50 protein-coding genes and 2 riboswitches (1 of these 52 running past the window's edge) are annotated in these 57,671 nt (G+C 62.3%); of the genes, 34 read left to right on the top strand and 16 right to left on the bottom strand.

All coding sequences use genetic code 11. The features are described from left to right. From FHW37_RS32445 to FHW37_RS32435, 3 genes are all read left to right on the top strand, one after another. Positions 1-484, top strand: partial view of an efflux RND transporter periplasmic adaptor subunit gene (locus FHW37_RS32445; protein ID WP_145643698.1) — the 3' portion only. It extends 722 nt beyond the left edge of the window; 484 of the gene's 1,206 nt are visible here — the last part of the coding sequence; its start codon lies beyond the left edge, outside the window; its stop codon occupies positions 482-484. 50 nt (positions 485-534) lie between these two features. After that, positions 535-3,645 carry an efflux RND transporter permease subunit gene (locus tag FHW37_RS32440; RefSeq protein WP_145643690.1) on the top strand — a complete coding sequence of 1,037 codons (3,111 nt, stop codon included), beginning with the start codon at positions 535-537 and terminating at the stop codon, positions 3,643-3,645. A 109-nt stretch (positions 3,646-3,754) separates the two neighbouring features. Further along, a complete protein-coding gene (locus FHW37_RS32435) occupies positions 3,755-5,200 on the top strand; it encodes an efflux transporter outer membrane subunit (RefSeq protein WP_145643689.1) in 1,446 nt (481 codons plus the stop codon). 198 nt (positions 5,201-5,398) lie between these two features. On the opposite strand, the gene efp is transcribed toward FHW37_RS32435, so the two are convergent. After that, positions 5,399-5,968, bottom strand: coding sequence for an elongation factor P (gene efp / locus FHW37_RS32430; protein WP_145643688.1), 570 nt, complete (start codon positions 5,966-5,968; stop codon positions 5,399-5,401). A gap of 164 nt (positions 5,969-6,132) precedes the next feature. Between efp and epmA the strand changes: the two genes are divergently transcribed. The 7 genes from epmA (at position 6,133) to FHW37_RS32390 (ending at position 14,934) form a co-directional block, all read left to right on the top strand. Further along, the gene (epmA, locus tag FHW37_RS32425; protein WP_145643687.1) at positions 6,133-7,203 is read left to right on the top strand and encodes an EF-P lysine aminoacylase EpmA; all 1,071 of its coding nucleotides are present in this window, start codon (positions 6,133-6,135) and stop codon (positions 7,201-7,203) included. Continuing rightward, positions 7,200-8,246 carry a lysine-2,3-aminomutase-like protein gene (locus FHW37_RS32420; protein WP_145643686.1) on the top strand — a complete coding sequence of 349 codons (1,047 nt, stop codon included), beginning with the start codon at positions 7,200-7,202 and terminating at the stop codon, positions 8,244-8,246. Before epmA ends, FHW37_RS32420 begins: the two co-directional genes overlap by 4 nt. Before the next feature lie 868 nt (positions 8,247-9,114). Beyond that, positions 9,115-9,366, top strand: coding sequence for an acyl carrier protein (locus FHW37_RS32410; RefSeq protein ID WP_145643685.1), 252 nt, complete (start codon positions 9,115-9,117; stop codon positions 9,364-9,366). 2 nt (positions 9,367-9,368) lie between these two features. Then, positions 9,369-10,565 carry an acyl-CoA dehydrogenase family protein gene (locus FHW37_RS32405; protein WP_186458515.1) on the top strand — a complete coding sequence of 399 codons (1,197 nt, stop codon included), beginning with the start codon at positions 9,369-9,371 and terminating at the stop codon, positions 10,563-10,565. Between the two features lie 46 nt (positions 10,566-10,611). Next, positions 10,612-11,520, top strand: coding sequence for an amino acid--[acyl-carrier-protein] ligase (locus FHW37_RS32400; RefSeq protein ID WP_145643684.1), 909 nt, complete (start codon positions 10,612-10,614; stop codon positions 11,518-11,520). A gap of 4 nt (positions 11,521-11,524) precedes the next feature. Beyond that, positions 11,525-12,508 carry a DUF1839 family protein gene (locus FHW37_RS32395; RefSeq protein ID WP_145643683.1) on the top strand — a complete coding sequence of 328 codons (984 nt, stop codon included), beginning with the start codon at positions 11,525-11,527 and terminating at the stop codon, positions 12,506-12,508. After that, entirely contained in the window at positions 12,505-14,934 is a 2,430-nt protein-coding gene (locus FHW37_RS32390) for a glycoside hydrolase family 2 protein (protein ID WP_246691048.1), read from the top strand. The genes FHW37_RS32395 and FHW37_RS32390 overlap by 4 nt, the downstream gene beginning before the upstream one ends. On the opposite strand, the gene FHW37_RS32385 is transcribed toward FHW37_RS32390, so the two are convergent. Continuing rightward, positions 14,902-16,713, bottom strand: coding sequence for an alpha/beta fold hydrolase (locus tag FHW37_RS32385; RefSeq protein ID WP_246691047.1), 1,812 nt, complete (start codon positions 16,711-16,713; stop codon positions 14,902-14,904). The two genes, FHW37_RS32390 and FHW37_RS32385, sit on opposite strands and share 33 nt — an antisense overlap. A gap of 101 nt (positions 16,714-16,814) precedes the next feature. Next, positions 16,815-17,801: a glycoside hydrolase family 5 protein gene (locus tag FHW37_RS32380; RefSeq protein WP_145643682.1), complete on the bottom strand. Its 987-nt coding sequence runs from the start codon at positions 17,799-17,801 to the stop codon at positions 16,815-16,817. Positions 17,802-18,202: 401 nt separating this feature from the next. Here FHW37_RS32380 and purU point away from each other — a divergent pair, with 401 nt between their 5' ends. Both purU and FHW37_RS32370 read left to right on the top strand, forming a co-directional pair. Next, complete coding sequence (purU, locus tag FHW37_RS32375; RefSeq protein WP_145643681.1) at positions 18,203-19,087, top strand: formyltetrahydrofolate deformylase; 885 nt, start codon at positions 18,203-18,205, stop codon at positions 19,085-19,087. 566 nt (positions 19,088-19,653) lie between these two features. Further along, positions 19,654-19,851, top strand: a complete 198-nt coding sequence (locus tag FHW37_RS32370) for a hypothetical protein (RefSeq protein WP_145643680.1) — start codon at positions 19,654-19,656, stop codon at positions 19,849-19,851. 96 nt (positions 19,852-19,947) lie between these two features. Here FHW37_RS32370 and FHW37_RS32365 read toward each other — a convergent pair whose 3' ends face one another. Together FHW37_RS32365 and FHW37_RS32360 are read right to left on the bottom strand one after the other, a co-directional pair. Next, positions 19,948-20,184 (bottom strand): Lrp/AsnC ligand binding domain-containing protein, encoded by a 237-nt coding sequence (locus FHW37_RS32365; RefSeq protein ID WP_145643679.1) that lies wholly within the window; start codon positions 20,182-20,184, stop codon positions 19,948-19,950. A 51-nt stretch (positions 20,185-20,235) separates the two neighbouring features. Further along, positions 20,236-21,177, bottom strand: coding sequence for a LysR family transcriptional regulator (locus tag FHW37_RS32360; RefSeq protein ID WP_145643678.1), 942 nt, complete (start codon positions 21,175-21,177; stop codon positions 20,236-20,238). 97 nt (positions 21,178-21,274) lie between these two features. Between FHW37_RS32360 and FHW37_RS32355 the strand changes: the two genes are divergently transcribed. From FHW37_RS32355 to FHW37_RS32345, 3 genes are all read left to right on the top strand, one after another. Further along, positions 21,275-22,558 carry an NAD(P)/FAD-dependent oxidoreductase gene (locus tag FHW37_RS32355; RefSeq protein ID WP_145643677.1) on the top strand — a complete coding sequence of 428 codons (1,284 nt, stop codon included), beginning with the start codon at positions 21,275-21,277 and terminating at the stop codon, positions 22,556-22,558. An 83-nt stretch (positions 22,559-22,641) separates the two neighbouring features. Beyond that, entirely contained in the window at positions 22,642-24,183 is a 1,542-nt protein-coding gene (gene amaB / locus FHW37_RS32350) for an L-piperidine-6-carboxylate dehydrogenase (protein WP_145643676.1), read from the top strand. Between the two features lie 17 nt (positions 24,184-24,200). Continuing rightward, the gene (locus FHW37_RS32345) at positions 24,201-25,199 is read left to right on the top strand and encodes a P1 family peptidase (protein ID WP_145643675.1); all 999 of its coding nucleotides are present in this window, start codon (positions 24,201-24,203) and stop codon (positions 25,197-25,199) included. On the opposite strand, the gene FHW37_RS32340 is transcribed toward FHW37_RS32345, so the two are convergent. Beyond that, the gene (locus FHW37_RS32340) at positions 25,196-26,437 is read right to left on the bottom strand and encodes a threonine-phosphate decarboxylase (RefSeq protein ID WP_246691046.1); all 1,242 of its coding nucleotides are present in this window, start codon (positions 26,435-26,437) and stop codon (positions 25,196-25,198) included. The genes FHW37_RS32345 and FHW37_RS32340 overlap by 4 nt on opposite strands. 4 nt (positions 26,438-26,441) lie before the next feature. On the opposite strand from FHW37_RS32340, the gene cbiB reads away from it, so the two are divergent. Next, the gene (cbiB, locus tag FHW37_RS32335) at positions 26,442-27,407 is read left to right on the top strand and encodes an adenosylcobinamide-phosphate synthase CbiB (RefSeq protein WP_145643674.1); all 966 of its coding nucleotides are present in this window, start codon (positions 26,442-26,444) and stop codon (positions 27,405-27,407) included. Here the strand turns inward: cbiB and FHW37_RS32330 are convergent. The 4 genes from FHW37_RS32330 to FHW37_RS32315 are packed head-to-tail and all read right to left on the bottom strand — an operon-like array spanning position 27,391 to position 30,456. After that, positions 27,391-28,848, bottom strand: a complete 1,458-nt coding sequence (locus FHW37_RS32330; RefSeq protein ID WP_145643673.1) for a cobyric acid synthase — start codon at positions 28,846-28,848, stop codon at positions 27,391-27,393. The genes cbiB and FHW37_RS32330 overlap by 17 nt on opposite strands. Positions 28,849-28,852: 4 nt before the next feature. Then, entirely contained in the window at positions 28,853-29,467 is a 615-nt protein-coding gene (cobO, locus tag FHW37_RS32325) for a cob(I)yrinic acid a,c-diamide adenosyltransferase (protein ID WP_145643672.1), read from the bottom strand. A 20-nt stretch (positions 29,468-29,487) separates the two neighbouring features. Then, entirely contained in the window at positions 29,488-30,267 is a 780-nt protein-coding gene (locus tag FHW37_RS32320; RefSeq protein WP_145643671.1) for a CbtA family protein, read from the bottom strand. A gap of 12 nt (positions 30,268-30,279) precedes the next feature. Then, complete coding sequence (locus FHW37_RS32315; RefSeq protein ID WP_145643670.1) at positions 30,280-30,456, bottom strand: CbtB domain-containing protein; 177 nt, start codon at positions 30,454-30,456, stop codon at positions 30,280-30,282. A gap of 36 nt (positions 30,457-30,492) precedes the next feature. After that, a riboswitch (cobalamin riboswitch) is annotated at positions 30,493-30,707 on the bottom strand. Between the two features lie 93 nt (positions 30,708-30,800). Continuing rightward, positions 30,801-31,022, top strand: a riboswitch (cobalamin riboswitch). A 97-nt stretch (positions 31,023-31,119) separates the two neighbouring features. Between FHW37_RS32315 and FHW37_RS32310 the strand changes: the two genes are divergently transcribed. From FHW37_RS32310 to FHW37_RS32280, 7 genes are read left to right on the top strand one after another with little or no spacing between them, the layout of a single operon-like run. After that, complete coding sequence (locus FHW37_RS32310; RefSeq protein WP_145643669.1) at positions 31,120-31,539, top strand: DUF1636 family protein; 420 nt, start codon at positions 31,120-31,122, stop codon at positions 31,537-31,539. Next, on the top strand, positions 31,536-32,573 hold the full coding sequence (gene cobW, locus FHW37_RS32305; RefSeq protein ID WP_145643668.1) for a cobalamin biosynthesis protein CobW: 1,038 nt from the start codon (positions 31,536-31,538) through the stop codon (positions 32,571-32,573). The genes FHW37_RS32310 and cobW overlap by 4 nt, the downstream gene beginning before the upstream one ends. 27 nt (positions 32,574-32,600) lie before the next feature. Then, positions 32,601-36,104 carry a cobaltochelatase subunit CobN gene (cobN, locus tag FHW37_RS32300; RefSeq protein WP_432442919.1) on the top strand — a complete coding sequence of 1,168 codons (3,504 nt, stop codon included), beginning with the start codon at positions 32,601-32,603 and terminating at the stop codon, positions 36,102-36,104. Continuing rightward, positions 36,104-37,606: a precorrin-3B synthase gene (gene cobG / locus FHW37_RS32295; protein ID WP_246691045.1), complete on the top strand. Its 1,503-nt coding sequence runs from the start codon at positions 36,104-36,106 to the stop codon at positions 37,604-37,606. The genes cobN and cobG overlap by 1 nt, the downstream gene beginning before the upstream one ends. Further along, positions 37,603-38,232, top strand: coding sequence for a precorrin-8X methylmutase (locus tag FHW37_RS32290; RefSeq protein ID WP_145643666.1), 630 nt, complete (start codon positions 37,603-37,605; stop codon positions 38,230-38,232). The genes cobG and FHW37_RS32290 overlap by 4 nt, the downstream gene beginning before the upstream one ends. Further along, a complete protein-coding gene (locus tag FHW37_RS32285; protein ID WP_145643665.1) occupies positions 38,229-38,996 on the top strand; it encodes a precorrin-2 C(20)-methyltransferase in 768 nt (255 codons plus the stop codon). Before FHW37_RS32290 ends, FHW37_RS32285 begins: the two co-directional genes overlap by 4 nt. Then, entirely contained in the window at positions 38,993-39,757 is a 765-nt protein-coding gene (locus FHW37_RS32280; RefSeq protein WP_145643664.1) for a precorrin-3B C(17)-methyltransferase, read from the top strand. The genes FHW37_RS32285 and FHW37_RS32280 overlap by 4 nt, the downstream gene beginning before the upstream one ends. Here FHW37_RS32280 and FHW37_RS32275 read toward each other — a convergent pair. Beyond that, a complete protein-coding gene (locus FHW37_RS32275) occupies positions 39,721-40,488 on the bottom strand; it encodes a cobalt-precorrin-6A reductase (protein WP_145643663.1) in 768 nt (255 codons plus the stop codon). The two genes, FHW37_RS32280 and FHW37_RS32275, sit on opposite strands and share 37 nt — an antisense overlap. Before the next feature lies 1 nt (position 40,489). Here FHW37_RS32275 and cbiE point away from each other — a divergent pair, with 1 nt between their 5' ends. The 3 genes from cbiE to cobM are packed head-to-tail and all read left to right on the top strand — an operon-like array spanning position 40,490 to position 42,953. Continuing rightward, positions 40,490-41,731: a precorrin-6y C5,15-methyltransferase (decarboxylating) subunit CbiE gene (gene cbiE, locus FHW37_RS32270; RefSeq protein ID WP_145643662.1), complete on the top strand. Its 1,242-nt coding sequence runs from the start codon at positions 40,490-40,492 to the stop codon at positions 41,729-41,731. Beyond that, complete coding sequence (locus tag FHW37_RS32265; protein ID WP_186458514.1) at positions 41,728-42,147, top strand: cobalamin biosynthesis protein; 420 nt, start codon at positions 41,728-41,730, stop codon at positions 42,145-42,147. The genes cbiE and FHW37_RS32265 overlap by 4 nt, the downstream gene beginning before the upstream one ends. Continuing rightward, positions 42,144-42,953, top strand: coding sequence for a precorrin-4 C(11)-methyltransferase (gene cobM, locus FHW37_RS32260; protein ID WP_145643660.1), 810 nt, complete (start codon positions 42,144-42,146; stop codon positions 42,951-42,953). Before FHW37_RS32265 ends, cobM begins: the two co-directional genes overlap by 4 nt. On the opposite strand, the gene FHW37_RS32255 is transcribed toward cobM, so the two are convergent. Continuing rightward, the gene (locus FHW37_RS32255; RefSeq protein ID WP_186458516.1) at positions 42,932-44,038 is read right to left on the bottom strand and encodes a cobalt-precorrin-5B (C(1))-methyltransferase; all 1,107 of its coding nucleotides are present in this window, start codon (positions 44,036-44,038) and stop codon (positions 42,932-42,934) included. The two genes, cobM and FHW37_RS32255, sit on opposite strands and share 22 nt — an antisense overlap. Positions 44,039-44,096: 58 nt before the next feature. Here FHW37_RS32255 and cobA point away from each other — a divergent pair, with 58 nt between their 5' ends. From cobA to msrA, 8 genes are all read left to right on the top strand, one after another. Next, positions 44,097-44,882: a uroporphyrinogen-III C-methyltransferase gene (cobA, locus tag FHW37_RS32250; RefSeq protein WP_145643658.1), complete on the top strand. Its 786-nt coding sequence runs from the start codon at positions 44,097-44,099 to the stop codon at positions 44,880-44,882. Continuing rightward, entirely contained in the window at positions 44,879-46,192 is a 1,314-nt protein-coding gene (locus FHW37_RS32245) for a cobyrinate a,c-diamide synthase (RefSeq protein ID WP_145643657.1), read from the top strand. The genes cobA and FHW37_RS32245 overlap by 4 nt, the downstream gene beginning before the upstream one ends. A gap of 322 nt (positions 46,193-46,514) precedes the next feature. Further along, on the top strand, positions 46,515-48,104 hold the full coding sequence (locus tag FHW37_RS32240) for an ABC transporter substrate-binding protein (protein ID WP_145643656.1): 1,590 nt from the start codon (positions 46,515-46,517) through the stop codon (positions 48,102-48,104). A 96-nt stretch (positions 48,105-48,200) separates the two neighbouring features. Beyond that, the gene (locus FHW37_RS32235; RefSeq protein ID WP_145643655.1) at positions 48,201-49,208 is read left to right on the top strand and encodes an ABC transporter permease; all 1,008 of its coding nucleotides are present in this window, start codon (positions 48,201-48,203) and stop codon (positions 49,206-49,208) included. After that, a complete protein-coding gene (locus FHW37_RS32230) occupies positions 49,205-50,032 on the top strand; it encodes an ABC transporter permease (RefSeq protein ID WP_145643654.1) in 828 nt (275 codons plus the stop codon). Before FHW37_RS32235 ends, FHW37_RS32230 begins: the two co-directional genes overlap by 4 nt. Beyond that, complete coding sequence (locus tag FHW37_RS32225; protein WP_145643653.1) at positions 50,025-51,668, top strand: ABC transporter ATP-binding protein; 1,644 nt, start codon at positions 50,025-50,027, stop codon at positions 51,666-51,668. Before FHW37_RS32230 ends, FHW37_RS32225 begins: the two co-directional genes overlap by 8 nt. A 163-nt stretch (positions 51,669-51,831) precedes the next feature. Then, positions 51,832-53,832: a CocE/NonD family hydrolase gene (locus FHW37_RS32220; RefSeq protein WP_145643652.1), complete on the top strand. Its 2,001-nt coding sequence runs from the start codon at positions 51,832-51,834 to the stop codon at positions 53,830-53,832. 90 nt (positions 53,833-53,922) lie between these two features. Beyond that, a complete protein-coding gene (msrA, locus tag FHW37_RS32215; RefSeq protein ID WP_145643651.1) occupies positions 53,923-54,639 on the top strand; it encodes a peptide-methionine (S)-S-oxide reductase MsrA in 717 nt (238 codons plus the stop codon). A 60-nt stretch (positions 54,640-54,699) separates the two neighbouring features. Here msrA and FHW37_RS32210 read toward each other — a convergent pair whose 3' ends face one another. The 4 genes from FHW37_RS32210 to FHW37_RS32195 all read right to left on the bottom strand — a co-directional run. Continuing rightward, complete coding sequence (locus FHW37_RS32210) at positions 54,700-55,107, bottom strand: ACT domain-containing protein (RefSeq protein ID WP_145643650.1); 408 nt, start codon at positions 55,105-55,107, stop codon at positions 54,700-54,702. Continuing rightward, positions 55,104-56,030 carry an alpha/beta hydrolase gene (locus tag FHW37_RS32205; protein WP_145643649.1) on the bottom strand — a complete coding sequence of 309 codons (927 nt, stop codon included), beginning with the start codon at positions 56,028-56,030 and terminating at the stop codon, positions 55,104-55,106. The genes FHW37_RS32210 and FHW37_RS32205 overlap by 4 nt, the downstream gene beginning before the upstream one ends. A 148-nt stretch (positions 56,031-56,178) precedes the next feature. Then, a complete protein-coding gene (locus FHW37_RS32200) occupies positions 56,179-57,468 on the bottom strand; it encodes an L-fuconate dehydratase (protein WP_145643648.1) in 1,290 nt (429 codons plus the stop codon). 41 nt (positions 57,469-57,509) lie between these two features. Continuing rightward, the coding region (locus FHW37_RS32195) for a fumarylacetoacetate hydrolase family protein (RefSeq protein ID WP_145643647.1) at positions 57,510-57,671 on the bottom strand (162 nt) is incomplete at its 5' end.

Raw genomic sequence — 57,671 nt, 5'->3', positions numbered from 1 at the left:
CGACGTCACCGATATCAAGCTGACGCTGGAAGACGGTACGGAATATCCCAAGGTCGGCAAGCTCGACATGTCGGAAATGGCCGTCAGCACCACGACGGGCACGATCTCCATCCGCACCCTGTTCGACAATCCCGACAATATCATCCTGCCGGGCATGTTCGTGCGTGCCACGATCACCATCGGCAAGGAAACCGGTTTTGCCATTCCGCAGCGCGCCGCCGGCCGAAATGCCAATGGCGAGCTGACGGCGAAATTCGTCAGCGCCGACAACAAGGTCGAGACCCGCACCTTCCGCGCCAGCAAGCTTTCCGGCAACAACTGGCTGGTCAATGACGGCGTTGAAGAAGGCGACAAGCTGATCGTCGACGGTTTCCAGTGGATTGCAGACAACGCCGCCGTCAACCCGATGCCGGCCGAGATCGATGCGAAGGGTTTCATTATCGACAAGTCGCAGCCCGCGAACGGCCAGGCGCCGAAATCGTGATGCGTCGGCAAACCCACGCTCAGCCTGCAAACGTGATCAGGACATAAAAAATGGCCAAGTTTTTCATCCGGCGACCGATCTTCGCCTGGGTCATCGCCATCGTCATCATGCTCGGCGGCGCACTGGCGATCAACACGCTGTCGATTTCGCAATATCCGGAAGTGGCACCACCGACCGTGCGCATCAGCGCCAGCTATACCGGCGCCAGCGCCGATACGGTGCGAAAGACGGTGACGCAGATCATCGAGGACGGCATGACCGGCCTCGACGGGCTGACCTACATGACCTCGTCTTCGACGACCGGTCAGGTTTCGGTCACGCTCACCTTCGACAACAGCGTCGATCCCGACATTGCCCAGGTCCAGGTACAGAACAAGCTGCAGCTTGTGACCTCGCAGCTGCCGTCTGTGGTCCAGAATCTCGGCATCGAGGTGACGAAGTCGACATCGAGCATCCTGCTGGTCGGCGCGCTCGTCTCGACGGACGGCAAGCGCTCGTCGGCTGATCTCGGCGACATATTTTCGACCCAGATCGAGGACCAGGTGAAGCGCCTGGAAGGTGTCGGCAGCATCAATTCCTTCGGTTCGGCCTTTGCCATGCGCATCTGGCTCGATCCGTTCAAGCTGAAGAAGTTCCAGCTGACACCGGCCGACGTCACGTCGGCGATCGAAGCCCAGAATACCCAGGTTTCGGTCGGTTCGGTCGGCGGCATGCCTTCGGTCGAGGGACAGCAGCTCAGCGTCACCATGACGGCCCAGAGCCAGCTGACCACGGTTTCGGATTTCGAACGCATCATCCTCAAGGTCAATACGAGCGGTGCCAATGTGCGCCTGAGCGACGTTGCCCGCATCGAGATCGGCCAGGAAGACTATTCCACCTCGTCGCGCTCGAACCGCCAGCCGGCCTCCGGCTTCGCGGTCAATCTTGCGACGGGTGCGAACGCGCTCGATACGGCTTCCGTCGTCAAGGGCAAGCTTGCCCAGATCGCCCCAAGCCTGCCGGCCAATGTCAAGATCATCTACCCCTATGACACGACGCCTTTCGTTTCGCTCTCGATCGAAAAGGTCATTCACACGCTGATCGAAGCGATCGTGCTCGTCTTCGTCGTGCTTCTGATCTTCCTGCAAAACCTGCGCGCCACGCTCATTCCGATGATCGCTGTGCCGGTCGTACTGCTCGGCACATTCGGCATTTTGGCGGTGACCGGATATTCGATCAACACGCTCACCATGTTCGCCATGGTTCTGGCGATCGGCCTTCTCGTCGACGACGCGATTGTCGTCGTCGAAAACGTCGAACGCATCATGGACGAGGAGCATCTGAGCCCGCTCGAAGCGACCGAAAAGTCGATGGGCGAAATCACCGGCCCGATCGTCGGCATCGCCCTTGTGCTGACCGCGGTCTTCATTCCGATGGCGTTTTTCGGCGGCTCGACGGGCATCATCTACCGTCAGTTCTCCGTCACCATCGTTTCGGCCATGCTTCTGTCGGCGCTCGTCGCGATCGTTCTGACGCCGGCGCTCTGCGCCACGATCCTGAAGCCGATCAATCATGAGAAGAAGGGTCGCGGCCTCGGTGCCTGGTTCAATCGCGGTTTCGACAGCACGACCCATGGTTATGTCGGTACCGTCGGTTATCTTCTGAAGCGGCCGGTCCGCGTCATGCTGCTGTTTTTGATCGTCATCGGCGGCTGCGCCTTCTTCTTCACCCGCCTTCCCTCGTCCTTCCTGCCGCAGGAAGACCAGGGCGCGCTGATGACCATCATCCAGCTGCCGAATGGTGCAACCTCGGCCCAGACTGCCGAAGTGATCAAGAAGGTCGAGGATTATTACCTCGACAAGGAAAAGGACGCCGTCGATTCGGTCTTTGCGGTGAACGGTTTCAGCTTCACCGGCCAGGGCCAGAACAACGCGCTCGTCTTTGCCAGCCTCAAGCCCTTCGACGAACGCACGGATACGAAACTTGCTGCCGCCTCGGTCGTGCAGCGGGCCATGGGTTATTTCTTCACGATCCGCGAAGCCCAGGTCTTCCCGCTCCTGCCGCCTGCAATCCAGGGCATGGGCACGTCGAGCGGCTTCTCCATGTATCTGGTCGATACCGGCAACCATGGTTCTGATGCGGTTGCGGCCGCATCCAAGCAGCTGATGGCGGATGCCAATGCCAGCGGCAAGATCACCGCGATGCGTGCCAACGACCGGGATGCGGAAAGCCAGGTCAAGCTGATCCTCGACCAGGAAAAGCTGAGCGCCATGGGTGTCGGCATTGCCGATGCCAACTCGATGCTGACGACCATTTTCGCCGGCAGCCGGGTCAACGACTTCACGCTCAACAACAAGATCAAGCATGTCTATGTACAGGCCGACGCGCCCTACCGCATGCAGGCCGAGGACCTGAAATACTGGAATGCCCGCAATTCCAGCAATGACATGGTGCCGTTCTCGACCTTCACGGATACGAAATGGGTGAACGGCCTGCCGTCGCTCTCCGCCTTCAACGCCGTCACCGCCTATTCGCTGGAAGGTTCGGCAGCACCGGGCGTCAGCTCCGGTGACGCGATGAACGAAGTCGAGCGGCTGGTCTCCCAGATGGACGGCGGTTACACCGTTGCCTGGCAGGGGATTTCCTATCAGGAAAGACTGTCCGGTTCGCAGGCGCCGATGCTCTATGCCCTGTCGGTCCTGATCGTCTTCCTGTGCTTGGCAGCACTCTATGAAAGCTGGTCCATTCCCTTCTCGGTCATCCTCGCGGTGCCGATCGGGGTGCTGGGCGCGCTGGCGGCGGCTCATTTCCTCGGCCAGTCCAACGACGTCTATTTCAAGGTCGGCCTGCTGACCACGATCGGTCTCGCGGCCAAGAACGCCATCCTGATTGTCGAGTTCGCGAAGGACAAACAGGCGGCGGGCATGGGCCTGATCGAGGCGGCTCTCACCGCAGCGCGGCTGCGTCTGCGGCCGATCATCATGACGTCGCTCGCCTTCATTCTCGGCGTCGTGCCGCTCGCGATCGCAACCGGTGCGGGCTCCGCAGCACAGAATGCCATCGGCATTGGGGTGCTGGGTGGTATGCTTTCTGCAACACTGCTCGGAATTTTCTTCGTTCCGTCCTTCTTTGTTGTGGTTCGCCGGTTATCAAATCGTGAAAAAAGCGAGAAGACAGAGTGAATCTGTTAACGGTTTGCCATGCCGACCCGCTGCGAAGTGAGTCGGCGTGGCCTGAGTTTTCGCTCCGCAGGACGCGGAGCCCCATCAGTAAGGGCTTTGGGACAAAGATATGAGATCCACTCGCGTAGCTGCCGCTCCCCTCCTCATGCTACTGCTGTCCGGCTGTGTGCTCGGACCTGACAATACGCCGCCGGAAATTTCTCTTCCGGCCAAATTCGCCGAAGGCTCCAAGTCCACCAATGGCGATGTCGCCCAGACCGCATGGTGGACCGCATTCTCCGACAAGCGCCTCACCGGTTATGTCGATCAGGGCCTCGGCCAGAACCTCGACGTGCTCCAGGCAATGGAGCGCATCAATCAGGCACAGGCAAACGTCGTTTCCGCCGGCGCCGGTTCGCTGCCCGCACTCGACCTGTCTTCCAGCGCGTCGCGCAGCGGCAGCAAGGATATCGGCGGCAATGCCGGTGCAGCTTCGGCAACGGATCCCCGCACCAGCGTCTCGGGCGGCCTGAGCGCATCCTGGTTCCTCGACCTGTTCGGCCTCTATCGCCGTTCCAAGGAAGCAGCGCTCGCAAACCTCGACGCTGCCTATGCCAGCGTTGACGTTGCCCGCCTGTCGCTCCTGTCGAATGTCGTCGCGGCCTATATCGACGCCCGCTATTATCAGGAACGCATCAAGATCGCGCAGGACAACCTGAAGTCCCGCCGCGAGACGCTGAACCTGACCAAGCTGCAGCTCGATGCCGGCGCTGCTTCGCGCCTCGACGTCGTTCAGGCCGAAGGTCTGGTCAACTCGACGCTCGCGACCATCCCGGGCCTCGAAACCCAGTTCCGCACTGCATCCCACCGGATTGCGACGCTTCTGGCCCTGCCGGCCGGTTCGCTCGTCACCGAAATGCAGCGCGGCGGCAACCAGCCGACTGCCCGCTTCAGCCCGAAGTCCGGTGTTCCTGCCGACCTGATCCGCAACCGTCCGGACGTTCGCGCTTCGGAACGCCAGCTCGCAGCTGCCGTCGCCAATATCGGCGTCGCAGAAGCACAGCTCTATCCGTCGATCACGCTGGGCGGCTCAATCACGCCGTCCTACGTCAAGTCGGGCAAGGCTGAAGCAGGCCTTCTGTCCTGGTCGTTCGGTCCGCAGCTCAGCCTGCCGATCTTCGATGGCGGTGCGCTCCGTGCCAACCTGTCCTCGTCGGAATCCGCTGCCCGCGAAGCCCATCTCGCCTGGAAGCAGACGGTTCTCGACGCAGTCGAGGAAGTCGAGAACGCGCTTGCCGCCGTCGCCCGCGATGGTCGCACGGTTGCTGCGCTCCGCAACACGGTCAAGTCCTACGAAGAAGCCCTGCAGCTCGCAACCGCCAGCTACCGCGACGGCGCTTCCTCGCTGCTCGACGTCCTCGACGCCCAGCGTCAGGTCTCGACCGCACAGGAAAGCCTGGCCCAGGCCGTCCAGCAGATGGCGCAGGACTATGTCTCGCTCAACGTCGCCGTCGGCGGCGGTTATGCAGTCGGCAAGCCGGCTCCGGCCAAGGTCGTGGTCGCCGCCAAGAACTGATAGCGGCACCTATTACCGACAACAAAAAACCTCCGGAGCATCGCTTCGGAGGTTTTTTCATATCTGCCTTTGGCGGGGCGTCTCGTCACAGGCGCAGAAACGACAAAGGCCCGGAAACCGATTTCGATTTCCGGGCCTTCGTTTTGGATCAGACCACCCTTTGCGCCGGCCTTGCGGCCAGGCGCATCAGGCAAAAAATCAGTTCTTGGCGCGTTCGACGTAGGAATTGTCTTCCGTCGCGATGACGACGCGGGTACCGGCATCGATATGCGGCGGGACAGCGGTGCGGATGCCGTTCGACAGCATGGCCGGCTTGTAGGACGAGGAAGCCGTCTGGCCCTTGACGACCGGTTCGGTCTCGGTGATTTCGAGAATGACGTGACGCGGCAGCTGCAGAGCAAGCGCGACGCCTTCATGCATGGACAGGATGCAGACCATGCCTTCCTGCAGATAGGCCTTCTGGTCGCCCATCGTGTCGGCATCGACGACGATCTGGTCGTAGTTTTCCGGGTTCATGAAGTGGAAGCCTTCGCCATCTTCATAGAGGAACTGGTGGTTGACGTCTTCGACGAAGGCGCGCTCGACCTGTTCCGTCGTGCGCCAGCGCTCCGACACCTTCACGCCGTCGACGATGCGGCGCATGTTGACCTGTGTGACCGGCGTGCCCTTGCCGGGGTGGAAGTTTTCCGCGGTGAGAACGACATAGAGCTTGCCATCGACATCGATGACATTGCCCTTGCGGACGGAAGAGGCGATGACCTTGACCATGATATTCCCTTGTGGTGCCGGCTTGTAACGGCCGAAAATGCGTCGTAGAGGACCGGGCGATGATCGTCCCTTGAGGGACGGAACGCCTGTTTTCCGGGCCGGACTACCTCAAAACCGTGCAAAGTGGAAGCCTTGCCCGCTGCAACAGGCAAAGAAAGCCGCAAATGACGCTGCCGCAGAATGCCAAATCGCGGGCGCCCTGGTGGAAACCCGAGACCCATGCCGACCGCCGCCCCTTCCTGATCGGCCGCAATGCCGTGCAGACGGTGCTGCGCGGCTTTTTCGGCAGCCGTGATTTCATCGAGGTGGATACGGCGACTTTGCAGATTTCTCCGGGCAATGAAACGCATCTGCACGCCTTTGCGACCGAGGCGCTGACCATCGGCGGCGAGGCAGCGCCGCTCTACCTGCACACCTCGCCGGAATTTGCCGCCAAGAAGCTGCTGGCCGCCGGCGAGCGCCGCATCTTCACTTTCGCGCATGTCTATCGCAACCGCGAGCGCGGCCCGCTGCATCATCCCGAATTCACCATGCTCGAATGGTACCGGGTCGGCGAGACATACGAGCAGCTGATGGCCGACTGCGCCGACATGCTGAAACTCGCCGCCGAAACGACCGGCACGAAGCGCTTTTCCTTCCGCGGCATGGAGATCGACCCGTTTGCCGAACCGGAACGCCTGACGCTGGCGCAAGCCTTCGACCGTTTCGCAGGCATCGACCTTTTGGCGACCATGGCCGCCGATGGCGAGACGGATCGCGATGCGCTTGCAGCCATGCTTGCCAAAAACGGCCTGCGGGTTTCGCCCGACGACAGCTGGACCGACCTGTTCAGCAAGGTGCTTGTCGAAAAGATCGAGCCGCATCTCGGCCGCGACCGGGCAACGATCCTCTGCGAATACCCGATTTCCGAGGCGGCCCTCGCCCGCCCCTCCGCCCGCGATCCGCGCGTCGCCGAGCGCTTTGAGCTTTACGCCTGCGGCGTCGAACTCGCCAATGCCTTTGGCGAGCTCACCGATGCCGGCGAACAGCGCCGCCGCTTCGAGCACGACATGGCAGAAAAGCAGCGCATCTACGGCGAGACCTATCCGATCGACGAGGATTTTCTCGACGCGCTTGAGATCATGCCGGACGCAAGCGGTGCAGCACTCGGCTTCGACCGGCTGGCCATGCTGGCAACCGGCGCAACGCGTATCGACCAGGTTCTCTGGGCACCAGTGGCGGAGACCTTTTCGTGACCGCCGCCCGCTCATTGAAAACCCCGGCCGACCTCCATTCCGCCGGCCTGATCCCCGAGGAGAGGCTTGAGGCCGTACGCGCGGTTGCCGATCGATATGCAATCGCCCTGACACCGACCGTGCTGTCGTTGATCGACCGCGCCGACCCGGCCGACCCGCTTGCTCGACAGTTCGTGCCCGATCCGGCCGAACTTTTGACCACGCCGGAAGAACGTGCCGATCCGATCGGCGACGATGCCCATAGCCCCGTCAAGGGCATCGTGCATCGTTATCCCGACCGCGTGCTTCTGAAGGCAGTGCATGTCTGCCCCGTTTATTGCCGCTTCTGTTTTCGCCGCGAAATGGTCGGACCGCAGGGCGACGGCACACTGTCCGCGGACGAGCTTTCCGCAGCATTCGATTATATCCGAGCCCATGACGAGATCTGGGAAGTCATCCTCACCGGCGGCGACCCGCTCGTGCTCTCTCCCCGCAGGCTTGGCGCGATCATGCGCGGCCTCGCCTCGATCGAGCATGTAAAGATCGTCCGCTTCCATACCCGTGTGCCTGTGGTCGATCCCGACCATATCGACGCGGCGCTGATTGCCGCCCTGAAGGAAAGCGGCAAGGTGATCTATGTGGCGCTGCATGCCAATCACGCGCGGGAACTGACCGCGGAAGCCCGCGCCGCCTGCGCAAGACTGATCGAAGCCGGCCTGCCGATGGTGAGCCAGACGGTGCTTTTGAAGGGCATCAACGACGATCCAAAAATTCTCGGCGACCTGATGAAGGCCTTTGTCGAGACGCGGATCAAACCCTATTACCTGCACCATCCCGATCTTGCCCCCGGCACCAGCCATTTCCGCATGGATATCGCGGAGGGCCAGAAGATCGTCGCGGCCTTGCGCGGCAATATTTCCGGCCTCTGCCAGCCGACCTATGTGCTCGACATTCCTGGCGGCCACGGCAAGGCGCCGATCGGTGAAAGCGCCGTGCGCGGCGATGGCGGTTGTTATTCGGTCAGCGATTTCCGCGGCAACGACCATTCCTATCCGCCCCGGTGACATGAACGCGCGGCGACAAGGCACAATACGGCCTTGGCGATCGGGAAAATTTCATTGAACGGACGGGGCGACGAAAGCTGCCTCGCAAATTCAAAAACAAATGACACCTCTCGGCGCCCCGTTCGGCGGTTTTTGCCCGCGACTTCGGTCCCTCTGCCGTGGTTCTTCCGGACGGTCTTTTTCCGCCGGTCTTTCGAAAAGTGTCGCGGACTGAAAGCCCGGCAAAACTTGTCCGTCGAACCACCCTGTGTGCCGCACAGGCACGCCCGGCGCCCTGGTCGGGCATCAAGTCATGACGGGCCGGTCCGAACCCGTCAAAACTCCCCGTCTCGCCGGAGGGAGACCATTTTCCGCGAACCCGGGATGCGAGATCCTGCGTCTCTCCCTCACACCCCGCGCCGATCCCGCCTCGCCGGCACGCCTGCCGGTGTATCCGTGACGGAACCTGATGATTATAGGCACAGGTTTTGGGGAGGGGGAAAACGCGCGGTGAAATTTTTTTGAGGTGGCGCCGTGTGGCCCCCCCTCTGCCCTGCCGGGCATCTCCCCCACGGGTGGGGAGATCCGCTGGGCGCTCTGGCATTATGCGATCTCGACAACCGAGAAGGGCGAAAGGTCGCCACAGGCAGATCTCCCCCCTTGTGGGGGAGATGCCCGGCAGGGCAGAGGGGGGCGGGCTTGCACAGGTGCCAAAATCAACATCTGTGCCTCAACCACCCCAATTCTTACCCTGATCTTCCACCCATCGATCGAATTCTAACGAATCCCGCAGCCTGATCTTCAGCATGTCCGTTACCGCTTCCTTATGCTTTCCATCCTAAACAAATGGGCAGCGATGACAGCGATACATTGATTGGGGGATGTCGAGATGAACGAGACCATTCGCGAACTTCTGGGCCGTGTCGGCGGCCTTCCGGTGGCGGTGAACGAGATTGCGGACGACGCGGATCTCTATGCAGCCGGCCTTTCCTCCTTTGCCTCCGTGCAGCTGATGCTCGGCATCGAGGAAGCATTTGATCTGGAATTTCCCGACAGCCTGCTGAACCGCAAGTCCTTCGCCAGCATTCAGGCGATCGAACAGACGCTCACCCAGATCGTCAAGACGCAGGCAGCGGCCTGAAGATGAGCGCCGCCGTCCTGGTTGCCGACCTCAAGAGCGCAGACATGACGCTTGCCGCCCGGGCAGGGCGCGTGGCGAAGGTGGCGGCGGAATTTGCAGACGCCGTTGACCGTGATGCGCGCTTCCCGCAAGAGGCGGTGGCGGTGATGCGGGAGGAGCGGCTGCTCGGCATCCAGGTGCCGGCAAGCCATGGCGGCGAAGGCGCGTCTCTGTCCGAGATTGCCGAAGTCTGCTCCATATTGGGGCAGGCCTGCTCGGCCAGCGCCATGGTTTTTGCCATGCACCAGATCAAGGTTTCGAGCCTTGTCGAGCATGGCACCGACAGCGCCTGGCACTCCGGCTTCATGCACGAACTGGCCGCCCGTCAGCTTCTGGTCGCCTCGGCGACGACGGAAGGCGGGATCGGCGGCAATATGCGCAACTCCATCTGCGCGATCGAGATCGACGGCGAGACCTGCCGGCTCACCAAGGATGCAACGGTGATTTCCTACGGCGCCCATGCCGATGCGATCATGGTCACCTCCCGTGCCCATGAGACGGCGGCACCCGGCGACCAGGTGATGACGGTCTTCAGGAAGGGCCAGTATACGCTGCAGAAGACCGTGGACTGGGACACGCTCGGCATGCGCGGCACCTGCTCCGACGGTTTTCTGTTCAAGGGCGAGGCGCCGGCCGAACAGGTCTTTCCAAAACCGTTTGCCGAGATTGCCGCACAATCCATGCTCGCCACCTCGCATCTTCTCTGGAGCGCGGTCTGGTTCGGCATTGCCGCCGACGCGGTTCTGCGCGCCCAGGCTTTCGTTCGGGCAGCCGCCCGCAAGTCGAACGGCGCGACGCCGCCCGGTGCGGCACGTCTCGCCGAGGCATCGAACATGCTGCAGATGCTGAAGGCCAATATCCAGTCCGGCCTGAAGCTTTACGAGGCTGCGAAACGCGATGCGGACCAGCTTTCGTCCATGGCGTTTTCGATTGCCATGAACAATGTGAAACTGTCCTCGTCGGAAACGATCCTGACGATCATCAACCAGGCGATGATCATCTGCGGCATCATGGGTTACAAGAACGGCACGCCCTACAGTCTCGGCCGCCACCTGCGCGACGCCCATTCCGCCCAGCTGATGATTTCAAACGACCGCATTCTCGGCAACACGTCGACCATGCTGCTCATTCAGAAGCCCGATACCAGCCTTTTCGGCTGAGACCCGATTTATAGAACCGCAAGTGATTTACCGAGGGGGTAAAGTCATGGATATGCAAGTTTCATTTCTTGATCGACTGTTCGATGCAGGCCTGCTGATCGAAACCGGTGTTGATGGCCTTTACGGCCGCAGCGGCCAGTTCGAAGACGTGATCGCAGCCTTCGAGCGGCTGATCGACCGCGTTGGTGGCGGCGATGGCGCCGAGGCGATGCGCTTTCCGCCGGGCATGAACCGCGAATTTTTCGAGACCAGCGGTTACATGAAGAGCTTTCCACAGCTCGCCGGCACCGTCCACTCCTTCTGCGGCAGCGAACTCGACCATATGAGCCTGCTGAAATGCATGGAAGTGGGCGACGACTGGACCGCCGGCCAGGAAGCGACCGATATCGTGCTGACGCCGGCTGCCTGCTACCCGCTTTACCCGACCGTCGCCCGCCGCGGCAAGATTTCGGCGAAGGGCGCGCTCTATGACCTGCAGAGCTACTGCTTCCGCCACGAACCGTCGAAGGATCCGGCCCGCCAGCAGCTTTTCCGCATGCGCGAATATGTCTGCATGGGCACGCAGCAGCATGTCACGGATTTCCGCCAGAGCTGGATGGACCGCGGCGTCGAGATGATGAAATCGGTCGGTCTCGACGTGACGATCGACATCGCAAACGACCCGTTCTTCGGCCGCGCCGGCAAGATGATGGCCAACAATCAGCGGGATCAGAACCTGAAATTCGAGCTGCTGATCCCGATCACCTCGACCGCCAATCCGACCGCCTGCATGAGCTTCAACTATCACCAGGACGCATTCGGCACCAAATGGGGCCTGAACCTGGAAGATGGCAGTGTTGCGCATACCGCCTGCGTCGGTTTCGGCCTGGAGCGTATCGCGCTGGCACTGTTCCACACCCATGGGCTCGACGTGAAGGCATGGCCGCAAGAGGTGCGCGCCACGCTTTGGGGATAATATTATGACCAAGGTTTTCGACAGGCTCGACCCGACACACTATCGTCCGCACGCCCTGCATTCGGCCGACCGCATCTGGCCGGAAACCAATTGTTATGCCGATCTGTGGATCGAGGTTTTGTCCGCAGCCGGCATGCAGCCGGAGGCGATGCTCGCCTTCACCCTGACCCAGGATTTCGAAGGCGACCAGTTCACCTTCTTCAAGGTGCCGCTGGAAGACCTCGAAGCGCTTTACGGCATTCGTGTCACGGAACTGGCGATTTTCGACGCGCCGCAGCGGCATGTTCTGGAGCAAATCGGCCGCGGCCGGCTGACGCTGCTTGAGCTCGACAGCTATTACCTGCCCGATACGCGCGGCCTGACCTACCATCAGGAACACGGCAAGACGACGGTCGCGATCAATCGCCTCGATCTCGAAAGACGGGAACTCGACTATTTCCACAATGGCGGCTTCTTCACCCTGTCGGGCAATGACCTTGTCGGTCTGCTGCAGCTGAACGGCGGCCCGGATGCGCCGCTTTTTCTGCCCTATACGGAATTTGCCAAATTCCCCGCCTCCTATCCGTCGCAGCGATCGATCCGCGAGATGGCCTGGAAACTGCTGCGGCATCATTATGCCCGCCGCCCGGAGGCCAATCCGGTGCGCGCCTTTGCCAGCGTGTTTCCTGAGCAGGCACACCGGCTGGCCGAGCGCGACTTCGCCTTCTTCCATAAATATGCGTTCAACACGCTGCGTCAGCTGGGGGCGAATTTCGAGCTTCTCGCCAGCCATCTCGCCTGGCTGAACCACGGCGCCTTCGAAGTGCCGGAGAAGAAGGCGCTAAAAATTTCCGAGACCGCCAAGTCCACCCAGTTCCTGCTGGCACGGGCGCTGGCCCGCAAGAAATTCGAACCTCTGGCGGCGGCACTCGAACCGGCGGCTGACGCCTGGGACGGGCTGATGAGCGATCTCGGCCGCACGCTCGACCAGTCACGCGAGGCCGCGTGACCGCAGACCGGTTTTTTGCGCGGCAGGTGACGGCGCTCGACCGGAGCTGGTCGCTGTGCCTGACGGAACCGGACGCTTTTGCCCTGCCACGCGATATTCCGGCCGATGCGGATCGGTTGGACGCGATCGTTCCTGGAACAGTCGCCGCAGCGCTGGAAGCTTTGGGACGATTCGACCGAAACAACCCGGAAACACTGATCGACCGTGATGCTTGGTATCAAAAATCCCTGGCGGATGAGGCACCGGGCAAGGCGATCCTGCGTTTCGAGGGTCTGGCGACGATCGCCGACGTCTATCTCGATGACAGGCTGATCCTTTCGAGCGAAAGCATGTTCGAAAGCCATGACGTGGCGATCGAGCTGACGGGCAAAGAGACGCTGTCGATCTGCTTTCGTGCCTTGAAACCGCATCTCGAAAAGACCGGCCCCCGCGCCCGCTGGCGGCCGCGGCTGATGGACAATCAGGGTCTGAGGCTCATCCGCACCACGGCGCTCGGTTTCATGCCGGGCTGGTGCCCTTCGATCCACGCCGTCGGCCCCTTTCGGCCAATTGGACTGATCCGGCCGGGCGAAAGCCGCATGTCCGGCCTTTCGATCAAAAGCACGCTGGATGGCAATCAGGGCCATCTCGCCATCGGCTTTTCATTCGAGGGGAAGGCGAAAGACCTGCGCCTCTCCTGCAATGGCCAGGAAACGGCGATCGAGGCAGGTGCGGACGGACAATATGTCGGCGAACTCCACCTGCCGGATATCGAGCCCTGGTGGCCGAACAGCCATGGCAGCCAGCCGCTTTACGACGTCACGCTGACGATCGACGGCGAGGAGTTTTGGCTAGCCCGCACCGGCTTCCGCCGGATCGAAATCGATCGTGGTCCGGACGGCAATGATTTCAGGCTGAGCGTCAACGGCGAACGCATTTTCTGCCGCGGCGCGGTCTGGACCACGGCGGATATTCTGAGCCTCCCGGGAGATCGCGAGGCTTACGAAAAATGGCTGCAGCTCGCACGCGACGCCGGCATGAACATGATCCGAATCCCGGGCATAGCCACCTATGAAAGCCCGGATTTTTTCGCGCTCTGCGATGAGCTCGGCATTCTCGTCTGGCAGGATTTTATGTTCGCCAATTTCGATTATCCGGCTGGCGACGAAAATTTCCTCACCCACGTGAAATCGGAAACCGGCCAATTTCTGGCCGCAACGCAGGCCTCTCCTTCGCTCGCGATCGTCTGCGGCGGCAGCGAGATCTGGCAGCAGGGCGCCATGCTCGGCCTGCCGGAGCGGATCTGGAAAGGCCCGTTCTGCGACGAGATCCTGGCCGGCCTGGTGGCGGAAGGCCGGCCGGATCTTGCCTATCTGCCGAACTCGCCCTGCGGCGCCGCCCTGCCCTTTTTCCCGAATGCCGGCATCGCGCATTATTACGGCGTCGGCGCCTATCGGCAGCCACTCGAGGATGCACGCCGGGCCAATGTCCGCTTTGCCGGCGAATGCCTGGCCTTTTCCAATCTTTCAGCGGACGAGACACTGGAAGGCGGCAAGGCGGGCATACCGCGTGACAGCGGCGCCGACTGGGATTTCGAGGATGTGCGCGACCATTATATCGGCACGCTCTACGGCCTCGACGCCAATGACCTTCGCAGGACCGATCTCTGCCGTTATCTCGCCTTTTCCCGCGCCGTCACCGGCGAGGTGATGGAGACGACCTATGCCGAATGGCGGCGTCCCGGCTCTAGCTGCAATGGCGCTCTGACCTTCACCTTTCAGGACGTGATGGCCGGCCCCGGCTGGGGCGTGGTCGATGTCGAAGCCAGGCCAAAACCCGCCTGGTTTGCCCTGAAACGTGCCTTCCGCCCGGTCCAGGCCGTGTTTTCCGACGAAGGCACGAACGGGCTCGATCTCCACCTGATCAACGAAACTTCTGACGATCTTCCGGCCGTCATCGAGGTCATCTGCCTTCGAGACGGCAGAATGTCGGTCGTCTCCGGACGACGAGATCTGATGCTCGCCGGACGCGGCGATCAGAGCATCGCCGTCACCGACCTGTTCGGCGCCTTTTTCGATACGACCTATGCCTATCGTTTCGGCCCGCCATCCCATGACGTGACGGTGGCGCGGCTGAGACATGCCGGGACGGGCGAGATCATTGCCGAAAGCTTCCATTTCCCGCTCGGCCGCGGAAACGCGCTGCATGCGCCGGTGCTCAAGCCGGTGCTGGGCGAAGATGAGCGCGGTTTCTGGCTGGATCTCGAAACGGATGTATTCGCGCAATCCGTGATGCTGGACGTGCCCGGTTACGAGGTCGCGGATAACGGCTTCCACCTTGCACCGGGGTCCGTGAAGCGCATTGCGCTGAGCCCCACCAAAGCCGGCGCGGGCCGGCCTTCCGGTTCGATCACCTCACTCGGCGGCGACGGCGTGATGCGTTTCTGACGCCTTGTTCTTCGGCCGCGGCACGCTGAGCGCCAGCTTGCGCAAAGTGTCGAGATAGGTTGCGCGCGCATGCTCCGGCGTCAGGTTATGATCCGAATCCGGGATGAAGGTCACCGCGACATTGCTGAACCGGCGCCTGTCGGCAGCATTGCCACCAAGGTAGAAGTTGAAATGTTTCAGGCCGATATCGCCCTCGCTATAAACAAGCGAGACCGGCACGCCACGCGCCTGCAGGCTTGCGAAGGCGCCATAAACGGCCCGGCCTTCCGGCAGGACATGGCGGAAGGCGTAGAGGACACGGCCAAGCGCATGGCTGCCGATGCCGCGAAGAATGTTGAAACCCGCCGCCGTGACATCGATCTCCAACCGCGCCAGGCGTTTCAGTGTATCGCCCTTGAGCGCGCGCTTGCCATAATCATGCAGGCTGCGTGTCGCCTTGGCGACCGCATCCTCGACCGAGCGGCCCGGGCGCCAGCGGAAGGCGAACGGGTTGACCGCGCATATGCCGGCGATCCGCTCATCGGAAAGCGCTGCACGGAAACCGAGATAGGCGCCGCTGCAACGGCCGGACACCACGACCGGACCCAGACCCTGCGCCATCAGGAAATCGATCGCGGCCGACACATCGGCATTCTGGCTGGAATGATAGAGAACTTGGCTCGGCCGTCCCGGCACGGGCGCACTGTCGCCGACACCGGCCGTATCGAACCGCAGCGAGGCAATGCCGATCCGGGCAAGCTTGCGCGCCAGGATCGCAGTGAGGCGCCCCCAGCCGGCATGCCGGTCATAGGCTGAACTCAGAAACACGACCGTGGCACCTCGGCGCTGCGTGGCAGGCTCGCAAAGCGCGCCGGACAGGTGGCCATTGATGCCGAAGCGGACCGGCGTTTCCGAAAAATCGGCAGCCTTGAGCGGCGAAAGCGCGATACGCCGCGGTGCCTTCTGGGAATTCGGCTCGACCGGCAAGGTCGAGATCCATCCGGCAAGTTCTTCCGCCACCGAAAGCGGCATCTTGGCCGTGGAAGGATTGGAGACGAGCTTTTCATAACCGTCGAAGGGAAGCTCGGCGACTTCAGCGCCAATCGTGCGCAAATGCGCCGCAAAGGCGGTATCGGCCGGCCGGTCGCGGCGACCGACAACGAGCACGCGCGGCGCCGGCAGCACATCGATCTTCATCAGGTCGATCTTGCGGACCTCATCAGCAATCGCATCCGGCATGTCGAGCGAGGCGATCGAAACACCCTTAGCTGTATCTTCCGGCCATGAAATGCCGAGATTGTTGTCCACCACTTTGGACCAGACCGAAAGCTCGCGCAGATAAAACCTGCCGGAGACGACCGGCGCCAGCAGGGTGACCGCCTCGATACCGTCGATCTCCCCGAGCGACTTCACGGTCACCGCCGAGCCGAGCCCCTGGGCGATGATGGCGATACGCTCGCAGCCGGACAGGATCTTCAGCTGCCGGGCTGCCGAAACCAGACTGTTCGACCAGTCGGCAAGACCACCGGCAAGATCACCATCAAGGGCGTCGCCGGTGCCAGGATAATCGAAACGCAGGCTTGGAATGCCGCGATCGGCAAGCGTCTCGGCAAGAATGCGCCAGAATTTGCGCGTGCAGATTTCTTCCAGTCCCCAGGGGCTGGCGAAAAGAACCGCGAGCCCGGAATGACCGGAATTGCGGCCTGCGGGCGTGAAAAGTCCGACCGTGCCGTCGAAGGTCACCGGTTCGGCGGCCGCCCGAGGCATTACATGATCGAAATCATATGCCGATAGCGGCATGTTTCGGGCATCCGTCATGGTCGAACCAGGAAGTTGGGTGTTCATCCGGCCGACAATACCTCGATGGTCACCTTCAAAGGCTTAAGGATTTGTTTGCAATTTTACTGATTGCAGCCGGAATGTTCCGAAAAGAAGCGCGACAGCGTCTGCATCTGCGGCCGATCCTCGCCATTGACGGGCTGGATGTTCAGGGGCTCCTCCGCCGGCCACCATTCTCCCGCCGCCCAGTAGGACCAGCCGAGCCAGATATCCGGGCTGCGCTCCACGACGTTCACCATGTCGGCCAGGGCGGCCTGGCATTCCGGCTTGCGCGGCACGGCGAATTCTCCAAGGAAGCCTCTCAGCCTGTGGCTTCTGAGCCAGGATGCAAACGAGCCGAGCGCCTTCACCGCATCTTCCGCGCGCGAACACTCGTCGTTCTTGCCGGAAAAATCGGTGTCGAGATACTGGTGGACCTCATAGGCATAATTGTTCTGCGGATCGGTGATATTCGCCATGACGGTGGCGTTCGGCGTGCCATATGTGCCGCCGAGCCAGCTATGGGCGCCGGTCCAGGCCGTGCCCGGGACGAGCACGAGATTGATTGCACCGGTCTGCCGGATCGCCGATATCGCGCTGTTTGCCGATGACAGCCAGTCCTGTGCGGAAATTCCGTAAGGCTCGTTCATCAGTCCGAAGACGATATCCGGACGCTGCGGAAACATCATCGCCAGCCGCCGCCAGAAATCCGCAAAGGCGCTTTGCGGCACTTCCTCGGAACCGATCAGCGTGCCGTTGTAGCGGCCATAGTTATGGGGATCGAGAATGGTCACCATGCCGCCCGCCCGGATCGCCTCGACGGCATCGGCAAGCCTCTTGGCCTCGTTCTTGTCGAAGGCGCCGTACAGTTTCGGCTGCAGCCTTTCCCAGAGGAAGGGCAGCCGCACGGTGTTGAAGCCTTTCTGCGAGAAATAACCGATCGTCTCGGCCGAGGGATAGATATAACCCTTGCCATAGGCCTCGCCGACCTCGCCGAATTCCGCTCCGGCCAGATTGATACCGCGCAGGCACGCACCGGAGGCCAGAGCCGGCTGCACCGAAGCAGTCATGCCGGCCACCGCCACGAGAGCGTGCCATCCCCTGCTTCTGCTCCGCTTCGAACCACTCTTCACCGGCTTCTCCGAATATTATCAAAATGAGTGACAGGACGTCTCTTAAGACATGGTGCGCAATGGAAGAAAGCAAGCCGCGCGAATTCTAGAAGCCATGATGTAAATTAGCAAATGATAATAAATCGTTCATCTGTGGCCAAGGCTCGGGATTGCGACGGCGATGCGCGTATGGAAGGCGCAAAGGGGACGGAATTTTTATGGGCCATCCCTAATCTTGGGGCCGACAAGATGGAACGCCCGCAGACGCAAATTTTTCCGGCATGCCATGCCGGCGGATATGGTCTGCCCGTTCCGGGCGCTATACAAGGCTGGCCGAAAGACCGGATAGGGGACCGCTGATGAAATCTTATGTACTGACCGTCACCTGCAAATCGACGCGCGGGATCGTCGCTGCGATCTCCGGCTTTCTCGCCGACAAGGGCTGCAACATCATCGACAGTTCGCAGTTCGACGACCTCGACACCGGAAAGTTTTTCATGCGCGTCTCCTTCATCTCCGAAGAAGGCGTTGCCAAGCCCGCTCTGCTCGAAGGCTTCAAGCCCGTCGCCGACACATTCGGCATGGAATGGGAAATCTTCGATTCGGAAGAGCGCGTGAAAGTTCTTCTGATGGTGTCGCGCTTCGGCCATTGCCTCAACGACCTGCTCTACCGCTGGAAGATCGGCGCTCTGCCGATCGATATCGTCGGCGTCGTGTCGAACCATTTCGATTACCAGAAGCAGGTCGTCAACAACGACATCCCCTTCCATCACATCAAGGTGACGAAGGAAAACAAGCCGCAGGCGGAAGCCCAGCTGATGGATGTGGTCGAATCGACCGGCACCGAGCTTGTCGTGCTCGCCCGCTACATGCAGGTCCTGTCCGACCAGCTGTGCCAAAAAATGTCGGGCAGGATCATCAACATCCACCACTCCTTCCTGCCGAGCTTCAAGGGCGCGAACCCCTACAAGCAAGCCTATACGCGCGGCGTGAAGCTGATTGGTGCGACGGCGCACTATGTCACCGCCGATCTCGACGAAGGTCCGATCATCGAGCAGGACACGGTTCGCATCACCCATGCCCAGTCTGCAGACGATTACGTCTCGCTCGGCCGTGACGTGGAGAGCCAGGTTCTCGCCCGCGCCATCCACGCCCATATCCATCACCGCACCTTCATCAACGGCAACCGCACCGTTGTCTTCCCGCCGTCGCCAGGCTCATACGCCTCCGAACGCATGGGTTGAAAAGGCGATCAGCGGACTATTTTTGAAAGGCCGGCGGCAGACATGTCGCCGGCCTTTTTGATTCCGATTGCGAAAAGCGCCCGCAAGGGCCTGAATTGCAGCATTGCGTTCAAGGTTGCCCAAGCCCCGAAACATGCTCCAAAACTTGACTGTCACGAAAAGTTTTTATTCGCCACCCTTGTTGGAAGAGCACCCCATCCCCATCTCCCGGCAGGTTGATGATCGGCCGGCGACGCGAATGAATTTTCACAATTCCGCCGTCTTCCTGTCATCAGTCAGAAAAAAATTCCTGATAGATGGATTTTAGTTGATCGTATTCCACGATTCACTTAATGTCCGCCTCGATTGCCGGAACCCGTCCGGCAGTCCTACGCAACCGCATTGCAGGGAGAGTGACATGTTTAAACATACGCGCGTCGCCGCCTTCGTGGGTCTTGCGTCGAAAATGATTGGCACGGATCGCTGCTCCCTTCCGTGCTGTCGAATGTAGCCCTTTCAGGCCCAATTCTCTGAAAAAATCCATTCGCCAAAAGCTGCGTTGACCGCAGCCAATGCGGGAGTCTGCCATGCAGAAGCAAGTTATCGAATTCGGCGGTGAACCCGTCGGCATAGTCATTCCGGACGAAGACAGGTTGAAGTTCATCGCCGTCAAGTTCCACGTCATCGATCTCGACGAGCAGCGTTTCAACTCTGCCGACGAGGTGCGTGTGGCCATTCGCGATCTGGTGCGCTCGCGCCATCAGGCGCCCGCAACCCACGTCTGACACCCAAAAAACCTGATTTCAGTAATCTTTTCAAAGAAGAAGCCGCCTCACGGCGGCTTTTTGCCGGTTTGTCCCGGGTCACGCCTGCGGGCGTTATCAGAACGCGGTAAAGGTCATCGTCGTCAGGGAGCGCTCGATGCCGGGAATGGCGGCGATCTTCTCGTTGACGAAACGGCCGATCTCTTCACTATCCTTGACATAGACCTTGAGCAGAAGGTCCCAGTCACCGCTGGTGGAATAGAGTTCCGACGCGAGTTCGGTCTTGTAGATGGCGTCGGCAACCTCGTAGGTCTTGCCGGGCTTGCAGCGTAGCTGAACGAAAATCGGCTTCATGAAACTCTTGGCCCCCTGGTCAGATGTCCGGATGTCGGATCGCCACGGCGATCAGGATGAAACTGCAGAACTATTGGCCGATGCACCGGCCAACCGCAAGCGATCCGCTTCAATCTCCGAAACGATCCAGTCACGAAATGCCGCAAGCGGCGGATAGCCGGCGCGATCCGGCGGATAGGCGAGGTGATATTGCCCGGTCCCCATGGCGCGCGCCGGAACCGCCTCGACAAGCCGGCCCTCGTCGAGTTCGCGGCTGACGAGGAAGCGCGGCAGGAGTGCGGCGCCAAGCCCGGCGGTTGCCGCTTCGACCATGGTCATGAACTGGTCGAACAGCATGCCGTGCAGGGCATCGAAGGCAACCCCGTTTTCCGTCAGAAACAGCTCCCAGGCATCCGGCCGGGTGTTGAGATGCAGGAGCGGTGCGTGCATCAGGTCTGCCGCCGTCCTGAGGCCGAATTTTTCGCGAAAGGCCGGGCTGCAGGCGGGCACGACATCCTCGTCCCTCAGAAAGGTCAAAGCCGCTCCCGGCCAGCGCGCCGCGCCGAAATGGATGGCGGCATCGAGCGCATCGAAGCGGAAATCGAAAGGTTCGAGCCGCGTGATCAGGTTGACCATGATCCCCGGATGCGCATCTATAAACCGCCCCAGCCGCGGCATCAGCCAGCGCGTACCGAAGAAAGGCAGGACGGCAAGATTGAGCGTGCCGCCGGAAGGATTGGCACGAAGGCTGAGCGACGCATCCGAAATCCGCCGCAGCGCCTCGCGCACCTCGCGGGCATAGGTATTGCCGGCAAGCGTCAGCCTGATCGTCTGCCGCTCGCGCAGGAACAGTGCCACGCCGAGCTGTCCCTCCAGCGCCGAGATCTGCCGGCTGACGGCGCTTTGGGTCAGGCCGAGTTCGTTTGCGGCCGCGGTGACGCTGCCGGTGCGGGCAGCCGCCTCGAAGGCCGACAGAAGCGAAAACGAGGGCAGAAAACGCCGGGGCGGCAGCATGTCATTCCTCCAGTGAATGACCTGTTGAGAACATGTCGATATTCATCGAGAAAACAGGACTGTAAAGAGGAATGACCTCTTTTGCGGACCTTTGCCTATGCTCAATAATCCCCGCTCCCACGGCCTCTGGGAAATGACCGCTCCTCCGGCTCCGGCCACGACCCCGCTGCAAGGCGCCGTGACGGCCGATGTCGTCATCGTCGGAGGCGGATATACCGGCCTTTCGGCTGCCCTTCATCTGGCGGAAGCCGGCACGAATGTCGTCCTTTTCGAAGCGACCGAGATCGGTTTCGGCGGCGCCGGCCGCAATGTCGGCCTGATCAATGCCGGCATGTGGGTCATGCCCGACGATTTTCCGAAGGAGCTCGGCGAGCATTACGGCGAACGCGCGCTCGATTTCCTCGGCAACGGCCCCTATCTCGTACGCGAGCTGATCGAAAAGCACGGCATTAAATGCGAGCTGGAAAAGAACGGCACGCTGCATCTCGCCGTTGGCCCGGAAGGGCTGAAGGAGCTTGAGGAACGCGCACGGCAATGGAACAGGCGCGGTGCACCTGTGACCATGCTCGACGCCGCCGAGACCGAACGCCGCGTCGGCTCGAATGCCTATGCCGGCGCATTGCTCGATATGCGCGCCGGAACCCTGCAGCCACTCGCCTATGCCCGCGGCCTTGCCCATGCCGCCATCAAGGCCGGCGCGAAGATTTTTACAGGCAGCGCGGTCACCGGCACTTCGGAAACGGCCGGAAAGAAGATCGTCACCACGGCGGGCGGAAAGGTCTCGGCCGACTGGATCATCGTCGCCACCGACGCCTACAGCACCGGCCCCTGGGCAAGCGTGCGCCGCGAACAGGTGCACCTGCCCTATTTCAACATCGCCACCAAACCGCTTGGCGACAATCTGCGCCGCACCGTGCTTGCCAATTCCGAAGGCTGCTGGGACACGAAGGAAATCCTCTCCTCCTTCCGGATGGATCAGGCCGGCCGCCTTGTCTTCGGCTCGGTCGGCGCCCTGCGCGGCACCGGTGTCGCGGTCCATCGCAACTGGACCCGCCGTTCGCTGAAGCGCATCTTTCCGCAGCTCGGCGATATCGAATTTGACGCCGAATGGTTCGGCAAGATCGGCATGACCGACAATGCCTTGCCGCGCTTCCACAAGTTCGGCCAGAACGTCATCGGTTTTTCCGGCTATAACGGCCGCGGCATCTCGCCGGGCACGAATTTCGGAAAAATGCTGGCCCGCCACATTCTGGGCGAGGTCACGGAAGCCGATCTGCCGCTGCCGCTGACGGGGGTGACTGAACCGGGTTTCCGGCCGCTCAAGGAGGCCTATTACGAGGCCGGCGCCCAGATCGCCCATTTCACCGGCGAGCGGTTCTGAACTGCACGGTTGTCAAACCGCTGCCGATTTGTAGATTGCCCCCTCATCCATGTTGATGGGACCCGATATCCGGAAGGACTGACATGACGCTCGCCAATCTCGACCTCGCCGCCGATGTGGACAAGATCTTTGCCGATCTCGGTGTTTCCGTCGATCGTTACAAGGGCGGCACGCTTGCCGTTCGCTCGCCGATCACAGGCACGGAAATCGGCAAGCTGCCGGAAGTGAGCGCTAGCGACGCCAAGAAGGCGATCGACGCTGCCCATGACGCCTTCCTCGAATGGCGCCTTGTGCCCGGCCCGAAGCGCGGCGAACTGATCCGCCTGCTCGGCGAGGAACTGCGCGCCAACAAGGCCGCACTCGGCCGCCTCGTCTCGATCGAAGTCGGCAAGATCACCTCTGAAGGTCTTGGCGAAGTGCAGGAAATGATCGACATCTGCGATTTCGCCGTTGGCCTCTCCCGCCAGCTTTACGGTCTCACCATCGCGACCGAACGTTCCGAACACCGGATGATGGAAACCTGGCATCCGCTCGGCGCCATCGGCATCATCTCCGCCTTCAACTTCCCGGTTGCCGTCTGGTCATGGAATGCCGCACTTGCCATCGTCTGCGGCAATTCCACCATCTGGAAGCCGTCTGAAAAGACGCCGCTGACGGCACTCGCCAGCCAGGCGATTTTTGACAAGGCGCTTGCCCGTTATATCGCCGATGGCGGCACGGCACCGAAAAACCTTTCCACCCTGCTGATCGGCGGCCGCGAGATCGGCGAAGTCCTGGTCGATCACGAAAAGGTGCCGCTGGTTTCCGCCACCGGCTCGACCGCCATGGGCCGTGCCGTCGGACCAAAACTGGCGCAGCGCTTCGCCCGCTCGATCCTCGAACTCGGCGGCAACAATGCCGCCATCGTCACCCCGACGGCCGATCTCGACCTCACCCTGCGCGGCATCGCCTTTTCGGCCATGGGCACGGCCGGCCAGCGCTGCACCTCGCTGCGCCGCATCTTCGTGCATGACAGCGTTTACGACGCGCTCGTGCCGCGCCTCGTCAAGGCCTATCAGTCGGTGACGATCGGTTCGCCGCTCGAAAACGGCAACCTGATCGGCCCGCTGATCGACAAGGCTGCCTATGACAAGATGCAGGCCGCCCTGCAGGCCGCCCAGGCGACGGGCGGCAGGGTCGTCGGCGGTGAGCGCGTCAACGAGACGGAAGCCGGCGACGCCTATTATGTCCGCCCGGCCATCGTCGAAATGCCGGCCCAGAGTGGCCCGGTCCGCGACGAAACTTTCGCGCCCATCCTCTACGTGATGAAGTATTCCGATTTCGACGAAGCGCTGAAACTGCACAATGACGTGCCGCAGGGCCTCTCCTCCTCGATCTTCACCAATGACATGCGCGAAGCGGAAACCTTCGTGTCTGCCAGCGGCTCGGATTGCGGCATCGCCAATGTCAATATCGGCCCCTCGGGCGCCGAAATCGGCGGCGCATTCGGCGGCGAAAAGGAAACCGGCGGCGGCCGCGAATCGGGTTCGGATGCGTGGAAGGCCTATATGCGCCGCGCCACCAACACGCTGAACTACGGCCGTACGCTGCCGCTCGCCCAGGGCGTCAAGTTCGACATCGAATAAGCGGCGGACACGCGAAAATGACCGCCATGCTCAACCTCCTGACCGATATCGAGGGCGTGACCATCGGCCACGCCACCGATCTCGTCCTGGGGTCGGGCGTGACGGCAATCGTCTTCGACGAGCCGGCGATTGCCTCCGGCTCGGTTCTCGGCGGCGCGCCGGGCGGACGTGATACCGCCCTGCTCGATCCGTCCATGACCGTGCAGACGGTCGATGCCTTCGTGCTGTCTGGCGGCTCTGCCTTCGGTCTCGATGCCGCCGGCGGCGTGCAGGCGGGCTTGCGCGAAATCGGCCGCGGTTTTCCGGTCGGCTCGGCAAAAGTGCCGATCGTGCCGCAGGCGATCCTGATGGATCTCCTGAACGGCGGCAACAAGGACTGGGGCCTGTTTTCCCCCTATCGCGACATGGGTTACGACGCCTTCAAGGCCGCGAAAACGGGATCATTCCCGCTCGGCACCGTTGGGGCCGGAACCGGCGCTTCGACCGCCACCGTCAAGGGCGGCCTCGGTTCCGCCAGCGCCGTCACCTCCTCCGGCCACCGGATCGCGGCGCTACTTGCGGTCAATGCCATGGGTGCAGCGACGGTCGGCGATGGCCCGCATTTCTGGTCTGCGGCATTCGAAAAGAATTCTGAATTCGGCGGCCTTGGCCTGCCGCAAGCTTTTGACGACGACCATTCCGCGCTGCGCATGAAAGGCGTAAAGCTGAAGGCAACGACAATCGGTGTCATCGTCACCGACGCGGTGCTGACCAAGGCACAGGCGCACCGCCTGTCGATCATGGCCCATGACGGCCTTGCCCGCGCCGTCCTTCCCGCGCATCTGCCCGGCGATGGCGACACGATCTTTTCCGCTGCGACCGGAAAAAGGCCGATGGAAGACATGACGGCCTTTGCCGAACTCTGCCATCTGGCGACGCTGGTGACGGCAAGGGCAGTGGCCCGTGGCGTCTACGAGGCTACCGCGCTGCCGGTGGCGAATGCGCAGCCGTCCTGGCGCGACAAGTTCGCCGGCTAAAAGGTTTTGAGCGCCGCTTCCAGCCTCGCCCGGCCATCCGCTTCCGGCAGGCCGATCCGCAGATCATCCGGACGCTCCTCGAAACGGCGAGTGAGAATGCCGTGTTCGCCGAGATGCCGGTACAATGCCTGAGCCCGCGGATCTCGCACGAGGCGGAACAGTGACGTGCCGCCAAGAACTGCAAGGCCAGCGCTTGCAAGTGCCGCATCCAGCCGAGTGGCTTCGGCCTTCAAGGTTTTACGCATGGCCTGCTGCCAAGCCGTATCGGCAAGCGCCTCGCTCGCCACATGTAAAGCGGGCCCGGAAACGGCCCATGGCCCGAGCCTTTCCTCGATCCGGGTGATGATATCCGGATGCGCCAGCGCAAAACCGAGCCGAAGGCCCGCCATGCCGTAAAACTTGCCGAAGGAGCGCAGAACGACGAGCCCGCCGGCATCGACCGCATTGGCTACGCTTTCCGCCTCCGAAACATCCATGAACGCTTCATCGACAATGAGCAGCCCACCTTTGGCCCGCATGACGTCGGCAAGCGCCAAAAGATCGGCTTTCGGCACGATGCGGCCGGTCGGGTTGTTGGGATTGACGATCACCGCAAGATCGGCGGCCGCGAGTGTTTCGAGATCATCGGTTTCGGTGACGCTGAAACCGGCCATTCGGGCAGCACGTGCATGTTCGGCATAGGTGGGGGAGAGCACTGCTGCGATACGCCGAGGTTTTGTGCTGTGGGTGCCATCGGCTCCCTCCGACGTGCGGGGTCTCTCATCCGCCTCAGGCAAAAACCCCTCCCCACCCTCCCCCCAAGGGGGAGGGCTTAACCTGGCCGACCGGCCGAGTTCCGATTGGGACGAGTGGCTGCCACGAGTCTTCTCCCCCCTTGTGGGGGAGATGGCCGGCAGGCCAGAGAGGGTCTTCGCCAGAGGTGACCACCCATCCAGCAACCCCGCCACGATCGGCAGCAGGATCTGCGTCCCCGGCCCCGCCGCCAAATGCGCTGCCGAAGGCGCGCCATAAGCATGCGCCGCAACCGCCTTCAGCCCCTCCAGCGACACCGGCTCCGGCAGGCGTGCGAAAACATTGGCCGGTATCGGCGAATATGGGTAGGAATGCGGATTGATACCGGTCGACAGGTCGATCCAGGGTTCGGGCGCCTGCGGAAACAGTTTTCGCGCCCGGCCGAGATTTCCGCCGTGCTGGATCGGACCGCCGAGCTTGTTTTCGCCAGAATCAGGGCCTGCCACAAAAATGTTCCTTCTCGCATTTGCCGCGCTGATCGTGGAGCGCGTCACCGGTTATCCCGACTGGCTTTATGCCCGTATCGGCCATCCGGTCACCTGGATCGGCTGGCTGATAACCCGGCTCGATCGCGCGTGGAACCGGGAAGGTGATGATTTTCGGACCCGCAAGCGCATGGGCGTCATGGCGCTGATCGTGCTTCTGGCTGCCGCGGTATGTGTCGCGCTCGTCATCGAGGCCGGCCTTCTGGCCGTGCCCTTGGGTTTCGTCTTGCTGGTTCTTGCCGCCGCCAGCCTGCCGGCGCAGAAAAGCCTTGAAAGCCATGTCGAGGCCGTTGCCAGAGCGCTTGAGATCGGCGGGCTGGAGGCCGGCCGCAAGGCTGTTTCGATGATCGTCGGCCGCGACCCGGAAAAGCTCGACGAGGCCGCCGTCTGCCGTGCGGCGATCGAAAGTCTCGCGGAAAACTTTTCCGATGGCGTCGTGGCCCCTGCCTTCTGGATGGGTATCGGCGGATTGGCTGGCGGAGCGGCCTACAAGGCGGCCAATACCGCTGACAGCATGATCGGTCACCGCTCGCCGCGCCACGAAGCATTTGGCTGGGCGGCGGCGCGGTTCGACGACCTCATCAACCTGCCGGCCTCGCGGCTGAGCGGCGCCCTGTTCATCACCGCCGCCTTCTTCATCGAAGGCGCTTCGCCGAAAAATGCCGTCCGCGCCGTGTTGCGGGATGCAGGACATCACCGTTCGCCGAATGCCGGCTGGCCGGAAGCGGCGATGGCCGGCGCACTCGGCATCGCCTTGGCCGGTCCGCGCAGTTATGGCGGGCAGATGATCGAGGCGCGATTCATGGGCGAAGGTGGGCGCCGGGAGCTTGGGCCACAGGACATACGCCGTGCGCTGAAACTGGCGCGGCTGGCGGATTATTTTCTGATCGGCCTTTTCGGCCTGTTGGCGCTCATCATCTGGCAAGTCTGAGCAATCCGTCGAGATCGAGATGCTGCTCCATATGGGCGGCAAGCCGATCGAGGATAGCATCGACACTCGCCTCGTAATCCAGGCCGGATGCCGTGCCGCCGAGCCTTGTCAGCCAGGCTGAGCGCTGCCGGTCGTCTGAAAACAGACCGTGCAGATAGGTGCCCCAGACCCGCCCATCCGCTGAGATCGCGCCATCCTTGCCGGCACCGATCACCGAAAAAGGACGCACGCAATCCGCCCCCTCGGTGCGGCCCACATGCATTTCATAGCCGGTCAGCGAAACACCATCAAAGCTCGTCCCGGTCACTGCTTCAAGCCGCTTGTCGTCGGTGAGGATGGTTTCCACATCGAGCAGGCCAAGCCCCGGTACGCTGCCGGGCGGTCCCTCGATGCCGTCAGGATCGGAAATTTTGCGGCCGAGCATCTGGTAACCGCCGCAAAGCCCGAGCACGCGCGCGCCCCGCCGCAGATGCGCAGCAATATCCACGTCGAATCCCGCCTCTCGAAGCGCCGCAAGATCAGAAATCGTCGCCTTGGAGCCAACCAGAAGCACGAGATCGCAATCGGCCGGAATGACCTGTCCGCGGCGGACGCGAACGAGTTCCACATCCGGCTCGGCATCGAGCGGATCGAGATCGTCGAAATTGGAAATATGCGGCAGGACCGGCACCGCAATGCGGATTTTTGCACCGTCCTTGCGTCGTGACGGCGCGTTAAGGCCAAGCGCATCTTCCGCCGGCAGCAGCGCCGCATCGGCAAAATGCGGCAGGAGCCCGATCGACCGCCAGCCGGTATGGGACGCGATCATCCGCATGCCCTCGGCAAACAGAGTTGGATCGCCGCGAAACCGGTTGACGATAAAACCCTCGATCATCGCCGCGTCTTCAGGGTCGAGCACCAGTTTCGTGCCGGCAAGGCTGGCGATGACGCCGCCACGGTCGATATCGCCGATCAGCACGACCGGCACGTCGGCGGCGCGGGCAAAGCCCATATTGGCGATGTCATTGGCGCGCAGGTTGATTTCAGACGCGCTGCCGGCACCCTCAACCAGAACGAGATCGGCCTGTCCGCGCAAAAGCTCAAAACTTTCCAGCACGCGGGCGAGCAGTTTTGGTTTCAACGCCTGATATTCGGAGGCCTTGGCATTGCCCTCGACGCGGCCCTGCACCACGACCTGCGCACCGACTTCGCTTTGGGGTTTCAGTAGAACCGGGTTCATATGCACACTGAGCGGCACGCCGGCGGCGCGCGCCTGAAGCGCCTGCGCCCGGCCGATCTCGCCGCCATCCGCCGTGACGGCGGCATTGTTCGACATGTTTTGCGGCTTGAACGGCAGGATTTTCAGGCCGCGCAGGGTGAAGGCGCGGGCGAGGCCGGCGACCAGCAGCGATTTGCCGACATCCGACCCCGTCCCCTGAAACATCAAAGCGCGGGCAGCCATGGTTTTAGAACTCGATACCGGCCTGAGCCTTTACGCCGGCCTTAAAATGGTGCTTGACCAGCGTCATCTCGGTCACCAGATCGGCCGCTTCTGTCAGTGCCGGCTTGGCATTGCGGCCGGTAACGACGACATGCAGATCCGGGCGGCGCGCCTGAAGTTCGGCCACGACCTTTTCCAGATCGAGATAATCGTAACGCAGGGCGATATTGAGCTCGTCGAGAATGACGAGGCCGATCGTTTCGTCAGCCATCAGCTCCAGCGCTTTGCCCCAGGCCCGTTCAGCGGCGGCGATATCACGCTGCAGATCCTGGGTTTCCCAGGTAAAGCCTTCGCCCATCGTGTGCCAGACGACGCGATCGCCGAAGACGGCCAATGCCGGCTGCTCACCGGTCGACCAGGCCCCCTTGATGAACTGCACGATACCGACGCGGCGATTGTTGCCGAGCATGCGCAATGCCAGGCCGAAGGCCGCCGTCGACTTGCCCTTGCCGGGGCCGGTATGGACGATGAGAAGACCCTTTTCCAGGGTCTTCTCGGCGACTTCCTTGTCCTGCACCGCCTTGCGGTTCGCCATCTTGGCTCGGTGGCGGGCAGCGGCAGCTTCGTCGATATCGCTCACTTTTTCAGTCACTCTTCCAGTTACCGGGTCGCCAGCTTCGGAGAGGTGCCGGCGGGCGCTTCCTCGCCGGTGCGCAGCCGGTTGCGGATGGTACCGCAGGCAGCACCCAGCACGGCCCAGAACACAAGGTTCGTGGCATAGACGGCGTTGACGAAACGGGCATAGAGATCCATCGGCACCGAGGTCTCATGCGAAGGTGCCAACGGCGCGCCGATCAGATGCGGGGCAACCAGAAGCACGATGGCAAGCGCCGCGAAGACGGCCGAGCGGGTATAGGCGAGCAGGCCAAGGCCGGCAGCCGTGCAGGCGGCGGTCGAGATCCACCAGATCTGGCGGGGCGCAAGTTCTGCTGCCGGCATGCCCGGCAGTTCCGGCGGCAGGCCGAGGCCGGGGGCGAGAATGACGGTGATGAAGCCGGCAATGCCGAACATCAGGCCACCACGCCAGCCGCCGAAACCACCGAGCGCTTCCGAAGCGGCGATGATGACCAGCGCAAAACCGATGGCAGAGAGCACGTCGGCAGCGGCCGTATAGATGAAACGCTCAAAACCGTCGGCCGGCTCCCAGGCTTCTTCTTCATGCTCGTGTGCGGCGGTTGCAGCGGCAGCGGGCCCAGCCGGGGCGGTGGCATCGGCAGGCGCGGTAGCATGCTCATGCGAATGGCCGCCTTCGGCCTTTTCATAAACTTCCGCCTGAAGGATCAAAGGGACGGTTGAAAAGCTCTGCATCACGGTCAGCAGCAATCCGGACAATAGTCCGGCGATCACCGCCGTGAAGACGATGTTACGAAACAACGACATTTGAAAAATTCCTCAGTGGCAGGGGAAGGCGAGCGAGTGGCGCGTGTCATGCGCGGCATTGTGGACGACATCCAGATGGGAGAAGCCGACAAAACCGACCATGAACAGGCCGAGCAGGGCCGTCATGCTGAGGGGAATGATTTTCGAAGAAGAAACGCTGACCGAAGTTGCAGCGGAATTGATAGCCATGATCTTGTCCTTTTGCCCTCCACCCGAGGGCTGTTCAAACTATTCTTGCCTCCGGCAGGTCTCCTGGCTCGCGGATCATGCGCTTGACGCCCGTCTTCCCGGATCTCTCCAGTGACTTGATGGCCATAAGGCCGATTTGGGCTTCAAACTTTCCGCTTACAGTTGCGGGGGCAGCCGCGGAATGAACGGAAAAACCGTCGCACCGCATTCCCTCCAAGGCCCTTTCGGGCACCATAGGCTGTGTCACTATAAACGAATTCGCCCTGACGGCAATCGCCCTTGCGACGCTTTGGCGCCGGTTGCGGCACATGAGGCGTCGCGCATTGACACCGGACCGCGACCGGGCGTAGTTGAAACGATACGGTCCTTTTCCGGCAACGGAAGGGCTAAGAGAGAATGCGGTGCGGGCGAGATGTGCCCAATGCCGCGGCTGCCCCCGCAACTGTAGGCGGATAGCCATCTTGCCAAACGGCCTTTACGGCCGAACGCCACTGGAGAGATCCGGGAAGGCAGGCGGATGGCGACGACCCGCGAGCCAGGAGAACTGCCGTTTGAAAATTCCAGCTGCCGGGCGGGGTGCTCCGAACAGTGTTTTCGTTGCAGAAGGTTTTGCCCTCCTGCGCCGCACCCCGATTTTGAACCCGACGGTGATGCGGCCAGACGATGAGTGACGAGCAAAAAAGCCCAATCGCTGCGGAAAGCGCCGCCGAGGACGTCGATGTGACGATCTTCGTCTGCACCAATTGCCGTGAAGCGACTGACAGCGAAGCCCGGCCGGGCATCAAGCTGATTGAGGCGCTGCGTGCGGCAACGGAAGGCAAGCCGCTTAACGTCAAACCCGTCACCTGTCTCGCCAATTGCGAAAAAAGCCCCAGTGCCGCCTTCAACCACCGTTCCGGCTGGTCCTATGTCTTCGGTCATCTGTCGCTCGACGTGGTCGACGACATCGTCACCGGCGCCATGATGCTGGCCGAGGACGAGCGTGGTTTCCTGCCGCTGCGCGGCCGCCCGATGTGCCTGCGCGGCAAGGGCATGACGGCCCGTATTCCCCCATTCCATCATCACGAGGACATGCCCCAATGAGCGTTTCTTTCGACCGCGTCCCCTGCACCGTCATCACCGGATTTCTCGGTGCCGGTAAAACGACGCTGATCCGCAACCTGATCGAGAACCTCAAGGGCAAGCGCTTAGCGATCATCGTCAACGAATTTGGCGATGTCGGCATCGATGGCGAAGTGTTGAAGGGCTGCGGCATCGAAAGCTGCCCGGAAGACAATATCATCGAGCTCGCAAACGGCTGCATCTGCTGCACGGTGGCCGACGATTTCGTGCCGGCAATCGACCAGATCCTGGCCCGCGAGCCGCGCGTCGATCACATCCTGATCGAAACCTCCGGCCTTGCTTTGCCAAAGCCACTCGTCCAGGCCTTTCAGTGGCCGGATGTTAAGGCCCGTGTCACGGTGGATGGCGTCGTTGCCGTCGTAGACGGTGTGGCGCTGGCCGAGGGCCGCGTGGCCGACGACCATGAGGCGCTTGAAGCCCAGCGCCAGATGGACAGCTCGATCGATCACGACGATCCCGTCGAGGAAGTGTTCGAAGACCAGGTCGCCTGCGCCGACATGATCGTGCTGACCAAGACCGATCTTCTCGACCAAGCCTCGCTTGCGGCCGCCAAGGGCCGCGTCCAGGCGCACCTGCCGCGCGCGGTCAAGATCGTGCCGGCCGCCAATGGCTCGGTCGATCCGGGCGTGCTGATCGGCCTTGGCCTCGCCGTCGAGGACGATATCGAGAACCGCAAGACCCATCACGACGATGAGCTCGATCACGACCACGATGATTTCGACAGCTTTGTCATCGACATCGCCGCCGTGACCGATGCAGAAGCGCTCGCCTCGCGCATTTCCGCCACGGCGGAAGCGCAGAACGTGCTGCGCATCAAGGGGTTCGTGGAAGTCGCGAACAAGCCGATGCGCCTGCAGGTTCAGGCGGTAGGATCGCGCGTGAACCACTATTTCGACCGCGCCTGGGCCCCCGGCGAAACCCGCCAGAGCCGCCTCGTCGTGATCGGCGAGAAGGGCATCGACCGCGCCGCAATCGAAAAAATGCTGGCCGCCTGACCAGGCGGCCAAAAGTCTGGAAAAAGGATGCACATACTCGCCACCACATCGTCGTCGCTCGACGACCTGATCGAACCGGTCGACCTCAACCAGTCGCCGGCCGATGTGGTGGTGCTGTCCTTTTCCGGCAGCGACCTGAACGGGATTTTGGCGGGGTGGGGTGCGGCTGAACGCGCTGAGCAGGATGCTGCTGAGACCGGCGACCAGCCCGCCCCCCTCTGCCCTGCCGGCCATCTCCCCCACAAGGGGGGAGATCCGCTAGACGCGCCGACTTTGCCCCGAACCCAACCGTCGAGATGGCCGAGCGCGAGCCACTCACCGATCTCCCCCCCTGTGGGGGAGATGCCCGGCAGGGCAGAGGGGGGTACCGCAAGCGTAAACGTCCCGGCCCTCGCCCTTACCAACCTCTCCGACCTCCGCCACCCGATGTCGATCGACCTGTGGTTGGAAAAGACGGCAGCCCATGCCAAGGTCATTCTCGTGCGCATTCTCGGCGGCTATGACCGCTGGGCCTATGGCGCCGACGAAATCTCGCGGCTGGCACGGAAAAACAATATCGCCCTCGCCATGCTGCCCGGCGAATGCAGCATGCGCGACGACCGGCTGGCCGCAGCCTCGACCGTTTCCGAAGACACGCTTTCCGCCCTGCTCGGCTGTTTTCGCGAAGGCGGGCCGGACAATATGCGGCTTCTGGCACGGCGGCTGGCCATGCTGGCAAGGGGTAGCAACGACGCCCTGCCACCGGCATCCGTCATGCCGAAAGCCGGTTTTTACCGGCCGGGCCAGGGCATCGTTCCGGCGGAAACGCTTCTGGCTGGTTTCGCAGCCGATTCACCATGCCTGCCGATCCTCTTCTACCGCTCCATGCTGCTTGCCAATGACGCAGCACCGATCGACGCCCTGTTCGAGGCGCTGGTGTCTCGCGGTTTTGCACCGCTGCCGATCTTCGTTGGCAGCCTGAAGGATGCCGAAGCGGTCACATTCGTCGAACAGGCGATTGCCGATTTCGCTCCCGCCGCGATCCTCACCACCACGGCCTTTGCCAGCGGCACAGATGAGCGTGGCGAAACGATCTTTGACCGCAGCGGCCTGCCCGTTTTCCAGATCGTTGTCGCCACGACACGGCGCGACGGCTGGACGGAAGGACGACGCGGCCTGAACCCTGCCGACCTTGCCATGCATGTCGTGCTGCCGGAACTCGACGGCCGCATCCTGGCTGGCGCGATCTCCTTCAAGGCCGGAGACAATTCCGCGCATCTGACGAACGAACCCGAGCAGGACCGGGTCGAACAGGTTGCCAATCGCATCACAGCCTTCCTGACGATGAGACAGGCCGCGCGGCCCGATCGAAAAGTCGTCATCCTGATGCCGGATTATCCGAGCGCGCCAGGTCGCACCGGCTATGCCGTCGGACTGGACGTGCCGCAAAGCGTGCTGTCCATGCTGCATGTATTTTCCATGGCCGGCTATTCCGTTTCCAACATTCCCGAAACGCCGCGGATACTTCTCGATGGTCTCGCCGAAAAATCGGCCACCTTCCCGCTCGCCGACTATCGCACTATCACGGCAGCCGAAGCCGCCTGGGGCGATCCCAGCGAAGACGAAGACCTGCAGGACGGTGCCTACCGTTTCCGTGCCAAGACATTCGGCAATGTCACGGTGGCACTCGCCCCCGATCGCGGCCGCAATGCCGATCGACGCGCCGATTACCATAGCCCGGATCTGCCGCCGCGCCACGCCCTGCTCGCCTTCGGCCAGTGGATGCGCGAAACCCTCGGCGCCCATGCCATCGTCCATGTCGGTGCCCATGGCACGCTCGAGTGGCTGCCGGGCAAGACGGTGGCCCTGTCGAAAGAGTGTTTTCCGGAACTGGTGACCGGCAGCCTGCCGGTCGTCTATCCTTTCATCGTCTCCAATCCGGGCGAGGCGGCCGTCGCCAAAAGGCGCATCTCGGCCGTCACGATCGGCCACCTGCCGCCGGTACTCGCAGGCGCGGGCCTGTCGGACGAACAGAAAAAGCTGGAACTGCTGGTCGACGAATATGCCCAGGCCGACGGTCTCGACCGCCGCCGCCGCGACCGGCTGGCAAAACTGATCGTCGAGACGGCGCGCGATACGGCACTTGCCAACGAAGCCGGCGTGTCCCGCGACGACGATCCCGATACGGCGCTCGCCCGCATCGACGCCTTTCTCTGCGATCTCAAGGATTTCGCCATCAAGGACGGCCAGCACGTCTTCGGCGGCGTCGCGGAAGGCGATGACGATCCGCTCCGCATCGCCAGCGCCGACGCCGAGACAAATGCGCTGATCGACGCACTGGACGGCAAACATGTCCGCCCCGGCCCCTCCGGCGCCCCGGCCCGCGGTCGCCGCGACGTGATGCCGACCGGCCGAAACCTTTATGCCAGCGACCCGCGCACCCTGCCGACCCCGACCGCCTTCGAACTCGGCAAACGCGCCGCCGACGAGATCTTGCGCCGTTACCTGCAGGACCACGGCGACTGGCCGAAAAGCCTCGTCTTTGATCTCTGGGGCAGCGCCTCGTTGCGCAGCGGTGGCGAGGAAGTGGCGCAGGTTCTGGCCCTGATGGGCGCAAGGCCGGTGCAGGATGCCGCGACCGGCCGCGTGACCGGCATTGAAGTTCTGACGCCCGCAAAACTCGGCCGCCCGCGCGTCGACGTGAGCCTGAGAATATCCGGCCTGTTCCGCGACATGTTCCCTTCACTGATCGCGCTTCTCGACGCCGCCATGCGGGCGATCGCGGCGCGTGAGGAAGCGCCGGGCGACAATCCGCTTGCCGAAGTGGCCGAAAAGTCCGGCACCATGCCGCCCCGCATTTTCGGCTCAGCTCCCGGCACTTACGGATCCGGCATCGAGGAAAAGCTGGCCGACGGTGGCTGGAACGAGCGCGAAGAACTCGGCCGCCTTTATCTCGATGCCACGAGCCATGCCTTTGGCGGGCCGGAGGGCGAGGCGCAGGCCGTGCCCGGATTGTTTGCCGAACAGGTCGCATCCGCCGACCTTCTCGTCCATACCGGCGACGATCCCGGCCGCGACCTGCTGGACGGTTCAGCCGACGTCGCCTTCATCGGCGGTTTTTCGGCAGCGGTCGCAGCGCTTGGCGGCAAGGCGGACGTGATCGCGCTCGACACGACCGATCCGCAGAAGCCAAAAGCCCGCTCGATCTCCGAGGCTGTCACCCGCATCGTTCGCGCGCGCGCAGTCAATCCGCGTTTCATCGCCGGCCAGATGCGCCATGGGCCGCGCGGTGCCGCCGAACTGGTGGAGACGGTGGACCGACTGATCGGTTTTGCCGAAACCACCCATGCCGTGCCGCAATCGCTGATCGACGCCACCTATGACGCCTATCTGGGCGACGAGACGGTGCGCGACTTTCTCCTGTCCCAGAACCCGGAAGGCGCCCGCTACATGGGCGAACGTTTCCGCTCGGCGCTCAACCGCGGCCTCTGGCATCCGCGCCGCAACTCTGTGGATGCCGAGTTGGGAATGCTGGCGCGAGAGGTGGCGTGATGGAAACCGTGCAGCTCGGCCAGAAACCATCGGACCCGAAACTTACTGCCCAGACGCTTGCCGAGCAGACACCGGCCAAGCAGTCGCTTGCCGATATGCGCCGCGGCGCCTGCCCCGCCCTCTCGACGCCCATGATGACCGGCGACGGATTTCTGGCCCGCGTGGCGCTGACCGATGCGATCTCGCCAAAACAGCTCGCCGAGCTCTGCCGACTTGCGATCTGGCACGGCAACGGCATGCTCGACATTTCCGCCCGCGGCAATCTGCAAATCCGCGGCCTGGGCGAGATCTCTGCCCCGAAACTCGATGCCGACGTGCGGGCGATGAACCTGCCGCTGCGCGATGGTCTCGCCGTTGAAACACCCCCGCTTGCCGGCATGGACGGGATGGAAATCGCCGATCCTCGCCCGCTAGCGCAGGCAATCCGTGACGGCGCCAGCGGCATTACTGGGCTTGCGCCAAAAATGACGGTCGTGGTCGATGGTGGCGGGCGTTTACGGCTTTCCGAGCTTCTCGCGGATATCCGGCTGATGGCCGTCAGGGCTGATGGCGAAGTGCTCTGGAAACTGCTGCTTGGCGGCAGTGAAGAGTCTGGCCGTCTTTTCAATGTTTTACGTGAAACACAGGCTGTGGCTGCAACAGTCGAAATTTTGCAACGAATGGCAGCAATGGGCAGAAGCGCCCGTGGCCGAGATCTGGCAGCCGACTTACCGCTGAGGGACGACGCCGGACCGGTGGCCAACCCACCAAGGTCATCCTCGCACTTGTCCCGAGGATCCGACCACGACGCCAAGCATGATCCGTCGCAGATGCTCGGGACAAGCCCGAGCATGACAGAGATTTTTGGGGCCGCCACGTCTCCGTTCGATCTCTTCGCACTTTCCGACGACCTGCACGCGATCGGCATCGGTCCGGCATTCGGTCAGGTGAAAGCGGAGGCGCTCGCTACCCTCTGCGAAGAGGCAGCCTGCCTCGGCATCACCCAGGTAAAACCTGCTCTCGATCATTCCTTGCTCTTCTTCGGCGCAAAAAACGCCTGCGAAGCCCTCCAAAAATTCGCTGCCGTCGCCGGCTTCATCACCCGCGCCGACGATCCGCGCGGCCATATCGCCGCCTGCCCCGGCAGCCCGGCCTGCCGATCCGCGACGATCCCCACCCATGACATTGCCGCGGAGGCCGCGCGGGATTGCGCCGACCTGTTAGACGGTTCGTTCACGCTGCACATCACCGGCTGCCACAAGGGCTGCGCCCATCCGCAGGCCTCCGCGCTTGCACTTTGCGGCACCGCCGATGGCGTTTCCTTCGTCGCGGACGGGAAAGCCTCGGATGCGCCCTTTGCTTATTCTGCTTTTGTCGATACCAACGCCACGCTTCGCCGCCTTGCCGAACTCGTGAAATCCGAACGGCGGGCGGGTGAAAATTCCGCTGCCTGCCTTGCCCGGATCGGTTCGAACCGGCTTGGCACGCAAGCGCAATCAGGCCAGATGCCAGGACGACCATGAACACTTACGACTATATCCGCGAAGGCGACGCTATCTACGAAAAGTCTTTTGCGATCATTCGCGCGGAAGCCGATCTTTCCGCCTTTTCGGAAGAACAGGCGGATATCGCCGTGCGCATGATCCATGCCTGCGGACTGGTGGAAGCGGCCGAACATTTTCGCTTTTCCGACGATTTCGTTGCCGCCGGCCGCGATGCGCTCCGCGCCGGAAAGCCGATCTATTGCGACGCCGAAATGGTGGCGCATGGCGTGACCCGCGCCCGTCTTCCGGCCGAAAACCAGGTGCTTTGCACCCTGCGCGACAGCCGCACGATCGAACTTGCAAAGACGATCGGCAATACCCGCTCCGCCGCCGCACTCGATCTCTGGGACGAGATGGAAGGCGCAGTCGTTGCCATCGGCAATGCGCCGACAGCCCTTTTCCGCCTGCTTGAAATGCTCGATGCCGGCGCGCCGCGGCCTGCCGCAATCATCGGCATGCCGGTCGGTTTCGTCGGCGCTGCCGAATCCAAGGAAGCGCTGATGGAATCCGTGCATGACATTCCATACGCCATCGTCCGTGGCCGTATGGGTGGCTCGGCGATGACCGCAGCCTGTGTCAACGCGCTTGCGAGGGCAGGGCTTTGAACGCGGCAATCCTCAAGGGAAAACTGACCGGTGTCGGCACCGGCCCCGGCGATCCGGAACTTTTGACGCTGAAAGCAGTCAGAAGCATAACCGAAGCCGACGTGATCGCCTTCTTCTGCAAGAAGGGTTCTACCGGCAATGGTCGCGCCATCGTCGAGGCGCATATCCGCCCCGGCACGCTGGAACTGCCGCTCGTCTACCCCGTGACCGTCGAGACCCATAAGGACGAGACGGAGTACAAGGCGCCGATTGCCGATTTCTTCGACAAATCGGCCGAGGATATCGCCACCCTGCTCGATGCCGGCAAGAATGTCGTCGTTTTGAGCGAGGGCGATCCGCTGTTCTACGGTTCCTACATGCACCTGCATGTGCGGCTCGAAAAGCGCTACCACGCCGAAGTCGTGGCCGGTGTCACCGCCATGTCCGGCTGTTGGTCGATGACCGGAATGCCGCTTGTACAAGGCGATGACATCTTGAGCGTTCTGCCCGGTACGCTTTCGGAAGAAAAACTGACCGAGAGGCTGCAAAATACCGATGGTGCCGTGATCATGAAGGTCGGCCGCAACCTGCCAAAAATCCGCCGCGCGCTGGCCTCGGCCGGCAAGCTTTCCGGCGCGCTGTATGTCGAGCGCGGCACGATGGCGAATGGCGCGGCCCAAAAACTGGAAGAACGCGACGAAAGTCCGGCGCCCTATTTCTCCATCGTTCTGGTGCCCGGCTGGACGACGCGCCCTGCGGAAGAATTCATCGGAGACGGAAAATGACCGGCACGCTGAGCGTGGTCGGCCTCGGCCCCGGCAGTCCGGATCAGATCACCCCGGAAGCTCTGGCCGCCGTTGCCGTGGCGACGGATTTTTTTGGCTATTTTCCCTATATCGACCGCCTGAACCTGCGGCCTGACCAGCGCCGCCACGCCTCCGACAACCGCGAGGAACTTTTTCGCGCAAGGGCGGCGCTTGAAATGGCGGCCAAGGGCGAAAAGGTCTGCGTCGTCTCAGGCGGTGATCCCGGCGTGTTTGCCATGGCCGCCGCCGTCTGCGAGGCAATCGATGACGGGCCAGCAGAATGGCGCGAGATCGAGATGTCGGTTGTCCCCGGTGTCACCGCTATGCTTGCCGTCGCCGCCAAGGCCGGCGCGCCGCTCGGCCATGATTTCTGCGCGATTTCGCTCTCCAACAACCTGAAGCCTTGGGACATCATCGAAAAGCGGCTCGTTGCGGCAGCGACGGCGGGTTTCGTGATGGCTTTCTACAATCCGATCAGCAAGGCGCGCCCGCATCAGCTTGGCGAGGCTTTTGACATCCTCCGCGCCCATCTGCCCGGCTCCGTGCCGGTCATTTTTGGCCGCGCCGCCGGTCGACCAGATGAGGCGATCCATATCGTCGAACTCGCCGACGCCAAAGGCGAGATGGCGGATATGGCCACCTGCGTGATCGTTGGCACGGCCGAAACGCGGCTGATCGAACGTAAAGACCAGCGCCCGATCGTCTATTCGCCGAGATCCTTCGGGGGCGCCGGCAAATGATCGAGAAAGGCGAGCACCGCATCGATCGTTTCGGCCGTCACGACGTCAGGCAGGACTGGTCGGCGGATCAGCACGACCGGAATGCCGAGCGCACGGGCGGCGGCAATCTTGCCATAGCTCGAGGGCCCGCCGCTGTTCTTGGCGACGATAGACTGGATGCGATGTTCGGCCAGAAGCGCCATCTCGTCGGCCTCCGCAAAGGGGCCACGCGAGGTGAGATAGGTAACATTGGGCAGGTCGAGCGGCGGATCGACGGGATCGACGCTGCGGACCAGATAATGGTGCTGCGGTGCCGCCTCGAAAGGCAGCAGCTCCTGCCGGCCAAGCGTCAGGAAAACCCGGCGCGGTTCGGTTCCGATCGCACCGAGAGCCTCCGCGACGCTGCCGGCATCACGCCAGAGATCGCCTTCCTGCCGCTCCCAGGCAGCACGCCGCAACGCGATCAGCGGCACGCCGGCAACCTCGGCAGCCTCAGCCGCATTGGCGGAAATTCTCGCAGCATAGGGATGCGTCGCGTCGATCAGCGCGGAAATACCGTTTTCCTTGAGATAGGCAGTCAGTCCCTCCGCACCGCCAAAACCGCCGATGCGCACCGGCACGGGCTGTTCGGCCGGTGCCTTGGTACGGCCGGCAAGCGACAGGACAGTATCGAATCGCGGATCGCGGGCAAGCTTCCCCGCCAGCGCCTTGGCTTCCGCAGTGCCACCCAGAATGAGTATGGAGCGTTTCAAAATGCCTCCTGAATCAGAGCGGACAGGTTTAGAGCAAAACCGTTTTCTGTCCATCGTCGGCATCGGCGAGGATGGCGTGAACGGGCTTGGCGACAACGCGCGTGCGGCCATCTCGGCGGCTTCGGTCGTGTTCGGCGGCAAGCGGCATCTGGAACTGGCGTCATCGCTGATTGCCGGCGAGGCACGCGCCTGGCCGACACCTTTCGATGCGGCGATGCGTGATGTCCTGGCCTTGCGTGGGCAAAAAGTCTGCGTGCTCGCCTCGGGCGATCCGTTCTTCTTCGGTGTCGGTGCTACCCTGTCCCGCCATCTCGGCGCCGAAGAATTTGTCACATACCCCTCCCCTTCCGCCTTTTCACTGGCGGCGTCGCGGCTTGGCTGGCCGTTGCAGGAGATCGAGACCGTTTCGCTGCATGGCCGCCCGCTCGACCTGATCCGGCCGCTGCTGCATCCGGGGCGAAAAATCATTGCGCTGACCTCGGACGAAAAAGGCCCGGCGGAACTGGCGGCGCTTCTGACGGCGACCGGCTTCGGAAAATCCCGCCTGACGGTGCTCGAAGCGCTTGGCGGGGAAGCGGAAAGGATCCGCAGCGGGACGGCTGGCGGATTCGCATTGCCTGACATCAATGTGCTGAACGTCGTTGCGATCGAGGTTGAGGCAGATATCGGCGCCCGCATCCTGCCGCGCGGTTTTGGTCTCGATGACGCGCTATTCGAGCATGACGGCCAGATCACCAAGCGCGAGATCCGCGCGTTGACGCTCTCGTCTCTCGCGCCAAGGCGTGGCGAGCTTTTGTGGGATATCGGTGCCGGTTCCGGTTCGATCGGCATCGAATGGCTGCTGGCCGATCCCTCGATGAAGGCGATCGCCATTGAGGCGCATCCCGACCGGGCAGCACGCATCCGCCGCAATGCGGGCGCTTTCGGTGTACCGGGGCTGATTCTCGTCGAAGGCGAGGCGCCGGCAGCGCTGAAAAACCTGCCGCAGCCGGATGCAATCTTCATCGGCGGCGGCGGTAGCGAGGGCGGCGTGCTGGATGCCGCGATCGCGGCGCTGAAACCGGGTGGCCGGCTGGTCGCCAATGCGGTGACGCTGGAGATGGAAGCGGTGCTGATCGCCGCACAGGCGCGGCTCGGTGGCAGCCTTTTGCGCATCGACGTTTCTCGCGCCGCGCCGATCGGCACGATGACGGGGTGGAAACCGGCCATGCCGGTCACCCAATGGACATGGATAAAACAATGAACGGGATGATTATCGCGGGGCTGGGATGCCGCAAGGGAAGTTCGGTCGACGAACTTCTTTCGGCGCTGGATGCGGCCTGTATCGAGGCAAGGATTTCGCGCGGGGACGTCGCGGCTCTTGCCACCGGCGAGATCAAACGCGAAGAGCCCGGCATGCTGGAACTGGCCAAGAAGCTCGGCATGGTCCTGCATATCGTCGGCGACGACGCACTGATGCAGGCTGAGCCACGCACGAAGACGGTATCGCGCCACAACCTGGCAAAAACGCTGTCCTCCAGCCTTTCGGAAGCTGCGGCACTGGCCGTGGCTGGAGAAACGGCCGAAATCATCGTGCCGCGGCTGATCTCCCATGGTGCGACCTGCGCGCTGGCCCAAGGAAAAGCGAATGCGAAGGAACCGGCCGGGGAGCAGGCATGACCGTCCATTTCATCGGCGCCGGCCCCGGCGCAGCCGACCTCATCACCGTTCGTGGCCGCGACATCCTCGCCCGTTCGCCGGTCTGCCTTTATGCCGGCTCGATCATGCCGAAGGAATTGCTCGACTGGTGCCCGAAGGATGCCCGTATCGTCGATACCGGTTCGCTGTCGCTGGACGATATCGAGCGTGAATATGTCGAGGCGCATAGGGCCGGCAAGGATGTGGCCCGTCTGCATTCCGGCGATCTCTCCGTCTGGAGCGCCGTTGCCGAACAGATCCGGCGGCTGGAAAAACACGGCATCGATTACACGCTGACACCGGGCGTACCCTCTTTTGCCGCCGCAGCGGCAGCGCTGAAGCGGGAACTGACCATTCCCGAAGTGGCGCAGAGCCTCGTGCTCACTCGTGTCTCTGGCCGCGCCTCTAAAATGCCCGAGGGGGAGACGCTGGAGGCGTTCGGCGCGACCGGCGCAACGCTGGCGATCCATCTCGCCATCCACGCGCTGAAAAAGATCGTCGAAGAGCTGACACCGCTTTATGGTGCCGATTGCCCGGTCGCGATCGTCGTGCGCGCTTCCTGGCCGGAAGAGCGAATTATCAAGGGCACGCTTGCCGATATCGAGGCAAAGCTCGCCGAGGAACCGGCTGAACGCACCGCGCTGATCTTCGTCGGCAAGGGGCTCGGCGCATCTGACTTCGTCGAGAGCCAGCTATACAATGCCGACTATGTACGCCGTTTTCGTCCCGGCTGGGATCAGATGGTGGGCGAGCAAGGCCGTAACGATCAGGACAAGGATTCTGAATGATCGGACGGCGTGAACCCGGTCTTTCCGACAAGCATGCCCTGCCGGTCGAAGACCAAGATTTCCAGCGCGATCTGCGGATCGGAAAGCGCCTTGGCCGCCGTCTTCCAGGCGAGCGCGGCGATGCGGTCGCCGAGCGCCAGCCCGCTTTCACCCGCCAGCTGAAAAGCCTGCGAGACGGTGTTGGCAGCGGTGATGCGGGCGACGAGATCGGCATCCGCGCCCATATCGCCGGCGACTTTTGCGAGCGCCTCGAGATCGGCAAGCCCGCGCTTGGAATGCACATCGAGCATGCCCTGGGCGAGCTTGGTCATCTTGGCGACACCACCGGCAACCGTGACTTTCGGCACCGGATGCTGGCGCAGATATTTCAGCATGCCGCCGACGAAATCGCCCATGTCGATCAGGGCGCTTTCCGGCAGGCCGTGATGCGCCTGCGCCGCCTTTTCGGACGTGTTGCCGGTGGCACCGGAGACATGGGTGAGGCCTTCGGCCCGCGCCACATCGATGCCACGCCAGATGGAATGGATCCAGGCCGAGCAGGAAAACGGAATGACGATGCCCGTCGTGCCGAGGATCGAAATGCCGCCCAGAATGCCGAGCCGGCCGTTCAGGGTTTTCTCGGCGATCTTTTCGCCATCCGCGACGGAAATCTCCACTTCGAAATCGGCATTTTCACCGGCGACTTCGGCAATCGCCTCGGCAATCATTTTTCGCGGCACCGGATTGATCGAAGGTTCGCCGGGCGGCAGGGGAAGGCCGGGCTTGGTGACCGTGCCGACGCCGCTGCCGGCCCTGAAGATGATGCCGCTGCCGGGCAGGCCATGCCGTACGGTGCTCATGATCAGTGCGCCATGGGTAACGTCGGGATCGTCGCCGGCATCCTTGACGATGCCGGCCTTGGCAAAACCGTCGCCGGCCTCTTCCAGCGCGAGCGCAAAACCGGGCCGCTGGCCACCGGGCAGCGTCACCTCGACAAGGGCCGGAAATTCGCCGGATATCAACGCAAGACAGGCCGCCTTGCTGGCCGCCGCAGCACAGGTGCCCGTGGTCCATCCACGGCGCAGGTCCTTGCTTTCTGTTTCAATGGCGGCTTCCATGGCCGTTCTATAGCCCGGCTGCCATCGGCCGGCAAAAGGTTTGCACATGCCCCTGAATGAAAGCATCGAAACCATCGTCGAAGCGCCCGAATTTGCGCCCGGCCACGTCTGGCTCGCCGGCTCCGGCCCCGGCCATCCGCGTTACCTGACGCTGGAAGTTGCCGATGCGCTGTCGAAGGCCGATGTGATCGTGCATGACGCCCTCGTGTCCGATGCCGTCCTGTCCCTGGCGAAAACCGGCGAGCTGATCTTCGTCGGCAAACGCGGCGGAAAACCCTCGATCTCTCAGGGCGAAATCACCACGAAACTGATCGAACTCGCGAAGGCCGGCAAACGCGTTCTGCGCCTGAAGGGCGGCGATCCCTTCATCTTCGGCCGTGGCGGCGAGGAGGCCGAAGCGCTTGTGAAGGAAGGCATTCCTTTCCGTGTCCTGCCCGGCATGACGTCCGCGCTCGCGGCTCTCGCCTCTGCCAATATCCCCGCCACGATGCGCGGCATCAGCCGCTCGATCACGCTCGCCACCGGCCATGCCGCCGGCACGCCCGACGATCTGGACTGGAAGGCGCTGGCGAAAACCGGCGAGCCGATTGTCGTTTACATGGGCTTGAAGACGATCGGCGCGATCACCGGCCTTTTGATGGAAGGCGGCCTTTCCCCCGAAACGCCGGTTGCCGTGCTGATGGCCGCGACCACACCCGAGGAACGTTCGCTGACCGCGACGCTGGCAACGGTCGAGGCCGAAGTCGAGCAGCAGGGTTTTGTTGCCCCGGCCCTGATCGTGATCGGAAAAATAGTCTCCATGCAGCCGATCCTATCGGGCGCCAGCCGATGACGGCCCGCGCGCTTATCATCGGCGCGCCGCGCTCCGGCTCCGGCAAGACCAGCGTCACGATCGGCCTCTTGCGGGCCTTCCAGAAGCGCGGCGTCAAGGTCCGCGGCATCAAGACCGGACCCGATTATATCGACCCCGGCTTTCACGAGGCGGCAACAAAACTTCCCGGCCTCAATCTCGACAGCTGGGCCATGGCGCCCGATCTGTTGCGGCATCTTGCGCTGGAACAGGCTGAAGATGCGGAACTGATCCTGATCGAAAGTGCCATGGGCCTTTTCGACGGTATTCCGGGTGAAAAGAACCGTTCCGGCGCGGCATCCGATCTGGCCCGGCTTTTCGGCCTGCCGGTCCTGCTCGTGCTCGATGTGTCCGGCCAGAGCCAGACGGCCGCGGCCGTCGCCTGCGGTTTCATGCACTATGATCCAGCCGTCAAAATCGCCGCCTGCATCATGAACCGCGCCGGCAGCGAGCGGCACAAGAAGCTCTCCGGCGAGGCGATCACGGCGATCGGCCTGCCCGTCGTCGGCACCGTGCTGCGCGATCCGACGCTCACCCTGCCGGAACGCCATCTCGGCCTCGTGCAGGCGAGCGAACATCCGGAAATGGATGCTCATATCGACCGGCTGGCAGGCGCCATGGAGCGCTCGCTTGATCTCGATGCGATCTTTGCCGCCGCACGCCCCTTCGACATGCCTGCCGGTTCAACAGAAAAGGCGCTATTGCCGCCGGGGCAGCGGATTGCGCTGGCCGAAGATGCGGCCTTCACCTTTCTTTACCCGCATATCAAGCGGGAATGGCGGGCAATGGGCGCGGAAATCATTCCGTTTTCGCCGCTTGCCGACGAAGCGCCGCCGGCCGATTGCGATATCTGCTGGCTGCCGGGCGGTTATCCTGAACTGCATGCCGGCCGACTCGCTTCTGCGAAGAATTTCATGACCGGCATCGCTCAATTTGCCGAGACGAAACCTGTCCATGGCGAGTGCGGCGGCTACATGGTTCTGGGCGAAACGCTCGAGGATGCAGATGGCGTGACCCATGCGATGACTGGGCTTCTGTCGCACGCCACCAGCTTTGCCAAGCGCAAGATGAATCTCGGTTATCGCCGGGTGACCTTGGTCGGCGACGGCCCGCTTGGTGCGGATGGCGAGGGCGTGCGCGGCCATGAATTCCACTATGCCAGTGTCGTTTCGAAGGGCACGGATGCGCCTTTCGCAACCATCGCCGATGGCGTCGGCAACGATCTCGGCGCGTCCGGCGGCCGGCGCGGTCCGGTCAGCGGCTCGTTCTTTCATGCGATAGCGCGCAACTAAACCTACCTGCGATGGCTGTGACCCAGCAGCAGCTACAGCTTTGAGAAGAAGCTGGACGGCGCCGTCGCATCGGTGTCAATTAATGTCGCTAAGGATGCAGCGCGGTTTTCAGATCCGCCCCTTAATCGCTGACACTTGTTTTCATTGGCGGGCCGCTCACTCAGAAGCGCTAAAATGGCCCCCTCTCGCGAAAGGATGAAGCCGGCAGCCACCGGGCCACTTCCCGAATTTGATCCGGGAGCCGTATGACCAGCGGAGAGGAAAACCGCCCATACCGCCCCGTCACGACATCGAAGCAACAAACGATAAAGGGAACAGGGGAATGAACGATTTTACGAAATATCTGGCAGGTCGCGTGACCGCAGGCGGTATGAACCGCCGCGAATTCATGGGCCGCGCCGTAGCTGCGGGCGTAACACTTACCGCCGCAAGCCAGCTTTATGCCACCAGTGCTGAAGCACAGACGCCGAAAAAGGGCGGCGCCCTGAAGCTCGGCCTCGAAGGCGGTGCCGCCACCGACAGCATCGATCCGGCCAAGGCGACCTCGCAGGTCATGTTCGTCGCCGTACGCACCTGGGGCGACACGTTGGTCGAAACCCATCCGACCACCCGCGCGCCGATCCCGTCGCTCGCCGAATCCTGGGCTCCGTCGCCGGACGCCAAGGTCTGGACCTTCAAGATCCGCAAGGGCGTCACCTTCCATAACGGCAAGGAACTGACGACCGACGACGTCGTTGCAACGCTGAAGCGCCATAGCGACGGCAAGACGGAATCCGGTGCCGCCGGCGTCATGAAGTCGATCAAGTCGATCGAAAACAAGAGCGGCGACCTGGTCGTCACGCTCGAATCCGGCAATGCCGATTTGCCCGCGATCTTCACCGACTACCATCTCGTCATTCAGCCGAACGGCGGCGTAGACAATCCGACGGCCGGCATCGGCACCGGCCCCTACAAGGTCAAGAGCTTCGAGCCGGGCGTGCGCATGACCTTCGAAAAGAACACCAGCGACTGGCGTTCCGATCGTGGTTTCGCCGATACCGTCGAACTCATCACCATGAACGACGCGACGGCCCGTATCGCAGCGCTGTCTTCCGGCCAGGTCCATTATATCAACCGCGTCGATCCGAAGACCGTGCCGCTGCTCACCCGTTCGCCGAACGTGCAGTTGCTGACCACTGCCGGCGGCGGCCATTACGTCTTCATCATGCACTGTGACAAGGCGCCGTTCGACAATAACGACCTGCGCATGGCGCTGAAATACGCGATCGACCGCGAGGAAATGGTCAAGCGCATCCTTGGCGGCTACGGCAAGGTGGGCAACGATTTCCCGATCAACGACACCTATGCTTTCTTCCCCGAGGGCATCGAGCAGCGCAAATACGATCCGGACAAGGCAAAATTCCACTACAAGAAGTCCGGGCATAGCGGTTCCGTCCTTCTGCGTACCTCGGAAGTCGCCTTCCCGGGTGCGGTCGATGCTTCCGTGCTTTTCCAGGAGAGCGCCAAGAAGGTCGGCATCAACATCGAGATCAAGCGCGAGCCGGGCGACGGCTACTGGTCGAACGTCTGGAACGTGCAGCCTTTCTCGGCCTCCTATTGGGGCAGCCGCGCGACCCAGGACCAGTTCTATTCCGGCGCTTACCTTTCTACCGCCGACTGGAACGATACCCGCTTCAAGAACGAGAAATTCGACAAGCTTCTGATCGAGGCTCGCTCGGAACTCGACCAGTCGAAGCGCAAGGACATGTATCGCGAAATGGCGATGCTGGTGCGCGACGAAGGCGGCACGATCCTGCCGATGTTCAACGATTACGTGAACGCCGCCACCAAGAAGGTGAAGGGCTACGTCAACGACATCGGTAACGACATGTCGAACGGTTACGTCGCAACCCGCATCTGGCTTGATGCCTGATAACCGCGCGGGCCTTCTGCCCAATCGATGAGCCCCGGACCGCAGGCTTGATGCCTGCGGTCCCTATCTTCGTTGCAAGAACGGGATCGCGTGCCCATGTCCAACACGTCCGAAGCCGGTCGCCAGCCCGGCCTGCGGTTCAGGGAGCGGTTTCCGCTGCTGTCTTTGATCACCGAACGCCTCGTGCTGTCGGTCATTCTGCTCTTCGCCGTTTCTGTGCTGATCTTCGGTGGTGTCGAGGCACTTCCGGGTGACTTCGCCACGACCTATCTCGGCCAGTCGGCAACGCCGCAGGCCGTCGCCAATATCCGCGCAGAACTCGGCCTCGATAAGCCGGTCGTCACCCGCTATTTCGAATGGCTTGGCGGCGCGCTACAGGGTGATTTCGGAAAGTCCTGGGCAAGCCGCAACTCGGTCTCCGAACAGGTCGGCAAGCGGCTCGGCAATTCGCTTTTCCTCGCCGGTTTTGCCGCGATCATCGCCGTTCCGCTGGCGATCTGTCTCGGCATGTTGTCCGTGCATTTCCGAAACCGGATGCCGGACAAGATCATCAACGTCGTCTCGCTGGCGGCGATCTCGCTGCCGGAATTTTTTATCGGTTACCTGCTGATCCTCTATTTCGCGGTGAATTTCGGCATCGCCACCTTCCCGGCCACCGTCTACGAGGACATGGGTTTTCTGGAACGCATCCAGACCATCGCGCTACCGACCGCAACGCTGGTTCTCGTGGTCCTTGCCCATATGATGCGCATGACGCGGGCGGCGATCCTCTCCGTCATGTCCTCGGCCTATATGGAAACGGCCGAGCTTAAAGGCCTTTCCGCCGGCCGCGCGATCATCAAGCATGCCGCCCCGAACGCGCTGGCGCCGATCATCAACGTCGTTGCCCTAAACCTCGCCTATCTCGTCGTCGGCGTCGTCGTCGTGGAAGTGGTCTTCGTTTACCCCGGCATGGGCCAGTACATGGTCGATGCCGTGACGGTGCGCGACATGCCGGTCGTCCAGGCCTGCGGATTGATCTTCGCGGCGGTCTACATCCTCCTCAACATGGTCGCCGACATCCTTGCGATCGTCGCCAACCCGAGACTGAGGCATCCGCGATGAGATTGAGAGACATCCCCATCACCGCCTGGATCGGCATTTTCGGCATCGCACTTGCCCTGTTCTGCGCCCTTTTCGCCCCGTTCATCGCGCCTTATGGCGAGACGGAGGTGGTTGGAGCCGTCTGGCAGGAAGCCGATGCGCAATTCTTCTTCGGCCTGGACAATCTCGGTCGCGACATTCTCTCGCGCCTGATTTACGGCACCCGCACGACGCTGACGGTTGCCCTTTGCGCCACCGTCATATCTTTCTCGCTCGGCATCATTTTGAGCTTCATCGCTGCCGTTTCCGGTGGTCTGATCGACGCGATCTTCTCGCGCTTCAACGACCTGATGATGTCGATCCCGACGCTGATCTTCGCGCTCGTTGTGCTCGCCGTCCTGCCGCAGCACCTGATCGTGCTGATCCTCGTCATGGCGATCCTCGATTCCACCCGCGTCTATCGCCTCGGCCGCGCCGTGGCGCTGGACGTAGCTGTGATGGAGTTCGTCGAGGCGGCAAAACTGCGCGGCGAAGGCACCGCCTGGATCATTTTTCGCGAAATCCTGCCCAACACCCTGTCGCCGCTCTTGGCCGAATTCGGCCTGCGCTTCGCCTTCGCCATCTTGTTTCTCTCGACGCTTTCCTTCCTCGGCCTCGGCATCCAGCCGCCCGCGGCCGATTGGGGCGGCATGGTCAAGGACAACAAGGACGGCATCATCTTTGGCGTGGCGGCGGCGCTCGTGCCGGGCAGCGCGATCGCCGCCCTCGCGATCTGCGTCAACCTGGTGGTCGACTGGCTGCTGAAGCGAACCTCGAGCCTCAAGGGAGGGCGCGGCGATGCCTGACACCTCATCCAGCCTTCTCTCGATCCGCAACCTGAAGATCGAGGCAACGAGTTATCCGCCCGGCGAACCACCGAAACGCATCACCATTGTCGATGGCGTCTCGCTTGATCTGCAGAAGGGCAAGGTTCTCGGCCTGATCGGCGAATCGGGCGCCGGCAAATCGACGATTGGCCTCTCCGCCCTCGCCTATGGCCGCGGCGGCGCCGAGATCACCGGCGGCGAAGTCAATCTCAACGGCACCAACATTCTGGCGCTCGGCAAGGACGGCATCCGCAAGCTGCGCGGCGCAAAAGTCTGCTACGTCGCGCAATCGGCAGCCGCCGCCTTCAACCCGGCACACAAGCTGGGCGATCAGGTGATCGAGGCTTCGGTCAAGCATGGTCTGATGAGCAAGGATGAGGCCCGCAAGCGCGCCCTTTACCTGTTCAAGGTGTTGGGCCTGCCCAATCCCGAAACCTTCGGCGACCGCTACCCGCACCAGGTCTCCGGCGGCCAGCTGCAGCGCGCCATGACGGCGATGGCGCTCTGCTCCAACCCGGAACTGATCGTCTTCGACGAGCCGACGACCGCCCTCGACGTCACCACCCAGATCGACGTTCTGGCGGCGATCAAGCACGCGATCGAGGAAACCCATACGGCGGCGCTCTACATTACCCACGACCTCGCCGTCGTGGCACAGATCTCCGACGACATCATGGTGCTGCGCCACGGAAAAATGGTCGAATACGGCTCGGTGAAACATATCATCGAGACCCCCAGCGAAGATTATACCCGCGCCCTCGTCAACGTTCGCCAGGAGATGCGGCACGAAGCGCCCGATCAGAGCAAGGCCCTGCTGAAGGTCGACAATGTCAGCGCCCAGTATTCGAACGGCTTCAAGGTCCTGCACAATGTCTCGCTGCATCTTTGCAAGGGCCAGACGCTGGCAATCGTCGGTGAATCCGGCTCAGGGAAGTCGACGCTGGCCCGCGTGATCACCGGCCTTCTGCCGCCGAGCGAGGGCCAGATCACCTTCGAGGGCAAGCCGCTGACTCCGACCCTCAAGAAGCGGTCACGCGACGAGCTGCGGCGCATCCAGCTGATCTATCAAATGGCCGATACCGCGATGAACCCGCGCCAGACGGTGCGCGACATCATCGGCCGGCCGCTGACTTTCTATTACGGCCTGCGCGGTGCGGCAAAGACCGCCCGCGTAAAAGAGCTGCTCGACCAGATCGAGATGAGCAACGGTTTTATCGATCGTTATCCGGCAGAACTGTCCGGCGGCCAGAAACAGCGTGTCGCAATCGCAAGGGCGCTTGCCGCCAAGCCGGAACTCATCCTCTGCGACGAACCGACCTCGGCGCTCGATCCGCTGGTTGCCGAGGGCATTCTGAAACTGCTGATGAAGCTGCAGGAAGAGCAGCAGCTTTCCTACGTCTTCATCACCCATGACATCGCCATCGTCCGGGCCATCGCCGATTCGGTCGCCGTCATGCATCGCGGAAAACTCGTGCGCTTCGGCGCCAAATCCCAGGCGCTGTCGCCGCCCTTCGACGACTATACCGACCTTCTCCTCAAATCCGTGCCCGAGATGGAAATCGGCTGGCTGGAAAAGGTTTTGACGACGCGACGCATGGAAAGCGCCGGAAATTGAGGCATGCCCCTCATTCGCCTGCCGACACCGTCTACCCGTACCGACGTGGAGAAGGACAAGTGCCGTGAGCTTCCAGATCCCCTCTCCCCGCCTGCGGGGAGAGGGCTAGGGTGAGGGGCAAGTGCCTCCCTGCCAAAACGCCATACTTCAGGAATTAAAAGACATGACCGATCGCGCCTTCACCGTCATCGAAAACCAGTGGATCAGGCTGAAGGACGGGACGCGGCTTGCCGCCCGGATCTGGATGCCGGAGGGGGCCGAGGCCGACCCGGTTCCCGCCGTGTTCGAATTCCTGCCCTATCGCAAGCGGGACGGAACGAGCCCGCGCGACGAATCCACCTATCCGGTCTTTGCCGCGGCCGGTATTGCCGGCGTGCGCGTCGATATCCGCGGCTCTGGTGAGTCGGATGGCGTCATCGACGGCGAATATACCGAACTTGAGCTCGCCAATGCCTGCGAACTGATCGGCTGGATCGCCGAACAGCCCTGGTCGAACGGTTCGGTCGGCATGATGGGCATTTCCTGGGGCGGCTTCAACTGCCTGCAGGTGGCAGCGCTTGCACCGCCGGCCCTGAAGGCGGTCATTTCGATCGCCTCCACCACCGACCGTTATAACGACGACATCCATTACAAGAACGGCTGCCACCTCTCGGCGCAGCTCTCCTGGGCGGCGACGATGCTCGCCTACCAGTCGCGCTCGCCCGACCCGGAGCTGGTGGGTGACCGCTGGATCGACATGTGGATGGAGCGGCTGGAAAACGAACCCTTCTTCATGGAGGAATGGCTGTCGCACCAGCGCCGCGACGACTTTTGGAAACACGGCTCGATCTGCGAGGATTATGCGGCATTCAAGATCCCCGCACTCGTCATTGCCGGCTGGGCAGACGGTTATCGCAACACGCCCTTCCTCGCCGCCGAGGGACTGGGCGAAAAGGCCAAGGCGCTGATCGGCCCCTGGGTACACAAATATCCGCATTTCGCCTGGCCGAAACCACGCGCGGATTTCCATGGCGAGGCAATCGCCTTCTGGAACCGCTGGCTGTGCGGCGAGGAAAACGGCATTGAAAACCTGCCACAGGCCCGCGCCTATATTCTCGATGGTCCGAAGCCGGCTTTGCGCCGCGACAGCGATCCGGGTTTCTGGGTATCCAAGGACCGATGGTCGGAGCCGGAAGCCGAAAGCTTTTATGTCGACCAGTTCGGTACGCTGCTCGACGGCATGCCGATCCCGCATGCGCCGCCGCATGAAATCTATCTGAAATCACCGCTCGATACCGGCACCGCCGCCGGCGAGTGGTTCACGCTGAAGCCGGATGCGGAACTGGCCGGCGACCAGCGGCTGGACGATGCCGGCTCGCTCACCTTCCAGACCCCGCCGCTTTCCGAACCAAAAACCTATCTCGGCCGCCCTTCGATCACGCTCACTCTGAAAGCCGACGCGGAACTCGCCAATCTCTGCGCCCGTATCGTTGATATCCATCCGGATGGTACGGCGACCCGCGTCTCCTTCGGTGTCATCAACCTTGCCCATCGCGACGGCAATGCCGATCCGAAGGCGCTGATACCGGGCGAGCCGGTGACCATCCGCCTCGATCTCGACGCCTGCGGTTACCGTTTTGGCGAGGGCCATCGAATCCGGCTATCCTTGTCGACTGCCTATTGGCCGATGATCCTGCCGCCGCCTTCCGATCCGGGCGTGACCATCGACATCGCCTCGCTCGGCCTGGCCATGCCGATGCTCGGATCTCACGAAAAGTTCGAGATGAAGCAGCCGGACAATCCCAATCCGCTGCCGACCTATATCGAACACGCGCCGTCCGAAACGCGCCGCACCGTCACCCGCGATCTCGCAGCCGGCCGCACGCAATACAGCGTCGTCGAGGATACAGGTCTCTTCGAACACCCAGACACGGGTCTTTCCACCCGGCAGCGCCGCGAAGAAACATGGTCGATCGATCCCAATGATCCGCTCTCCATGACCGGTACCTGCAGCTGGATCTGCGACATGCAGCGCGGCGACTGGTTCGTGCGGACCATCTCGACTGCCAACCTCGCCTGCACGGCAACGGACTGGCTGATCGACGCCAAGGTCATTGCTGAGAATGGGACGAAACAGATGTTTGAAAAGACCTTTGAAAAGGCCATTCCCCGCGATCTGATGTAATGCAGATCGCCGATCGGGCCGGCACAGGCTTGTGAGTTGACGCTGCCGGCCCGGATCTGAGACAGTTTCGGCGAACAGGAGGAGTTCGCCATGACCCGTTTTATCCATAACCATGCCCGCCTGGCACTCGCCGCCCTGGCGTTTTCCGGCCTTGCTCTAACACTCTCGGCCAGAGCGTCGCTTGCTGCCGAACCGGCCGTTACCATTCCGGCACCGGTGATGGACGAGACTGCCAAGGCGGAAACCGAAACGGCTGTTTTTGCCGGAGGCTGCTTTTGGGGCGTCCAAGGCGTCTTTCAGCATGTGAAGGGTGTGAAAAACGCCGTCTCGGGTTATTCGGGCGGGCAGAAAGAAACCGCCAATTACGAGACGGTGAGCCTCGGCAAGACCGGCCATGCCGAATCCGTCGAGGTGACCTTCGATCCGAAGGAAGTGAGTTATGGCAAGCTGCTGCAGATCTTCTTCTCGGTCGCCCATAATCCCACCCAGCTGGATTACCAGGGACCGGATCAGGGCACCCAATACCGTTCGGCGATCTTCACCGTGAACGACGAGCAGAAGAAAGTGGCCGAGGCCTATATCGCCCAGCTAGACAAGACAAAACTGTTCGGCGAACCGATCGTCACAAAAATCTCGGCAGGAGAAGGGTTTTATCCGGCCGAAAAATACCATCAGGATTTTCTGACGCTGAACCCGGATTATCCCTATATCGTCTATAACGACATGCCGAAGATCGACAATCTGAAGCAGATCTTTCCGCAGCAGTTCCAGGCCAATCCGGTGCTGGTCGGCAAGGCGAAGAGCTAAAGCAATTCCAGCAAAAGTGTGAGGCGGTTTTGCGTCTGGAATTGCACCAAAACAAACATTCTAACGCGAAGCCGCCGAAAGCGCCCTGATCGCATCGACCGCTCGCCCTGCATCTGCGGCGGGTATGAAGATATGGTCGTGATAATAGGCGGCGACGACATTGGCGCTGATGCCTTCCTGCGTCAGCGCCGCAGCGATGGCGGCCGTCATGCCGACGGCTTCCAGCGACGAATGCACCCTCATCGTGATGCAACGAAGCGGCGCGCTGGCCGCAAGCCCGGCGTCTTCTGCCGCCTGCCGCGGCAGGATCAGGGTCAGTCCCTCGGTTTCGAAAAAGAGACCGATCGGCTGCAATTTCAGATAGTTCTGCATCTCCTGCGGCGGCACCGTCGCATAAACGAACTCGCCCTCGACAAGCGCCGGATCGAGGCTTGCGATCAAGGTGGCAAGATCGGTCACTCCGCTCATCGGGATGTTCCCGCAAACCGCGCGACAGCCTCGCAAAGTGCGGCGAACCCAGCTCGCGCACCATCGCTCATATGGCGCGCCCGCAGCCAGGCATGCACCATCTGCGGCTCGTCGCGAAAAACCGCCTCGACGCCGGCATCGGCAAACTTTTCGGCATAAAGCCGACCATCGTCCCTGAGCGGATCGAAATGTGCGACGGTGATATAGGCAGGCGGCAGGCCGACAAAATCAGAGCAGAGCAGTGGATGGGCAACCGGCTCATCCGCCGGCGCCTTCAGAATATCCCGATAATAGGCGACGTCGGCCGTGGTCAGCCCCGGCGCATGCGCCATTTCCCGATAGGACCCCGATACCAGATCGCCACCGAGACCGGGATAGATCAGCACCTGTCCGACAATCCCCGTCAAACCCTCCTCACGGGCACGGATGGCAAGCCCGGCCGCCAGATTGCCACCAGCGCTGTCGCCAATGACAACGACTTGCCGGCCGTCTCCCAGAAGCTGTTTCAGCACGCCGAAACAATCATCCGTCTGCGCCGGCCAGACATGTTCGGGCGCCAGCCGGTAATCGACCGAAAAAAGCTCGGCACCGGCAAAGTCGGCAATCTCGGCACAGATCGCATGATGGCTTTCAAGCGAGCCTACGACAAACCCGCCGCCATGAAGATAAAGCAGCGTGACCTCCGTGCCGAGCTTCGCCGGCCGGTAACGACGGATCGGCACGAACAGCATCTCATCGACATATGTCAGCCCCTGCGGCAAGGGCCGATCGAAACGGGCGCAGAGCGCATCATACCAGGCCCGCTGCTGCGCGATCGAGGCATCGACCGCATCGGCAGGATAAAACCCGTCGCAGATCTTCAGGAATTCGAGAATGCCGGGCTCATCCGGAAAGGGACCGGGGGAAGCGGGCGAGTTATCCATTGCAGCGCTTTAGCTCCGTCATCGCCAAGGATAGGTTGAGCGTATGGCGCGCTTCCTCCGAGGGCAAGGTCCGAATGCGACAGCGCAGGGCCCAAGACAGCACACGCGCCCATGAGACCCGGGCCTGCACGAAGCAGGCCCATTTCGATCATGCCGCCTTCTGCTTGCGGAACAGATAGGCCTCGATCGACTGCGGCTTCATCTCGATCGAAAAACCCGGCCGTGACGGCGGCATGTAGGCGGCGTCCTTGATCACACAGGGATCGATGAAATGTTCGTGCAGATGGTCGACATATTCGATTACGCGCCCCTCCTTCGTACCGGAGATGGCGATATAGTCGATCATCGACAGGTGCTGCACATATTCGCAAAGGCCGACACCGCCGGCATGCGGCCATACTGCCTTGCCGAATTTCGCAGCGATCAGCAGCACGGCGAGAACCTCGTTCAGCCCGCCCATGCGGCAGGCATCGATCTGCACGATATCGATCGCGCCTTCAGCGATGAACTGCTTGAACATGATGCGGTTCTGGCACATTTCGCCGGTCGCCACCTTTACCGGCGCGACCGCCTCGCGGATCTTCTTGTGGCCGGCCACGTCGTCAGGGCTTGTCGGCTCCTCGATGAAATAGGGATTTGCAAACGAGAGGGCCTTCACCCAGTCGATCGCCTGATCGACATCCCAGACCTGATTGGCGTCGATCATCATGTAGCGATCCGGCCCGATCACCTCGCGGCAAATGGTCAGGCGGCGGATATCGTCCTCGAGATCGCGGCCGACCTTCATCTTCACATGGCTGAAACCGGCATCGACGGCCTCCTGTGCCAGACGGCGCAGCTTGTCGTCTGGGTAGCCCAGCCAGCCGGCGGAGGTCGTGTAGCAGGCATAACCCTCCTTTTCGAGAATCGCGACGCGCTCCGCCTTGCCGGCCGCCGCCTTGCGCAGGATCTCGATCGCCTCGTCGCGGGTGAGAGCATCGGTCAGGTAACGGTAATCGACGATGTCGGCGATTTCCTCCGGAGACATCGAAGAAACGAATTTCCAGACCGGCATGCCGGCTTCCTTGGCCAGCGCATCCCAGAACGCGTTGACGACGGCGCCGGTGGCAAGATGCATGGCGCCCTTGTCCGGCCCGATCCAGCGCAACTGGCTGTCGCCGGTCAGGTGCCGCCAGAATTTTCCAGGGGCGGCCCGCATTTCCGCCAGATCCCTGCCGACGACGAGGTGGCGCATCGCCTCGATCGCCATGCAGACGATTTCGTTGCCGCGGCCGATCGTAAACGTTAGGCCGTGGCCGGCAATGTCCTCGCGATCGGTTTCGAGAATGACATAGGCCGCCGAATAATCCGGATCCGGGTTCATCGCGTCGGACCCGTCCAGGCTCTGGGAGGTCGGGAAACGCATGTCGAAAACGCGAAGATTGGTGATACGGGTCATGAAGCGGCCTCGTCTGTCAAAATAGGAAAATTGCTGCTGGCTCAGTGATCGGCGAGAAAAGTCTGCTTCTGCGACCCCAGCCCCTCGATGCCGAGTTCGACGACATCGCCGGGCTTGAGATAACGCGGCGGTTTGAGGCCCATGCCGACGCCGGGCGGTGTGCCGGTGGAGATCACATCACCCGGATGCAGCGACATGAACTG

Source organism: Neorhizobium alkalisoli (assembly GCF_007829835.1).
GTDB lineage: Bacteria > Pseudomonadota > Alphaproteobacteria > Rhizobiales > Rhizobiaceae > Neorhizobium.
Note: the sequence above shows the minus strand (reverse complement) of the source record. Positions and strands in the feature narration are given on the sequence as shown.

Bases quoted from the DNA above. Each gene is read 5' to 3' on its own strand.
- FHW37_RS32440 (WP_145643690.1), top strand. From the start codon at position 535: ATGGCCAAGTTTTTCATCCGGCGACCGATCTTCGCCTGGGTCATCGCC.
- FHW37_RS32435 (WP_145643689.1), top strand. From the start codon at position 3,755: ATGAGATCCACTCGCGTAGCTGCCGCTCCCCTCCTCATGCTACTGCTG.
- efp (WP_145643688.1), bottom strand. From the start codon at position 5,968: ATGGTCAAGGTCATCGCCTCTTCCGTCCGCAAGGGCAATGTCATCGAT.
- epmA (WP_145643687.1), top strand. From the start codon at position 6,133: ATGACGCTGCCGCAGAATGCCAAATCGCGGGCGCCCTGGTGGAAACCC.
- FHW37_RS32410 (WP_145643685.1), top strand. From the start codon at position 9,115: ATGAACGAGACCATTCGCGAACTTCTGGGCCGTGTCGGCGGCCTTCCG.
- FHW37_RS32405 (WP_186458515.1), top strand. From the start codon at position 9,369: ATGAGCGCCGCCGTCCTGGTTGCCGACCTCAAGAGCGCAGACATGACG.
- FHW37_RS32400 (WP_145643684.1), top strand. From the start codon at position 10,612: ATGGATATGCAAGTTTCATTTCTTGATCGACTGTTCGATGCAGGCCTG.
- FHW37_RS32395 (WP_145643683.1), top strand. From the start codon at position 11,525: ATGACCAAGGTTTTCGACAGGCTCGACCCGACACACTATCGTCCGCAC.
- FHW37_RS32385 (WP_246691047.1), bottom strand. From the start codon at position 16,713: ATGCCGCTATCGGCATATGATTTCGATCATGTAATGCCTCGGGCGGCC.
- FHW37_RS32380 (WP_145643682.1), bottom strand. From the start codon at position 17,801: ATGACTGCTTCGGTGCAGCCGGCTCTGGCCTCCGGTGCGTGCCTGCGC.
- purU (WP_145643681.1), top strand. From the start codon at position 18,203: ATGAAATCTTATGTACTGACCGTCACCTGCAAATCGACGCGCGGGATC.
- FHW37_RS32370 (WP_145643680.1), top strand. From the start codon at position 19,654: ATGCAGAAGCAAGTTATCGAATTCGGCGGTGAACCCGTCGGCATAGTC.
- FHW37_RS32365 (WP_145643679.1), bottom strand. From the start codon at position 20,184: ATGAAGCCGATTTTCGTTCAGCTACGCTGCAAGCCCGGCAAGACCTAC.
- FHW37_RS32360 (WP_145643678.1), bottom strand. From the start codon at position 21,177: ATGCTGCCGCCCCGGCGTTTTCTGCCCTCGTTTTCGCTTCTGTCGGCC.
- FHW37_RS32355 (WP_145643677.1), top strand. From the start codon at position 21,275: ATGCTCAATAATCCCCGCTCCCACGGCCTCTGGGAAATGACCGCTCCT.
- amaB (WP_145643676.1), top strand. From the start codon at position 22,642: ATGACGCTCGCCAATCTCGACCTCGCCGCCGATGTGGACAAGATCTTT.
- FHW37_RS32345 (WP_145643675.1), top strand. From the start codon at position 24,201: ATGACCGCCATGCTCAACCTCCTGACCGATATCGAGGGCGTGACCATC.
- cbiB (WP_145643674.1), top strand. From the start codon at position 26,442: ATGTTCCTTCTCGCATTTGCCGCGCTGATCGTGGAGCGCGTCACCGGT.
- FHW37_RS32330 (WP_145643673.1), bottom strand. From the start codon at position 28,848: ATGGCTGCCCGCGCTTTGATGTTTCAGGGGACGGGGTCGGATGTCGGC.
- FHW37_RS32320 (WP_145643671.1), bottom strand. From the start codon at position 30,267: ATGTCGTTGTTTCGTAACATCGTCTTCACGGCGGTGATCGCCGGACTA.
- FHW37_RS32315 (WP_145643670.1), bottom strand. From the start codon at position 30,456: ATGGCTATCAATTCCGCTGCAACTTCGGTCAGCGTTTCTTCTTCGAAA.
- FHW37_RS32310 (WP_145643669.1), top strand. From the start codon at position 31,120: ATGAGTGACGAGCAAAAAAGCCCAATCGCTGCGGAAAGCGCCGCCGAG.
- cobW (WP_145643668.1), top strand. From the start codon at position 31,536: ATGAGCGTTTCTTTCGACCGCGTCCCCTGCACCGTCATCACCGGATTT.
- cobN (WP_432442919.1), top strand. From the start codon at position 32,601: ATGCACATACTCGCCACCACATCGTCGTCGCTCGACGACCTGATCGAA.
- cobG (WP_246691045.1), top strand. From the start codon at position 36,104: ATGGAAACCGTGCAGCTCGGCCAGAAACCATCGGACCCGAAACTTACT.
- FHW37_RS32290 (WP_145643666.1), top strand. From the start codon at position 37,603: ATGAACACTTACGACTATATCCGCGAAGGCGACGCTATCTACGAAAAG.
- FHW37_RS32280 (WP_145643664.1), top strand. From the start codon at position 38,993: ATGACCGGCACGCTGAGCGTGGTCGGCCTCGGCCCCGGCAGTCCGGAT.
- cbiE (WP_145643662.1), top strand. From the start codon at position 40,490: ATGCCTCCTGAATCAGAGCGGACAGGTTTAGAGCAAAACCGTTTTCTG.
- FHW37_RS32265 (WP_186458514.1), top strand. From the start codon at position 41,728: ATGAACGGGATGATTATCGCGGGGCTGGGATGCCGCAAGGGAAGTTCG.
- cobM (WP_145643660.1), top strand. From the start codon at position 42,144: ATGACCGTCCATTTCATCGGCGCCGGCCCCGGCGCAGCCGACCTCATC.
- cobA (WP_145643658.1), top strand. From the start codon at position 44,097: ATGCCCCTGAATGAAAGCATCGAAACCATCGTCGAAGCGCCCGAATTT.
- FHW37_RS32245 (WP_145643657.1), top strand. From the start codon at position 44,879: ATGACGGCCCGCGCGCTTATCATCGGCGCGCCGCGCTCCGGCTCCGGC.
- FHW37_RS32240 (WP_145643656.1), top strand. From the start codon at position 46,515: ATGAACGATTTTACGAAATATCTGGCAGGTCGCGTGACCGCAGGCGGT.
- FHW37_RS32235 (WP_145643655.1), top strand. From the start codon at position 48,201: ATGTCCAACACGTCCGAAGCCGGTCGCCAGCCCGGCCTGCGGTTCAGG.
- FHW37_RS32230 (WP_145643654.1), top strand. From the start codon at position 49,205: ATGAGATTGAGAGACATCCCCATCACCGCCTGGATCGGCATTTTCGGC.
- FHW37_RS32225 (WP_145643653.1), top strand. From the start codon at position 50,025: ATGCCTGACACCTCATCCAGCCTTCTCTCGATCCGCAACCTGAAGATC.
- FHW37_RS32220 (WP_145643652.1), top strand. From the start codon at position 51,832: ATGACCGATCGCGCCTTCACCGTCATCGAAAACCAGTGGATCAGGCTG.
- msrA (WP_145643651.1), top strand. From the start codon at position 53,923: ATGACCCGTTTTATCCATAACCATGCCCGCCTGGCACTCGCCGCCCTG.
- FHW37_RS32210 (WP_145643650.1), bottom strand. From the start codon at position 55,107: ATGAGCGGAGTGACCGATCTTGCCACCTTGATCGCAAGCCTCGATCCG.
- FHW37_RS32205 (WP_145643649.1), bottom strand. From the start codon at position 56,030: ATGGATAACTCGCCCGCTTCCCCCGGTCCCTTTCCGGATGAGCCCGGC.
- FHW37_RS32200 (WP_145643648.1), bottom strand. From the start codon at position 57,468: ATGACCCGTATCACCAATCTTCGCGTTTTCGACATGCGTTTCCCGACC.